The organism is Pseudomonas sp. YL2 (assembly GCF_023063025.1).
GTDB classification, from domain to species: Bacteria; Pseudomonadota; Gammaproteobacteria; order Pseudomonadales; family Pseudomonadaceae; genus Aquipseudomonas; species Aquipseudomonas putida_A.
Genome location: NZ_JAJSLU010000004.1, coordinates 265,153 through 321,053, shown reverse-complemented (window position 1 = coordinate 321,053; position 55,901 = coordinate 265,153). Strand labels below are relative to the sequence as shown.

The following is a 55,901-nucleotide window of genomic DNA, read 5'->3' as shown; positions in this document are numbered from 1 at the left end:
GGGGGGGGCGGGTCGCGCGGGAGTGGGGGGTGTGACGGGAATGTTTCGGGCACCCCCCCCCCCCCTCCCGCGCGAAACCCCGCTCCCACAGGGACCTGTGTTGTAACTGACCAGTGAAATCACCGTTTCAGGAGGCTTGGATGCACAACGACGGGAATGTAGTGCCCTTGCACAAGGCCGCTACCGATCAGGCGAATCATTCGCCGCTCGCCCGCCTGCCTGTGATTCTGCTTCAGGTCCGCGACAAGGCCGCCCAGCAACTGCGCCACGGTTTGCAGGAATTGTTCGATAACGCAGACGACACCCTGTTCGAAATGGCTGACCGGGCGCGTAATGACGTCGAACAGAACATCTTTTTCGAAGCCATGCGCGACCTGCGCCTCAAGCGCAAAAACATCGAACGGGGTTTTCTCGAGCAATTCTTCGAAGCCTTTGTCGCGCTGATTCAATACGAAGTCGTGCAACCCGCGTTGCCCGGCACGCTGATATTCGAGGATTCGGCACCGCGTACCGATGACATGGAGCGCAGCGTGGCGGTCGAGACCATGGTCGGGCGGGTGCTCAAGCGTGATGGCTTTGCTCTTGATCAACTGACCGCACGCCTCAACGTGTTGCTGGGCAAGGATTTCGATAACCAACACAACCCGCTCGGCCCGGCGATGCTCTGCGAGTTCTTTCTGCAGGCCGGACGTAACCTGGGCGTGGAGATCAAGGTCAAGCTGATCCTGCTCAAACTGTTCGAACGCTATGTGCTGGCCGATACCGAGCAGTTGTATGCCGAAGCCAATCAATTGCTGGTCGCCACCGGCGTGTTGCCTGAGTTGAAACCGGCCCCCGCACGCCGCGCAATCGAGCGTGCGGCAGCAAGCATCAGCAGCGAAGAGAGTGACGAACCCGCGCCCGCCGACGAAGGCGTGCAGGAAGTCTTCGCCGCGTTGCAGGAACTGCTGCTGCACGTGCGCGGCAGTGTCGCGCCGACCCTGGAGCCGAGTGCGGCGGCGCAACCGATCAGCACCCGTGATCTACTGCGCCTGCTTTCACACTTGCAGCAATACGTCCCGGCGCTGGCGGCGCAGGACGATTTCGATCTGCGCAATCAGCTTGAGCAGCTGCTGACGCGGGTCAGCGTGAGGAGCGGCAAATCACGCATCGTCGACGGCGCGGATGAAGACGTGATCAACCTGATCGCCATGGTCTTCGATTGCATCCTCGAAGACCGTAACCTGCCGGATTCGCTCAAGGCGTTGATCGCGCGTTTGCAGATTCCGATGCTCAAGGTGGCAGTACTCGACAAAAGTTTCTTCAGCCGCAGCAGCCACCCGGCGCGGCGCCTGCTCAATGAAATCGCCGATGCCGCCATGGGTTGGGGCGATTGCAATGGCGAGGCGCGTGACAGCCTGTATCTGCGCATCGAACAAGTGGTGCAGCGCCTGTTGAGTGACTTCGTCGACGACCCGGCGATTTTCTCCGAGTTGCTCGCCGATTTCCTGGCCTTCACCAGTGATGAGCGGCGGCGCAGCGAATTGCTCGAACAGCGTTTGCGCGATGCCGAGGAAGGACGGGCGAAAACCGAACTGGCTCGGCAGCGAGTCGAGCATGTGCTGAACCAGGCGTTGCTGGGTAAAGTCCTGCCGCCGTCGGTGGTGACCTTTGTGCGTGATGCGTGGAGCAAAGTGCTGCTGCTGACCTGCCTCAAACATGGCGACCACTGTGCTGAATGGCAGGCCGATGTGCAGACCATGGAGCAATTGATCTGGAGCGTACAGCGTCACGACGAGGCTGACGCCGGTCTGCAGTTGCTGGCGCTGGTGCCAGGCTTGCTCAAATCATTGCGTGATGGCCTGAGCAGCTCGGCGTTTGATCCGTTCGCCACCAGCGAATTTTTCAGCGAGCTGGAAGCGCTGCATGTGCGTGTGCTTGAACCGCTCACCGAGCAGCCGCCGGCCGATGCGCCGGCGTTGGTAGAGGTGTCGCAGCACATCACCCTGCGTAGCGCCGACGAGGGCGCGATCGGCGTGAATGCCAGCGGCCTGGCGCATGACGACCCGGGGCTGCGTCAGTTGGAACAACTGCGCCTGGGCAGTTGGGTGGCGTTCCAGGAAGACGACGAGCACAGCCTGCGCTGCAAGCTCGCAGCGATCATCGAAGCCACCGGCAAATACGTGTTCGTCGACCGCACCGGGATGAAGGTGCTGGAGCGCAGCCGCGTCGATCTGGCCCTCGAGTTCCGCCGTGGCGCGGTGCGGGCGCTGGATGACACCTTGCTGTTCGATCGGGCGCTGGAGTCGGTGCTCGGCAATCTGCGGCGACTCAATCGCGGCAAGTGATCGCGCGCCGGGGGCCGATCACGGCATACTGGGCGCCAACACAGTCGGCGTTGAAGGAATCGGTATGCAGTTGGATCCCGCTAGCGGGTGGTGTCACGGGGTACAGGTCTGCCCATCGCCCAACTTCAATGAACGCCCTGCGGGCGAAATTTCCCTGTTGGTGATCCACAACATCAGCCTGCCGCCGGCGCAGTTCGCCACCGGCAAGGTGCAGGAATTTTTCCAGAATCGTCTGGATGTCACCGAGCATCCCTATTTTGCAGGGATTGCCGACCTGCGCGTCTCGGCGCATTTTCTGATCGAACGTGACGGCAGCGTCACCCAGTTTGTCTCCTGTCTTGAGCGGGCGTGGCATGCGGGCGTGTCGATGTTCGAAGGCCGGGAAACCTGTAACGATTTTTCCGTGGGCATCGAGCTCGAAGGCACTGATGATCTGCCCTTTACCGATGCGCAGTATCAGGCGCTGATCACGTTGACGCGTCAGCTGCAAACCGCATTTCCGGCCATCACCGGCGCCCGTATCTGCGGGCACAGCGACATCGCACCCGGGCGCAAGACCGATCCTGGCCCGGCATTCGACTGGGCGCGTTACCGCGCAGCCCTGGCACAAGAGGAAGGACAATGAGTTTTCTGGTGTTACTGCTGGCGGTCTGGATCGAGAAATTCTCGGCCCTGCGTCATCGGGTTCAACGCGATGGCGGATGGATCCGCGAACTGCACAAACTCGAAACCAGCGCACGCCTGGCCCAGCGACCATGGCTGGTGCTGACGATTCTGGTGTTGCTGCCGGTGGCGCTGCTTGCCTTGTTGCTGGTGGTACTGGAACCCGTCGCTTACGGCTTGCTGGCGCTGCCGGTGCATTTGCTGGTGGTGATTTATGCGCTGGGGCGCGGTGATCTGCTCGGCGGTCTCGGGCCGTTTCGTGACGCCTGGCGGCGCGAGGATCTGCAAGCGGCCGCGCATGTGGCCAAGCGTGATCTGGATATCTGTGCCGACAGTGGTGAGCAATTGCTGGATCGGGTCCAAGGGCACCTGTTGTGGCAGGCCTATCAAAGTTTCTTCGCGGTGATCTTCTGGTACTTCGTGCTCGGTCCGGTCGCGGCGCTGGCTTATCGCTTGCTCGCATTGGCGGAAGAACACAGCCAGAACCCGGCGCTCGCCGAACGTGCCGGACAGTTACGTCACGCCTTTGACTGGTTGCCAGTGCGCTTGCTCGCCGCCAGTCTGGCTCTGGTCGGCAATTTCGTCGCGGTCAGCCGGGTGATGTTGCATGAGCTGCTGAACTGGAACATCAGCGCCGCGCAGCTGATCAACAAGGTCGGGCTGGCAGCGGGTGAGATCCCGCCGCCGGTAGTCGGGCCTGAAGGCATCAACACCCTCGATTGCCTGTGGGAACTGCTGCTGCGCGCGGCGGTGCTGTGGTATGCCGGGTTTGCCTTGTGGACAGTGCTGATCCACTGAACCCTCGGTGAAATTCATTGTGGCGAGGGAGCTTGCTCCCGCTGGGTGGCGAAGCCGCCCTCGCTGTTCATCATAAACGACGCGTCCAAGCGATTTGCGTCTGCTGCGCAGCCGAGCGGGAGCAAGCTCCCTCGCCACAAGGTGAGCGATCTGCCCCAGATAGTCGTTAACCTTAAGTTACAAAACCTCCCCCCGATTTGAGCTATACAGAGACAGCGCCCGATAGTGGCTATCTGCTGTCGCCCCGCGCCTGCCAATAAAAACAAGAAAAACCAAGGGAGACTTCCAGTGAAGAGCTTGCTCTATCCCGCCGTCTCGCTGATGAACCGTCTGAGCTTCGGCATGAAGTTCAGCTTGATCAGCGTGCTGTTCCTGGTGCCGATGCTGGTGACCAATTTTTATCTGGTGCGCGATTCCTATCGTGAATTCCAGGGCACCCGGGTCGAATTGCAGAGCCTCGATCTGCTGGGCAGCAGCCTGAGCCTGCGCCGGGATCTGGAAACGCTGAACAATCTGGTGCAGATCAACGTCACCCTCGGCCAGTCCGGCAAAGCCGACAACCTCGAAGCGCAGATCAGCAGCCTGGAGCAATCCGTGCTGGCGCGCCTGCAAGGTTTGCAGGCGATGACCGACGATCCCGAACAGATCAAACTGTTCGACGGCAAACGCGATGAAATGATCAGCGCGTTCAAGGCCCAACAGGCGGAAAACTCTCTGCAAAGCAAAAGCGCGATGATCGGCAAACTGCTCGGCAATGCGCAGATCTTCAGCCAGATCGTCACCAGTCAGGCCGGTCTGAGCCGCGACAACCAGAGCGACATCCGCCAGCTCAGCGAGCTGCTCACCACTATCACTCCGGCCGTGACCCAGACTCTCGGCGAAGGTCGGGCCATCGGTTCGTATTCGTTGGGGCAGGGCTTTCTCAACAGTTCGTCGAGCAGCCGTTTCGACGAGTTGCTGGCGCAGATCGAAAAGCTCCAGGCCGAATACGCGCTGAAACTGGCAGACGCCCTCGACTCCAGCCAGGCTGCGCGCGTCAGCCTCAGCGCGCCGGCCGACAGCAGCAAGGCTTCGCTCAAGCAGGCCAGCGAACTGTTTGAGGCGAAAGTCGTGGTGGCCGAGACCCTCGATACCCCGTGGCAGGCGTTCTACGATCAGGTCTCCGGGCTGATGGCTCAGACCTACCAGCTCAATGACGCGACCCTGAAATTCCTCGATACCCAACTGCAGCAGCGCCTGGCGCAAAACCGCACGCACATGGTGTTGCAGGCGGTGGCGCTGGCGGTGGTGTTCGTGCTGATTTTCTATCTCTACGGCGGGTTCTACGCCTCAACTCGCACCACGCTCAAGCGCCTGGGCGCGATGATGGACAAGGTCGCGGCCGGTGACATGACGGTCAATTTCAAGGCCAACAGTCGCGATGAACTCGGCGAACTGGGCGAGGTGTTCAACGGCACCGTGAGGAAAATCCACGACCTGATCGAACGAGTCGGGCAGACCGTGGCTGAGGTCGAGCGCCAGGCCGGGCAGGTGGAAACTGTCTCGGCGCAAAGCAATCAGGCAGTGGCCGGGCAGCGCACGCAGATCGAGCAAGTGGCGACCGCGATGAACCAGATGTCGGCGACCTCGCTGGAAGTTGCACGCAGCGCAGCGGCAGCGGTGAGCAGCGCGCACAGCGTCAACGATGAAACCGTCAGCGGTCGTACACTGGTGGAGTCGCAGCAGGGCAGCATTGCTGCGCTGGCCAGTGAGATCGATCAATCGGTGCTGGTGATCAACCAGTTGGCCAGCGACAGCCAGTCGATCAGCCGCGTGCTGGAAGTGATCAAGAGCATTGCCGAGCAGACCAACTTGCTGGCGCTCAACGCCGCCATCGAAGCCGCCCGCGCCGGAGAGCAGGGCCGGGGATTTGCGGTGGTGGCGGACGAAGTGCGTACGTTGGCCAAGCGCACCCAGCAATCGACCGAAGAAATCGAACAGATGATCGCCAAACTGCATGGCGGCGTGGGTGCGGCGGTGAAAGCCATGGGCGTCAGCCATCAGATGGCCAACGGCACGGTCGGGCAGTCGGAAAAGGTCCAGCAGGCGCTGGAAAACATCCTCGGCGCAGTCGGCATGATCGTCGACCAGAACCAGCAGATCGCTGCCGCCGTGGAGCAACAGACTGCGGTGGCCCATGACATCGACCAGAACATCGTCGAGATCAATCGCGCCGGCGAGCGCACGGCCCAGGGGGCGCACCAGACGGAGGACGCCAGCCGAGCGTTGTCAGCGCAGGTGGTGGAACTGAAACAGCTGATCAGCGCGTTCCGCGTCTGATCGAGCGCGAATGCTGTAGGAGTGAGACTGCTCGCGATAACGGTGTGCCAGTCAACTCAATGGTTGGCTGATACACCGTTATCGCGAGCAGGCTCACTCCTACAAGGGCGGTAATGTCAGAACATTTTGTAATGCATTGATGCTTACGCTTGTAAGCCAATTCCTGTTTTCTTTCGACGGCTGGCTTTTCGTCATTAATGAGCCAGTATCCGAGTTCTGCTGATTGCGTCGAGGAGGCCGCTCATGTCCGTTGCAACCCTGGGAATCCAGGGCCGTTGTGCTCATTGCCAGACCCTACAGGTACTCAAACCCTGGCAACTCAACGCCATCGCAATCAACGAACCGTTCACTTGCGCGCACTGCCAGGAAGCTCTGGAGCTGCGCTGCCCTAAACAGATCAAACGCTTCAAGTCCCTCGACTCGCTGGGATTGCTGCGCTTCAGCGCGTCGGTCACGGTGTGCACCGCGCTGCTGGTGGCGTTGGTCATGGAATGGATCGGGCTGCTCAGCGTGACTGAACAGTTGAATGCGTCGTTGATCGTGATTTTTATCTACTTCGCACTGGCACGCTTTGTCCGTCAACGTCAGCACATGACCTTGATTCTCGAAGCGGCCAAGGCCCACGGCGACTGATTACCAACCGAATACTTCGCAGCTGTTGGCGGTGCTGGCGGCGGCCAGTCGTTCTGCACTGACATTCATCAACTCGGCCAGTGCTGCACAGATCGCCGGCAAGTGCGCAGGGGTATTGCGTACTCCGGGAAACATCGCCGGGGCCATGTCCGGAGAGTCGGTTTCCAGCACGATCGAATCGAGCGGCAGATCCGCCAATACCCGATGCATGCGCAACGCCTGCGGCCAGGTTGGCGCGCCGCCCAGACCCAGTTTGAAACCGAGCTTGATGTATTCGCGTGCTTCTTCGCGGCTGCCGGCGAACGCGTGGATGATGCCCGCGCGCTTGAGCTTGAAGCGCTTGAGCGTGGCGATCACCGCGGCGTGGCTGCGGCGCACGTGGATCAGCGCCGGCAGTTCGAAATCTGCCGCCAGTTGCAGCTGCGCGTCGAACAGCGCCTGCTGGCGTTCGCGGTCGAGGGTCTCGATGAAGTAATCCAGACCGATCTCGCCTACTGCACACAATTGCCGATGGCCGCGCAGCCGCGTCAGCCAGTCGCCGAGTGCGCGTAGATCTTCGGGTTGATGCTGATCGAGGTACACCGGGTGCAAACCAAATGCTGCGTACAGATCCGCATCGCTCTGCACCAGCTCCCACACCCGTTGCCAATTGTCCTGATAAACCCCCAGCACCACCATCCGCCGCACCCCGAGGGCGCGGCTTTCGGCGAGCAACGCCGAGCGATCGGCGTCGAAGTCGGGGAAGTCGAGGTGGGTGTGGCTGTCGATCAGCTCCACGGCTCAGTCCCGGTGAATGCGCTGCTTGAAGGTACGGGCGATGGCCTGCACGCCAGGCTTGTATTGCGATTGTTCGACGGCGGCCAGCGCCAGTTCCAGCGCCTTGTCGGCGATCAACTGGTGCTGCTGGGCCATGGCGTTGACCGGCAGCGGCAGGAAGTCCAGCAACTGCGTGTCACCGAAGGTACCCAGACGCAGCGGGCGGGATTTGAGCGGGAAGTCATGCAGTGCATCGAACACGCCCTGCAGCAGCACGTAGGAAGTCGTCACCAGCGCATCCGGCAAATGCCCCAGACGTTGCAGGAGTTCTTCCATCAGTTGCTTGCCGCATTCACGGCTGAAGGACTCGGCGTGCTCGATCAGCACTTCGCCTTTGAACTCGACCAGCGCCTGCTTGAAGCCCGCCGCACGTTCCTGACTGATGCTCAGCTCCGGACGCGCGCCGAGCAGCACGATCTGTTTCGGCTGCGGATCGAGCAGGCTCTGGGTCAGGTGCAGGCTGGCTTCGCGGTCATCACTGATCACCGAGCAGAAGTGCTCGGGTTCCATGACCCGGTCGATGGCGATGATCGGCAAGCCCTTGGCCTGCAACTGGCGGTAGCTGTCGTCACCGGCCGGCAGGCAACTGGCGACGATCAGCGCATCGCAACGGCGCGCCTTGAACAGTTGCAGCAACTGGCGCTCGCTGTCCGGCGCATCGTCGGAGCTGGCAATCAGCAACTGATAGCCACGCGCCCGCGCGCCTTGCTCCAGCAGTTTGGCGATCCGCGCGTAACTGGGATTTTCCAGATCCGGCAGAATAAAACCCAACGTGCGGGTGTGCCGACTGCGCAACCCGGCCGCTTGCGGGTTGGGGGTGAAGCCGTGCTGTTCGACGACCGCACGCACCCGCTCGACCGTGGCGTTGCTGATGCGTTGCTGTTCGGCCTTGCCGTTGATGACGTAGCTGGCGGTGGTCACGGACACTCCGGCCAACCGCGCGATATCACTGAGTTTCAACCCGGGATTTCCTTGTTTTTTCGAGCTTGCCGCCACATTTTCGCCAATCCTACCCGATTCGGGCAGACGACTATTGTCGCAGCGCATCCGACAAGTTGGACTTCAAGGATGAGACATTATCGAGTAACGTGCCGATCAATCTAGATTAAACGTTTCAGCAAGCGTATTTTCTACGTTTTAGACGCCTTTGGCCGGTTCTGCCGTGAAACCGCCAAAACTGCCGCTGAAAAGCAGGCTGACCAGCGCCTAAGCTGTGACCATTCAAAACAATATCCTGGCGCATCCATGTGCCAAAAAGGAGATCGCATGCTCGAGCTCACTATAGAGCAGATATCCATGGGCCAATCGGCTGTGGATAAACCCGCCGCCCTGCAACTACTCGCCAATCATCTGGTGGCCGATGGCCTGGTCGCCGATGGCTACCTCGCCGGTTTGCAGGCCCGGGAAACCCAGGGCTCGACCTTTCTTGGTCAAGGTATTGCCATCCCTCACGGTACGCCCGAGACCCGCGATCAGGTGTTCGCCACCGGCGTGCGGCTGATGCAGTTTCCCGAGGGCGTGGACTGGGGCGACGGCCAGATCGTGTATCTGGCGATCGGCATCGCCGCCAAATCCGACGAACACCTGCGTTTGCTGCAACTGCTGACCCGCGCCCTTGGCGAGACCGATCTGGGTCAGGCCCTGCGTCGCGCCAGCTCGCCGGAAGCGCTGCTGAAACTGCTGCAAGGCGCGCCACAGGAACTGGCGCTGGATGCGCAGATGATCGGCCTCGGCGTGTCGGCTGATGATTTCGAAGAACTGGTCTGGCGTGGCGCGCGTCTGTTGCGTCAGGCCGATTGTGTGAGCAACGGTTTTGCCGGTGTGTTGCAACAAGTCGAAGCCCTGCCGCTGGGCGATGGCCTGTGGTGGCTGCACAGCGAGCAAACCGTGAAGCGCCCGGGCCTGGCGTTCGTCACCCCGGACAAACCGATGCGTTACCTCGGCCAGCCGCTCAGCGGTCTGTTCTGTCTGGCCAGTCTCGGCGAGGCGCATCAGGCGCTGCTTGAGCGTCTGTGTGCGTTGCTCATCGAAGGGCGCGGCCATGAATTGGGCCGCGCCACCAGCAGTCGTAAAGTCCTCGAAGTGCTCGGTGGCGAACTGCCGGCCGATTGGCCGAGCGCTCGCATTGCCCTGGCCAACGCCCACGGTCTGCACGCACGTCCGGCGAAGATCCTTGCGCAACTGGCGAAGAGTTTCGACGGTGAAATCCGTGTGCGCATCGTCGACAGCGCGGACAGCGCCGTGTCGGTAAAAAGCCTGAGCAAACTGCTGAGCCTCGGCGCGCGGCGTGGTCAGGTGCTGGAGTTGATCGCTGAACCGAGCATCGCCGCCGACGCCTTGCCCGCATTGCTGGCCGCTATCGAAGAAGGCCTCGGCGAAGAAGTCGAACCGCTGCCGGCCGTGAGTCAGCAACGCGAAGTCATCGCTGATATCGCCGAAGTGCTGATCGCCCCGGCGTCCGGCACGCAGTTACAGGCGATCCCTGCCGCGCCGGGCATTGCTATCGGCCCAGCGCACATTCAGGTGCAGCAGGCTATCGATTACCCGTTGCGCGGCGAGTCCGCGGCCATCGAGCGGGAACGTCTCAAACAAGCGCTGAACGACGTGCGCAGTGACATCCAGGGGCTGATCGAACGCAGCAAGGCCAAGGCGATTCGCGAGATTTTTATCACCCACCAGGAAATGCTCGACGACCCGGAACTGACCGACGAAGTCGACACCCGTCTCAAGCAAGGCGAAAGCGCCGAAGCGGCGTGGATGGTGGTGATTGAAGCTGCGGCCAAACAACAGGAGTCGCTGCAGGACGCGTTGCTCGCTGAGCGGGCGGCGGATTTGCGGGACATAGGCCGCCGGGTACTGGCGCAACTCTGTGGTGTGCAGACTCCGAATGAGCCTGAACAACCGTACATTCTGGTGATGGACGAGGTCGGTCCGTCGGACGTCGCACGGCTCGATCCAGCGCGGGTAGCAGGGATTCTCACCGCGCGCGGCGGCGCCACGGCGCACAGTGCAATCGTCGCCCGTGCTCTCGGGATTCCAGCGCTGGTCGGTGCGGGTGCAGCAGTGTTGCTGCTGGAACCGGGCACGCCGTTGCTGCTCGACGGCCAGCGCGGTCGCCTGCACGTCGACGCCGATGCCGCGACCCTGCAACGCGCCGCCGAAGAACGCGATACCCGCGAGCAGCGTCTCAAGGCTGCCGCCGAACAACGCCATCAACCGGCGCACACCACTGACGGTCACGCCGTGGAAGTGTTCGCCAACATCGGTGAAAGCGCCGGTGTCACCGCCGCAGTGGAGCAGGGCGCCGAAGGCATCGGCCTGCTGCGCACCGAACTGATTTTCATGGCTCACCCGCAAGCGCCAGACGAAGCCACTCAGGAAGCCGAATACCGTCGCGTTCTCGATGGCCTCGCCGGGCGGCCATTGGTGGTGCGCACCCTTGATGTCGGCGGCGACAAACCGCTGCCGTATTGGCCGATCGCCAAGGAGGAAAACCCGTTCCTCGGCGTGCGCGGCATTCGCCTGACCTTGCAGCGTCCGCAGGTCATGGAAGCGCAGCTACGCGCCTTGCTGCGTTCGGCGGACAACCGTCCGCTGCGGATCATGTTCCCGATGGTCGGCAGCGTTGAAGAGTGGCGTCAGGCCCGCGACATGACCGAGCGTCTGCGCCTGGAAATCCCGGTCGCGGACTTGCAACTGGGGATCATGATCGAAGTACCGTCCGCTGCATTGCTGGCGCCGGTATTGGCCAAGGAAGTCGACTTCTTCAGCGTCGGTACCAACGACCTGACGCAATACACCCTGGCCATCGACCGTGGTCACCCGACGCTTTCGGCCCAGGCTGACGGCCTGCACCCGGCGGTGCTGCAACTGATCGACATCACCGTGCGCGCCGCGCATACCCATGGCAAATGGGTCGGCGTGTGCGGCGAGCTGGCGGCAGATCCGCTGGCGGTGCCGGTGCTGGTCGGCCTCGGTGTCGATGAGCTGAGCGTGTCCGGGCGCAGCATCGCCGAGGTCAAGGCGCGCATCCGCGAACTCAGCCTGACCCAGGCGCAAACCCTTGCTCAACAAGCCCTCACCGTGGGCAGCGCGAACGAAGTGCGTGCATTAGTGGAGGCCCTGTAATGGCCAAGATTCTCACCCTGACCCTCAACCCGGCGCTGGACCTCACGGTCGAGCTGCCACGCCTGGAGGCCGGTCAGGTCAACCGCAGCGACGAGATGCACACCCACGCCGCCGGCAAAGGCGTGAACGTCGCCCAGGTACTCGCAGACCTCGGGCATCAACTGACGGTCAGCGGCTTTCTCGGCGAAGACAATCTGCAAGCCTTCGAAACCCTGTTCGCCAAGCGCGGCTTTGTCGATGCGTTCATTCGCGTGCCGGGGGAGACGCGCAGCAACATCAAGGTCGCCGAGCACGACGGGCGCATCACCGACATCAACGGCCCGGGGCCGGTGGTCGACGCGACGGCGCAGCAGACGTTGCTTGAGCGTCTGCTGCAGATCGCTCCGGGGCATGACGCGGTGGTGGTCGCCGGCAGTTTGCCGCGCGGCGTCAGCGCGCAGTGGTTGCGCGAGTTGATCGAACGCCTGAACGGTCTCGGCCTGAAAGTCGCCCTCGACAGCAGTGGTGACGCCTTGCGCGCGGCCATTGAAGGGCGTCCGTGGCTGATCAAGCCGAACACCGAAGAACTCGCCGATGCGCTCGATTGCGATGTGGTTTCGCACGCCGCCGAAGCTCAGGCTGCGGCGTGCCTGCACGCCAAGGGTATCGAGCACGTGGTGATCTCCCATGGCGCCGACGGTGTGAACTGGTTCAGCGTCGGCTCGGCGCTGCATGCCACGCCGCCGAAGGTGACTGTTGCCAGCACGGTAGGGGCCGGTGACTCGTTGCTGGCCGGCATGCTCCACGGTCTGCTCAGTGCCGATACGCCCGAGCAGACCCTGCGCACGGCCACGGCGATTGCCGCGATGGCGGTGACGCAGATCGGTTTCGGCATCAACGATGCGGCGCAACTGGCGCAGCTCGAACAGGGCGTACGCGTGCGTCCCCTGACAGAACAATAAGAGGGTTTGTCATGAAATTAGCCATTGTCACGGCCTGCCCGAACGGCATGGTCACCAGTGTGCTGTGCGCCCGCCTGCTCGATGCGGCGGCCCAGCGTCAGGGCTGGAGCACCAGCGTTGAAGTGGTCGATGCGGCGCACCCGGAACGTGAATTGTCGGCCGCCACCATTGAGGCGGCGGAGTGGGTGTTGCTGGTCGCCACCGGTGATGTCGACATGCGCCGTTTCGTCGGCAAGCGCGTGTTCCGCATTGCCCCGGCGCAAGCGCTGCAGGATGTCGAAGCGGTGCTGCGCCGTGGTGCGCAAGAGGCCGAAGTTTACCTCGCCAGCGAAGCCGTCCCGGTTGCCGCTGCGCAACGTGCCCCGCGCATCGTCGCCATCACTGCGTGCCCGACGGGTGTTGCCCACACCTTCATGGCGGCCGAGGCGTTGCAGCAGACGGCCAAGCGTCTGGGCTATGAACTGCACGTCGAAACCCAAGGCTCGGTCGGCGCGAAAACCCCGCTCAGCGCAACGGCGATTGCCGAGGCTGACGTGGTGTTGCTGGCGGCCGACATCGAAGTCGCCACCGAGCGTTTCGCCGGCAAGAAAATCTACCGTTGCGGCACCGGCATTGCCCTCAAGCAATCCGAAGCGACGCTGAAAAAAGCCCTCGCCGAAGCTCAGGTGGAGAGCGCTGCGAGCGACGGCAAGGCGCCGGCCAAGCAAGAGAAAACCGGCGTTTACAAACACCTGCTGACCGGTGTTTCGTTCATGCTGCCGATGGTGGTGGCCGGGGGGCTGATGATCGCCTTGTCGTTCGTCTTCGGCATCACCGCGTTCAAGGAAGAGGGCACGCTGGCGGCGGCGCTGATGCAGATCGGCGGCGAGACCGCGTTCAAGCTGATGGTGCCGCTGCTCGCCGGGTACATCGCCTACTCGATCGCCGACCGTCCGGGCCTGGCGCCGGGGATGATTGGTGGCTTGCTCGCCAGCACGCTGGGGGCAGGGTTTATCGGCGGGATCGTCGCCGGTTTCATCGCCGGTTATGCGGCCAAGTTGATCAGTCGTTACGTGGCATTGCCGCAGAGCCTCGAAGCGCTGAAACCGATTCTGATCATTCCGTTGTTCGCCAGCCTGTTCACCGGGCTGGTGATGATCTACGTGGTCGGTAAACCGGTTGCCGGGATGCTCGCGGCGCTGACGCATTTTCTCGACAGCATGGGCACCACCAACGCGATTCTGCTCGGCGTGTTGCTCGGCGGCATGATGTGCGTCGACCTCGGCGGGCCGATCAACAAAGCCGCGTATGCCTTCTCGGTGGGGCTGCTGGCTTCGCAGAGTTATGCACCGATGGCCGCGACCATGGCCGCCGGCATGGTCCCGCCAATCGGGCTGGGCATTGCCACGTTCATAGCCCGCCGCAAGTTCGCCCAGACCGAGCGCGAGGCCGGTAAAGCGGCGCTGGTGCTGGGGCTGTGTTTCATCTCCGAAGGGGCGATTCCGTTTGCCGCGAAAGACCCGCTGCGGGTGATTCCGGCGAGCATCGCCGGTGGTGCATTGACCGGTGCCTTGTCGATGTACTTCGGCTGCAAACTGATGGCACCGCACGGTGGCTTGTTTGTGCTGGCGATCCCGAATGCGATCAATCATGCGTTGCTGTATCTGCTGGCGATTGTCGCGGGGAGTTTGTTGACTGCTGTTGTCTATGCGACGGTCAAGCGCCCTGAAGCCGTTGAGTTGGCGCTGGAACCCGCCAAAGCCTGACACTGCAACACCCCTGTGGGAGCGGGCTTGCTCGCGAAGGCGTCGTGTCAGTCGATATCTTTTTAACTGATACACCGCTTTCGCGAGCAAGCCCGCTCCCACAGGGGGGATGTGCTGTCATGCCGGATTCATCATCCCGTGCTTAAGTTTTCCTTTTTTCAGGGAGAACACGCATGAGCGATTTCAATCCGGGGCGTCGGCGGGTCATGCAGGTGGTCGGTGCCGGGCTGCTGATGCCGGGGCTGGCGCCGGCGGTGATCGCGTCAGTCAAGGATCGGCCGCAACTCACCGACGGCGTGCAGTCCGGCGACCTGCAAGGCGACCGCGCGATGATCTGGAGCCGCAGCGATCGCCCGGCACGGATGGTGGTCGAGTGGGACACCCGTAGCCAGTTTCGCCACCCGCGCCGTGTAGTCTCGGCACTGGCAGATGCGCGCACCGACTTCACCGCCCGCGTCGAACTCACCGGGCTGCCCGCTGATCAGGCGATTTTCTACCGGGTGTATTTCAAGGACGCACAATCCGGCGTCGCCAGCGAGCCGTGGCTCGGCCATTTGCGCAGCGCTCCGAAGGCGCGGCGCAATATCCGTTTCGTCTGGAGTGGCGACACCGTCGGCCAGGGCTTCGGAATCAACCCGGACATCGGCGGCATGCGCATCTACGAATCCATGCGCCTGCGCCTGCCGGACTTCTTTATCCACAGCGGCGACACCATCTACGCCGACGGCCCGGTGCCGGCGCAACTGACCACCGAAGGTGGACGTATCTGGCGCAACCTCACCACCGAGGCCAAGAGCAAAGTCGCGCAGACCCTTGACGATTATCGCGGCAATTATCGCTACAACCTGATGGACGAAAACATCCGCCGTTTCAACGCCGAAGTCCCGCAGATCTGGCAGTGGGACGACCACGAAGTGGTCAACAACTGGTCGCCGGGCAAGCAGCTCGACGAGCGTTATCAGGAAAAAGATATCCACACCCTGGTCGGCCGCGCGCGCAAGGCCTGGCTGGAATATTCGCCGATGCGTTTGCAGGCGGCCGACGGCGGCGGGCGAATTTATCGCAAGCTCAGCTACGGGCCGATGCTCGATGTGTTTGTGCTCGACATGCGCAGTTATCGCGGGGCCAACGACGACAACCTCGGCGCGGCGAAACCGTTTTTGGGGCGCGAGCAACTGGACTGGCTCAAGCGTGGCTTGAAGCACTCCAAGGCGCAGTGGAAGGTGATCGCCGCCGATATGCCGATCGGCCTCGGCGTGCCCGACGGTGAAGTCAGCCCGGGTGTGGCGCGCTGGGAGGCGGTGGCCAACGGTGATCCCGGCCCGGCTCAGGGACGAGAGCTGGAAGTCGCCGAGTTGCTCGGTTTTCTGCGCGCGCAACAGGTACGCAATTTTGTGTTTCTGACCGCGGACGTGCATTACTGCGCGGCGCATCACTATCACCCGGACCGCGCGGCGTTTCAGGATTTTGAACCGTTCTGGGAATTTGTCGCCGGGCCGCTGAATGCCGGGAGTTTCGGTCCTAATCCGCTGGACAAGACCTTCGGCCCGGAAGTGGTGTTCCAGAAGGCCCCACCCACGCAGAACGCTTCGCCGTTTGCCGGCTTTCAGTTCTTTGGCGAGGTGAACATCGAAGGGCAGAGCGGGGAGATGAGTGTGGTGTTGCGGGATTTGAATGGGGTAGCGGTTTTCGAGCAGAAATTGCAGCCCGTTTAGACGCTGAGAACCTGTGGGAGCGGGCTTGCTCGCGAAGACGGTGTGTCAGCGAAGTCGATATCGACTGGCACGGCGCCTTCGCGAGCAAGCCCGCTCCCACCGGGTAATGATGGGTGTCAGTACACGTCGCGGCGATAGCGGCCCTGTTCGATCAGACGTTCGACTTCGGCGGTACCGAGGATGTCGTTGAGTACCTGATCGACGCCAGAAGCCATGCCCTGCAGGCTGCCGCAGATGTAGATCACCGCACCGTCAGCCAGCCATTTCTTCAGTTCGTCAGCGGATTCGCGCAGACGATCCTGCACGTAAATCTTTTGCGCCTGATCCCGCGAAAACGCCAGGTCCAGCCGCGCCAGATCACCATTGATCAACCACTCTTCCAGCTCCGCCCGGCAGAGGAAATCGTACTGACGATTGCGCTCGCCGAACAGCAGCCAGTGACGCTGCTGACCGTCGGCGATGCGTGCTTTGAGCAGGCTGCGCAATCCGGCGAGGCCGGTGCCGTTGCCCAGCAGAATCATCGGCACCGGTTCGTTTGGCAAGTGGAAGCCACTGTTGCGCCGCACGCGCAGGCTGATGCTGCCGCCCACGGGCGCATGCTCGGTCAGCCAGCCGGAGCCGATGCCGAGGCTGCCGTCGCTGTGTTGTTCCTGACGCACGATCAGTTCCAGCACGCCGTCGGCGGCAATCGAGGCGATCGAGTATTCGCGCATGCCCAGCGGCACCATCGCATCCACCAGCGCTTGCGCATGCAGGCCGACCAGATGCGCGCGATGCTCGGGCAACTGGCGGCTGGCGAGGGCGATTTCCAGTGGCTCTTCGAGGCCGTTGATCTTCACCGTGGTTTCGCCACGAATGCCGAGGCCGTCGAGGAAGTGTTCGATGGCCCACGGGCAGTTGCGCGGCAGCACTTCCACCAGATCGCCGGCCAGCCAGCTGCTGGTGCTCGGCGCTTTCAGGCCCAGCAGGTACACCGGCGCGCCGCTGCTGTCGGGGTTCATCAGTTCGCGGCTGACCAGCGTCCAGTTGTCGTAGCTCGACGCTTGCCAGGTGTCGACCGGCGCTTGTCCGGTCAGCTGTCCGAGCTGGGTTTGCCAATGACGCAGGGCGTAGGGGTCGCCGCTGTCGACTTCGACCGGGGCGAACAGGGTCTTGCCGCCGTGCTCGCCCAGCCACTGATGCAGGCGTCGGGCGAAACCGCAGAAATTCTGGTACTGGCGGTCGCCGAGGCCCAGCACCGCATAGTTCAGGCCGTCGAAGCTTGCAGCGTTGCTCAGCACTTTGCGCTCGAAACCACGCGCGCTGTCCGGTGCTTCGCCGTCGCCGAAGGTGCTGACCACGAACAGAGCGTTACTCGATTCACGCAGATCCTGCGCGCTGACGTTCGCCAGCGGCTGCACCTTCACCGGCAACCCGGCGGCTTGCAATTGCCCGGCGGTCTGCCACGCCAGTTGCTCGGCAAAACCGCTCTGGCTGGCGAAACCCACCAGCCATGCCGGTGCATCAGCGGCCGGTGCCTGAAGACCTTTGCGCGTGTCCTGAATCTGCTTTTTCTTGCGCCGGCGATCCAGATACAGCAGCCATCCGGTGATGAAAAACAGCGGCATGCACACGGCGGCGAGGGTGACGATGATCCGTCCGACGAGGCCGAAATAGCTGCCGACGTGCAGCGCGTAAATGCTGGTCAACAGCTGCGCCTTGAAGCTCTTGTCAGCGTAGCGGTCGACACGTTTGACCACGCCAGTGGCCGGGTCGAGGGTGATCTGGTTCAGCGCGCGATCATGCGGCGAGCTGTCGAGCAGGTAGAACACGGTCGCCGGTTGCCCGGCCACTGGCGGCATGCGGATGTTGTAGGCCGACAGGCCCGGGCCGGCCGCGCTGTAGATGCTGCTCCACATCGCCGCATAGTCGGCGGTCGGTGCCGGACCTTCTGGCGCGGGGCCGCGACCGCCGCGCACACGCTCGTTTTGCGGCGCGTCGGAAAGCAGTTTGGTCAGGCCTTTGTTGTACCACTCGTACGACCAGGACAACCCGGTCAACGCCAGCAGCAGATACACCAGCAGGCACCAGGTGCCGGCCACCGAGTGCAGATCCCAGTTGAAGCTGCGGCCCTTTTTCTTCCAGTCGAGGGTCAGCCACACGCGCCAGCTGTTCCACTGGCGTGGCCAGCGCAGATACAGCCCGGAGAGGCAGAAGAACAGCAGGATCAGGGTGCAGGCGCCGGTGATGTTGCGCCCGGTATCGCCCATGGCGAGAAAGCGGTGCAGTTGCAGCATCAGGCCGAAGAAGTCCTGGCCCACGGCATCGCCCATGAACTCGCCGGTGTACGGGTCGAAGTAGCGCATCTCGCCACGGCGTTCGCCTTTGGGCGGGGTGAAGTAGACGCGCGCGGCGTTGCCACTGTCGGTTTCGACCCAGAGCATCCCGACTTTCTTGCCGGAGTTCGCTTCGATGTGTTCCACCAGCTCGACTGGAGGCAGGACGCCAGGGACCTGTTTTTCCACCTGCAACACCGACGGGTTCAGCGCCCGCAGGATTTCGTCCTGGAACGAATAGGCGGCACCGGTAATGCCCATCAGGGCCAGCACCAGCCCGGCAGTGATGCCGAAAAACCAGTGCAACTGGAACAGGGTTTTCTTCAACACGTCGCTCGCCTTGTCCGTTCGAAAATTGTCATCACGGCGCGCATTATGCCGTGGGTTGTCGAGAGCTTCTTTGATTACGCACAAAGGCCCCGTTCAATCTAATGAACGGGGCCGGATCTGCTGATTGCATTAACTGTGGGAGGGGGCTTGCTCCCGAATGCGTCGTGTCAGTCGATATCTATTTCACTGACACATCGCCTTCGCGAGCAAGCCCGCTCCCACATTTACCGCATCAATCAGAAGTGGAAGTTGGTGCTCAACAGCGCCGTACGGCCCGCCGCCTGGTTGGCGAAGTGGGTCGAGAAGGCTTTGTCGTAGTAGGTTTCATTGGTCAGGTTCTGCACGTTGAGTTGCAGGTCGACGTTCTTGCTCAGCTTGTAGGCGGCCATCGCGTCGTAACGTACATAGGAATCGACCATCGTGGTGTTGGCTACGCTGCCGTAGACGTCGTCGACGTAGAACGCGCCGCCACCGAGGGTCAGCTTCGGCGTGACCTGATAAGTGGTCCACAGGCTGGCGCTGTTTTTCGGCGTGTTGGGCAACTCGTTACCGTTGTTGATTTTGTTGGCTGGCAGGTCACCGCCGTCCACCTGTTCGCTGTCCATGTAGGCGTAGCCAGCGAACACTTGCCACTTGTCAGTGATCTTGCCGCTGGCCGACAGCTCGATACCTTGCACGCGGGTCTTGCCGGCGTTCTCGTAGGAGGTGGTGTCGACTTGTACGCGAGCGTTTTCTTTCTCGGTGCGGAAGATGTCAGCGGTCAGCGACAGGCGATCGTTCAACAGATCCCACTTGGTGCCGATTTCGTAGTTCTTGGTGGTTTCCGGCTCCATGTCGCTCTTGAGCAGGTTGCCATTGCGATCCGGGGTGCCACCCAGCGGGTTGCCTTCCTGGCCTTCGCCGAGGGTGTTGCCCGGTGGTGTCGCGGAAGTCGCGTAGGAGGCGTAGATGCTGCCGTTCGGTGCCGGTTTGTAGACCACGCCGAACTGACCGGTGACGAATTCGCTGGTGTCATCACCCTTGGAGGTGGTGGTGCCGGCGTTGTTGTAGGTCTTGTAGTCGGTGTCGAAGTGGTCGTAACGCAGGCCCATGTTCACCAGCCACTGCTCGGACAACTCCAGGGTGTCGAACGCATACAGCGCGTAAGTGTTGGCCTTGGTGTCGGTGCCGGCGTAGTTGCGCGAGATCGCGCCGTTCCACGGATCGTTCGGGTTCGGGTTCGACAGCGAGGTGCAGTTGTAGCCGCTCGATGCGCCAATCATCGACGGGGTGCAATTGGTGGTCGCAGCGCTGGTGCGCGGCGTGGTGTCAGTGTTGACGTTGTACGAGGACTTCTGGCCTTCCTCGCGGGTGTATTCGACACCGGTGGAGAAGCTGTTCTTGAAACCGGCGACGTAGAAATTGCCGAACAGGTCAGTCTGGTTGGTGGTGGTCTCGGTGTTGCTGACCCGCGTGTTGGCACGGCGCCAGACGCTGCCATTGTTGACGTTGCCCTTGCTGTCGTCCGGCTGGGTGAGGATGTAATCCTGCATGCTGGTGCCGTGGCGCAGGGTGTTCTTGATGGTCAGCGAGTCGCTCAGGTCATGCTCGATGGCGAAGGTCGCGGTGTCGGTGCGGCCCTTGCGGAAGTCGCGATCCAGACCGTAGAAGTTGCTGTGATCACCACCGGCGTACGGCTTGTCCGGGTTGGACTTGGTGCGTGCTGCCGAACCGCCGGCCGGAATGGTATAGGGAATGCCCGAGTCCGGGGTGTCGTTGCTTTCCAGATGGTAGTAGTCGAGGTTGACGCGGGTGTCGGTACCCAGGCCAAACGCCAGGGACGGCGCGATACCCCAGCGATCGTAGTCGACCTTGTCGCGACCGGCGACATTGCTCTCGTGGCTCATCAGGTTCAGGCGGCCGGCAGCGGTGTCGCTGAACTGGTAGTTGCCGTCCAGGGTGTAACGCTGGGTCTGGTCGGAACCCCAGGTGAAACCACCATCAAACGAATTGCCCAGGTGCGCTTTCTTGCTCACCAGGTTGATGCTGCCGCCGGCTGCGCCACGACCGCCGATGGCGGAGTTCGGGCCTTTGCTGACTTCAATGTTTTCTACGGCGAAGATTTCGCGACTCTGCGAACCGGTGTCGCGCACGCCGTCGAGGTAGGTGTCGCCCTGGGCGTCGAAACCACGAATGAACGGACGATCGCCCTGCGGGTTGCCGCCTTCACCGGCACCGAAGGTGATGCCCGGCACGGTGCGCAGCGCGTCCTGCATGTTCAGGGCGCCGGTGTCTTTCAGGACTTGTTGCGGAATGACGGTGACCGAGCGCGGCGTGTCGACCAGCGGTGCGGTGTACTTGGGCGAGGAGGCTTTTTCGACCTGGTAGGACGTCGAGTCCTGCGCTTCGCCGGTGATGGCGGTAGCGTCCAGAGCGATGGCATTGCCGGACGCTTTGCTGTCGGTCTTTTCCGCGGCGAAGACCATGTGGCCAGCAGAGCCGGCGGTGATGGCAACACCAATGGCCGAAGCAAGCAAACGTGGTGAACTGACCGGCAATTGAACCTGTTGACGTGACATTTTTATTCCCCTCCCCAAGGATTTGAGGTCGCGGAATATAGGGTAAACAGGTATTCGTATCAATTGCGAAACATTGTTATTCGCGACGAATTTACATTCTTTACAATTTAACCTTACGGTTTTTGCCGATTCATCCGTCGTGCGGGTTTTACACAGCCAATAAGAATCAATACCATTGGCACCCCTTTACCATCAGGTACGATCGCCATGCTGCTGCACATCCCCGGCCTGTTCGCCAAAGCAGAAGTGCAGCGCATCCGCGAGGCGCTGGAGCAGGCGGATTGGGCTGATGGCAAGATCACCGCCGGCTATCAGTCGGCGAAGGCCAAGCACAATCTGCAGCTCCCGGAAGGCCATCCGCTGGCCAAGGAAATCGGTGCAGCGATGCTCGAGCGGCTGTGGAAAAATCCGCTGTTCATGTCGGCCGCGCTGCCGCACAAAGTATTCCCGCCGTTACTCAACTGCTACACGGCGGGCGGCAGTTTCGACTTTCACATCGACAACGCCGTGCGTCAGCCCAAAGGCAGCATCGAGCGGGTGCGCACCGATCTGTCGGCCACACTGTTTTTCAGCGAACCCGAGGATTACGACGGCGGCGAGCTGGAGATCCAGGACACTTTCGGCACGCAACGGGTGAAACTGCCCGCCGGCGATATGGTGCTGTACCCCGGCACCAGCCTGCACAAGGTCAATGCCGTCACCCGCGGCGCGCGTTATGCGTCGTTCTTCTGGACGCAAAGTCTGGTGCGTGAAGACAGCCAGCGCGCTCTGCTGTTCGAGATGGACGGGGCGATCCAGCAGCTCACTCAAGACATGCCCGATCACCCGTCGCTGATCCGCCTCACCGGCACCTATCACAATCTGTTGCGGCGCTGGGTCGAGGTATGAGTTTTCAACTGCGACGCGAAGAAGTACTCGACGGCGCCCAGCTCAACGCCATGCTTGAAGAAAGCCCGGCGCGTGCGGCGCAGGCGATTCTGCTCGCGGCCGGCCAGGGCATTGTTGAAGCGCAGGCGCTGCTCGGGCAGATCCTGCTCGATGGCCGTGGCATCGCCCAGGATCAACCCTTGGCACTGCGCTGGTTTGGTATCGCTGCCGGGCAAGGGCACTTGATGGCGCGCAACATGCTGGGGCGTTGTCATGAACATGGCTGGGGGTGTGTGGCGAATGCCGCGATTGCCGCGCAGCATTATCGAATCGCCGCTGACGCGGGGCTGGATTGGGCGATGTACAACCTGGCCAACCTGCTGGGTACCGGGCGCGGAGTGACGTTGGATCATGCTCAGGCCCTGGGGTTGTATCAGCGCGCCGCTGAAGCAGGCCACGCCAAGTCGATGAACCTGCTGGGGCGTTATCTGGAAGAAGGGCTGGTCTGTCGGGCCGACCCGGTCGCCGCGCGCGACTGGTACCGACGTTCGGCCGAGGGCGGAGATTTTCGTGGGCAGTTCAGTTATGCCGCAATGCTGGCTGATGCTGGATTGATCGAGGACGCACTGGGCTGGTTGCGCAAGGCACTGGCTACAGGGAACGTGAATTTTCTGCGGGTGAGCATGAGTTCATTATCGAGCGCCCGTCATCCGTCGATTCGCCAGATGGCCGATGCTTATCGGCAGCGGCTTGGGGAATTGCTCGTCGCTTGAGTCATTAAAAAGTCTTTCGGTTGGCCATTGGTTAGTTGGATTTTCTGCTTCTTGTATTTAATTTTAATAGTTAATAACTTGGCGAATTAGTTGTATTTGCCTACTGTCGGGTTCGATGTTGTTCAAGTGATTGGAAGTTTCTTGTCGGCATCGAAAATAAAATAGCCGTTATTAATATCCACGGAAGACAAGGAGTCTTTGATGGAGCTCAAGTTAAATGACAAGGTGGTCGAGGCCGCCGCGAAAGCGCCTCTGGCATTTGTAAATGCCTCGCTGGGCGTGGGTGAGGAATATAACCGGGGTACCGGTATACAACTGACCAAAGAGCAAATTATCAGTCTCAGGAAGTATGAAGTTCTCGGCCTCTCGCTGCCCGTCCGGTTGCAAGATGTTATTGCCTATCTAAACTATGGTGCGGGTGATGAAGGCGGCGTGGGCCTGAAAGCGGGAGATTTCCTGCGTACCTTCAGCATGACCTATGATCACGCCAAACGCTGGTCGCCATTGCGCGAAAAGATCATGTTGACCGGTAACGATCTGAGAATCTTTGCTGGCAGTATTATCCGCACGGGTAACGCCATTGTTGAAGTGTATGAGGATCTCAAGGCCTCGAGGTATCTCGAAGAGCACAACATCAATACGCCTAAGGAATACCTGAATCTGCAACGGCAGATTCCGGGTCTGCCTGATCTTGACCTGTCTTCGGAAGATATCCTGGATATCAAGGCGTATCTCAATGACCTGTTGGCTAAAGTTGCGCATTGTCATCAGGAAGCCGAGCGCGTTCGGGCCCTGCTGGACAGTTTTGGCGCCGATATGCGTGAAAAGGTGCTGCCGGAAATTGCCTTGCGACTGCAGTTCGTCTCCAGGAACACTTATCAGAACGATACCAAGGCGCTGCAGGAAGTCATTGATCAGCGCGCAAAAGAAATTGATGAACTGAACAAACAGTACGACCAACTGGTGCAGGAAGCGATCAAGTCGGCAGCCACCCTGAATATTGGCGGATTGATTCTTGGCATTTACCAAGGCGTCAAGGCCGAGAAAATCCGCTCTGAACGTAATCGCCTGAAGCAACTGCAGCAGGTCGATAACCAGAGTATGGCAAGCAAGAACCAGACGCTGAGTTCGTTGAACAAGGTTCGAGATGATTTGCAAAATTTGAGTTACGTGGCGATTGAAGCCGAGGTCGCGACTCAGAACCTGATGCTGGTATGGAATGCCCTCAGTGATTACGTCGAGGCGTCGTTCAAGGAAGTTGACGGTATTTTCGAAGCGACTTCGCTACGCCGTTTCAAGATTCAATTACTGAGTATCATCGATCCCTGGGAGCAGATAAAAGTCAGCTCTGATCAGTTGCTGAAAGTGTTTGAAGAGGCTGACAGGGAATATGAAAGAAGTGGGCTGGTTGTTCGGAGTGGGTCAATGATGTCTTTGCTATCGGTTAGTTCGGCTGTACCCGCATTCAACATGCCCCGCCTGCGTGAGCATAATGCGGGTGTGCAGGGTCTTAATACCACGGCTCAGATGCTCTTCGAGCAATTCGATTACATGCCTGGAACTGTCGGGGCCATGAACAATCTGGCGCTCGCCATCAACAAGGCCACCTACGATCTGCGGAGTCAGGCACAGGCCACCAGCATTTACCTGGAACGCGCCGATAAAAAACTGCGCAGCTATCAAGCTGAGCTGGAGTATCCGGACGACGCGGACGAAGTTCGCGAGGATATGGAGGTCGAGCTGAAGAATATCTTCAACAAGGTGGCGGTGCAGAACGAAGATCTGAAAGCTGTGCACAAGAGCATCAGCGCTTATTACGATCGCAGCGCCTCGGCCGAGTGGATCGTGACGCTCAAGGCCGAGCGTGTCACCACGATCGAGCTCAAGGCCAGATCCGACAAAAAACTCGCAGACCTGACGATCGAAATGAAGTCTGTTTCCGAGGGTATTGATCTGATCGCCAAGGCTGGCATCGAGAAAATTGGCGAACAAGCGCAGTTGTCTCTGGAAAACCTCAAGGCATTGGGACTGGCGCCACCTCAGGTGCAAGTTGCCCTGCTGGCTATCGAGACGCTGAAGAAACTGATTTCCGGCATTGGCGAGGCCGTTTCCTTTCTCAATATGCTGGCAGCGTACAACCGGCTGAATGAACAGGCAGGTGATCTGCGCACACAGATCAACAAATACAGCAAAGACCTCGCGCGCATTGAAGGCCGGATCGAGCTGGTCGAAACCCTGGATCAACTGGACGACGGCCGTGCGGCTTACGCTGGAGAGTTCAGCGTTCTGATCGATGACTTTACCCGCTTCGCCAATGATTTCAGACAGAACACTGCGCTTCCCGTTGAAACCCGGGCGCAAGCAGCGATTGATCGAGTCGCCGAAGTCGTCAGGCATCTAAAGAGCATTCATCAATAACAAGGAGCTGGAAAGGTGGGCGAATAGCCTGCCTTTCCTGAAACGGCATGAATGCTTTGGCTTATGAATTTTCAGCGATGCAACGGCGTGTACTGGACCGTTACGGGCGATTTCTCGGCACCTTGCCGACGACATTCAATGCGATACCGCTGGTCTTCGAGCGCCGGAGAAAGGCAGGGCATCAATTGGCCGTCCTGGCCAAAGACTCGCGTCTGGAGAACGCCCGGTTCAATCAGCGCTATCTGCAGGATTTCTGGGCGCGTACCGAAGCGTCGAGGCGTCTTGGCGCAGGGTATCTAGGGGATCTGCAAGTGTTTACCCGCGAAGCCCTGGATATCACAGGCAACACCTCCAGACACGAGCCTGTCAGCCAGGTGGACTTTCGGCTGTTCAGCCTTTCGCGGTCGACCAGCTGGCAGTTGTTCCCAGCAGAGGATGTGCCTGACCTGATCCACGAACTGGCACTGCGTTTCTATGCGCTGCAGGCCGAGATACGGCAGCTGAAATACACAGTCGTGGAAGTGTACGACGAGTCATTTGGCTTGAAGTCAGTGTTTCTCGGCGCTATGGATCACCGCTCCTGCCTGTGTCATGCGACGCCAACCGTTGCCGAAGGGTTGTTTGGCGATTCATTGACGACGCCTGTCTGGGATCTGGCTTATGCATCGACCGATCCGGCCATCAGGGCGGCTGAATACCAGGCTGATATCGCGGCGTTATTCAATGGGTTCGTGTCGGTGAATACGCAGATGGGGCTATTCATCGAAGCGCTTTATCAGCGCCTCGACAACGTGTGCAATCAACTCTTGCAGGCGAAGGCTGCGGTGAAACTGAGTGAGCTGAATTTCAAACTCGCCGCGATGACCGAGAGCGCCAATGAGTGCATGGCAATGCTCGATCATCTTGAGGCGTGGCTGCGCCCATAAAAAAAGGCCCATGATTGCTCATGGGCCTTTTTCTCAATCGCTACGTATTACACGTAGAACGATTTCAGCGGCGGGAAGCCATTGAATTCGACGGCGCTGTAACTGGTGGTGTACGCACCGGTCGACAGCCAGTACAGGCGATCACCGATGGCCAGGTTCAGTGGCAGACCATACTTGTAGTTCTCATACATGATGTCGGCGCTGTCGCAAGTTGGACCGGCGATGACCACTTCTTCCATCTCGCCTTTCTTCTCGGTCCAGATCGGGAACTTGATCGCTTCGTCCATGGTTTCGATCAGGCCGGAGAACTTACCCACATCGGTATACACCCAACGCTCGACGGCGGTGCGGGATTTACGTGCAACCAGCACGACTTCGCTGACCAGAATGCCGGCGTTGGCGATCAGCGAACGGCCCGGCTCCAGAATGATTTCCGGCAGGTCATCGCCGAAGTCTTCTTTCAGGAAGCGGATGATCTCTTCGGCGTAGGTTTCCAGGCTGTTGGTGCGGGTGATGTAGTTGGCCGGGAAGCCGCCACCCATGTTGATCAGCTTCAAGTGGATGCCGTCTTCTTCTTTCAGACGCTCGAAGATCACTTTGACCTTGGCGATCGCCGCGTCCCAGACACTGATGTCGCGCTGTTGCGAACCGACGTGGAACGAGATGCCGTACGGCACCAGGCCCAGGTCGCGGGCGAGGATCAGCAGGTCCATGGCCATGTCGGTCTGGCAGCCGAACTTGCGCGACAGTGGCCAGTCAGCGGTGGTCGAGCCTTCGGTGAGGATGCGCACATAGACTTTCGCACCCGGCGCAGCCTTGGCAATGTTGCGCAGGTCGGCTTCGGAGTCGGTGGCGAACAGGCGCACACCCTTCTCGTAGAAGTAGCGGATGTCCTTGGACTTCTTGATGGTGTTGCCGTAGCTGATCTGGTCCGGGCTGACGCCACGGCTCAGCACTTTGTCCAGCTCATAGATGGAGGCGATGTCGAAGCTCGAGCCTTTCTCTTTGAGCAGGTCGATGATCTCGACAGCCGGGTTGGCCTTGACCGCGTAGTAGACCTTGGCGAATTCGAAACCGGCGCGCAGGTCATCGTAGGCCTGGGCGATCATCGCGGTGTCGATCACCACGAACGGGGTTTCCTGTTTGTCGGCGAACGCCTTCATTTTCTGAAAGGTTTCGCGCGCGAAATAGTCTTCGACCTGGATCGACATGCTGGAGTGCTCCTATGGGCAAACGGGTAAAAACATGGGTGTAAATGAACGTCCTCCGTATCCCCACTTTGGTTCGCCTACTTCCCAAGGCATGTCGCCGAAAGCAAAAAGGCCACGGGCGTAACTGCCCTTGGCCTTGCTGTCTCGTCGTCAGTACTTGAGCCGGATGGATCGTTTCCAGCATGGACGTTCGGCGCGAACTTTAGGGCGTGAGGGGCCTGAGATCAACTAAAAATGTCGCGTTTTTGCACGCTTCTGACGTACGTCGCGGATATCACTCTTTGTAGCCGACCGAGATGACGGACAGATGTTCCCCGGGAATTTTCATGTGTTAAAAATACCTGCACGTTCGCGGCTTTTATCGACTAACTCGTGGGTAAGTGCGATAGGCGCAACATCGGCGACGTTGGCGGCGAGAGGCGGGTGTGAGGGGGATTTTGGCCGTTTGGGAGCGGGTGTTTGCAGAGGTTCTGTGAACGCAGCTGTTGAGATTCTTTTCCGCCCTGCGAATCATCAGGATTACACGAATCCTGTGGGAGCGGGCTTGCTCGCGAAGACATTTTCACAGCCGACATCACCGCCGACGGCCACTACGCATTCGCGAGCAAGCCCGCTCCCACAGGTTTGGAGTTTTTACGCGATTACAGCCTCAGCCGGCGAGACGATATTGGTCTTCATCCCGCGCGAACGCCCCGAGCTCAGATAGGCTGCGATCGACTCCTGCGTCACCTCACCGAGGAACACCCGCTCGGCATCCATCACCGGCAGCCACGAACGGTTGAACTCGTACATGCGCGACAACAGGATGCGCAGGTGTTCGTCGTACGCCGCCGTGGCGTTGAACTCACGCAGATACTGCGCGCAGGTGCCGGTCTGGCGGTGCAGGTCGCGACGACGCACATAGCCCAGCGCCTTGTTCTCGGCACAGGTGACCACCACATAGCGGCGGTCATGCTCGTCCATCAACTCCAGCGCATCGGCCACCGGGGTTTCCGGGCTGACCGAAGGCGCATTGTCGGCGGCGTCTTCAGCCTTCACCAGCAGCAGGCGTTTGAGGGTGCTGTCCTGACCGACGAAATTGCTGACAAAGTCGTCCGCCGGGTGTGCGAGCAGGGTGTCCGGGTGATCGATCTGCAGCAGTTTGCCGGCGCGGAAGATCGCGATCTTGTCACCGAGCTTGATCGCTTCGTCGATGTCGTGGCTGACCATGATCACGGTCTTGTTCAGCGCGCGCTGCATCTCGAAGAACTCGTTCTGGATCATCTCGCGATTGATCGGGTCGACCGCACCAAACGGCTCGTCCATCAGCAACAACGGCGCATCCGCCGCCAGTGCGCGGATCACACCGATGCGCTGTTGCTGGCCGCCGGACAGTTCACGCGGGTAACGATGCAGATACTGCTTGGGTTCCAGCTTGATCATGCTCATCAGTTCGCGAGCGCGATCGTGGCATTTCTGTTTGTCCCAGCCGAGCAGTTTCGGCACCACGACGATGTTCTCTTCGATGGTCATGTTGGGGAACAGGCCGATCTGCTGGATCACGTAGCCGATGTTGCGGCGCAGGGTCACTTCGTCGAGGTCGGTGGTGTCTTCGCCGTTGATCAGGATCTTGCCCGAGGTCGGCTTGATCAGGCGGTTGATCATTTTCAGCGTGGTGCTTTTGCCGCAACCCGATGGCCCGAGGAACACACAGATTTCGCCTTCATTGACGGTTAGGCTTACCGAGTCCACGGCTTTGACATCTTTGCCGTTGCTCTGGAAGGTCTTGCTGAGGTTTTGAAGTTCGATCATTTGAGGAGTCCTTTTGGAGTCAGCGTACGTTGCAGCCACTGCAGGAGAAGGTCGGCGAAGATCGCCAGAAGACTGACCAGCAGCGCGCCGACGATCAGCATCGACATGTCGCTGCGGCTGATGGAGGCGAGGATCAGCACGCCAAGGCCACCGGCGCCGATGGTCGCGGCGATGGTCATCACGCCGATGTTCATCACCACGGCGGTGCGCACCCCGGCGAGGATCACCGGCACTGCAATCGGCAACTCAACCATGCGCAGGCGCTGGCCGAAGGTCATGCCGATGCCGCGTGCAGCTTCACGAATGCCCGGCTCGACGCCGGTCAGGGCGAGATAGGTGTTGCGCATGATCGGTAGCAGCGAATAGAGGAACACTGCGGTGATCGCCGGCATCGGCCCCAGGCCCTGGCCGAATTTGGAGTAGAACGGCAGCAGCAGGCCGAACAGGGCAATCGACGGCACGGTCAGCAGCACCGTGGCGCTGGCCTGCAAGGGACCGGCGAGGCTCGGGAAGCGCGTCATCAGAATGCCCAGCGGCACACCGATGAGAATCGCCAGCGTTACCGCGATGCCGACCAGGGTGATGTGCTGCCAGGTCAGGTGCATCACCTGCTGCCAGTCGAGGTGGGAAAAGGCGTTCAGAAATTCCATGACTTTTCCTCCTTAATTGAGTGGGTGCTGGCGCAGGAAATCCGCTGCCACTTTCGACGGGCTCTCATGATCGACGTCGACCCGCGCGTTGAGTTGGCGCATGGTTTCGTCGTCGAACAGTTGCGCCAGCGGCTTGAGTTGCTCGACCAGTTGCGGGTGCGCATCGAGGTAGGCCTGACGCACTACCGGCGCGGCGGTGTAGTCGGGGAAGTAATGCTTGTCGTCTTCCAGCAGCTTCAAGCCGAAGGCGTTGAGGCGGCCGTCGGTGGTGTAGACCAGACCGGCAAACACCTGGCCGTTGCGCAGCGCGGTGTAGACCAGCCCGGCGTCCATCTGCCGGATGTTCTTGCGGGTCAGGTTCATGTCGTAGAGCTTGACCATGCCGTCCAGACCGTCGGAGCGGTTGGCGAACTCGGTGTCCAGCGCCACCAGGTGATTGGTCTTGGCTTCATCGCGCAGCACCTTGTTCAGGTCGCTGATGGTGTTGATCTGCGGGTACTCCTCGGCGACTTTTTTCGGCAGGGCGAGGGCGTAGGTGTTGCTGAATTTCGACGGGGTCAGCCAGACCAGGCCTTTTTTCGCGTCGAGTTCTTTGACCCGGGCGTAGGACTGTTCGCTGTCGAGTTTTTCGGTGACATGGTTGTAGGCCACCAGCGACACGCCGGTGTATTCCCAGAGCATGTCCAGTTGTCCGCTTTCGTGGGCGCTGCGGGCGAGGTTGCTGCCCAGACCGCCGGTGATCTGCGCGTCGTAGCCTTTGCTGCGCAGGTATTGCGCGGTGATTTCCGCGAGCAGGGTCTGCTCGGTGAACACCCGGGCGCCGAGGCGAATGAGCGGTTTTTCCGCCGCCTGGGCAAATCCTGCGAACAGCATGATGCAGCCTAAGATCAAGCTAAATCGTTTCATAAGTATTCCTTCGCAAAAGCCTTAAGACGGGCGCAAACCGCGTTCCAGCCAGAGACGGCTGGCGAGGGTGACCACGCCATCGAGCAGCAGGGCCAGCAGCGCGGTGCACGCAGCGCCGAGCAGCAGTTGCGGCTGATTGTTCAGGGCGATGCCAGGGAAGATCAGGCTGCCGAGGCTGTTGGCGCCGATCAGGAAGGCCAGCGGCGCGGTGCCGACGTTGATCGCCAGTGCCACGCGCACGCCACCGATGATGATCGGCACCGCATTGGGCAATTCGACTTTCCACAACACCTGGCGCGGGGTCATGCCGATGCCGACGGCGGCTTCTTTCAGCGAACCCTGGACGTTTTTCAGACCTTCGTAGGTGTTACGCACAATTGGCAACAGAGAAGCGAGGAACAAAGCGAAGATCGCCGGACCACTGCCGATGCCGAGAATCCCCAGGGCAATCGCCAGTACGGCCAGCGGTGGCACGGTGTTGCCGATATTGAAGATCTGCATGAAGCGTTCAGCGCGGCCGACCATGGTCGGGCGACTGAGGAAGATACCGGCGGGGATGCCCACGACCAGGGCGGCCAGCATTGAAGCGAGGACGAGAATCAGATGAGCTTGCAGGTAAAACAACAAATCGTCGCGGTAGTGTTCGATCGTGTTGATGCCGATCCAGTGGATCAGCAGGGCCAGGAGCGCGATAACCACCGCACCTCCCATCAGCCCTTTGCCATAGCGGATAGCCACAGGCGGACTCCTTTTTTATAGTCGGCGAACGCTCTCCCGTGTGGCATGCCAAGCCTTGGCTGCCGGGAATAAACGTTCGCGAGAAGCAGCTCCTTCAGCACCGGCAACAAGCGGTCTGAAAGCGAGCCATGAGCGCAGCCTCGTCAGGCTAACTTGCTGATTTTTCAGCCCCTGACGAAATGTCGTAACAGGGGATGGACGTCTCCGTGCTTTAAAAGGTTCCCATCTGGGGCAGCATTTGGCCACCCTTAATGTGCTCAACGGTTCGGTTATTGCATCGAGTTGGGCTATAATCGCGGCCCTTTTTTGAATCACCGCCAGGCGATTTCCCATGACCAACCAGGCCGCCGAAGTCGCGAAACGCCGCACTTTCGCCATTATTTCCCACCCCGATGCCGGTAAAACCACGATCACCGAAAAGCTCCTGTTGATGGGCAAGGCGATTGCAGTGGCCGGTACGGTGAAATCCCGTAAATCCGACCGCCATGCGACATCCGACTGGATGGAGATGGAGAAGCAGCGGGGTATTTCCATTACCACGTCGGTCATGCAGTTCCCGTATCGCGAACACATGATCAACCTGCTCGACACCCCGGGCCACGAAGACTTCTCCGAAGACACCTACCGCACCCTGACGGCGGTCGACTCGGCGCTGATGGTGCTCGACGGCGGTAAAGGCGTTGAGCCACGGACCATCGCCCTGATGGATGTCTGCCGTCTGCGTGACACGCCGATCGTCAGCTTCATCAACAAACTCGACCGTGACATCCGCGACCCGATCGAACTGCTCGACGAAATCGAAGCCGTTCTGAAGATCAAGGCAGCGCCGATCACCTGGCCGATCGGTTGCTACCGCGACTTCAAGGGCGTGTACCACCTGGCCGACGACTACATCATTGTCTACACCGCCGGTCACGGTCACGAACGCACCGAAACCAAGATCATCGAGAAGCTCGACTCCGACGAGGCGCGCGCGCACTTGGGCGACGAGTACGATCGCTTCCTCGAACAGCTGGAACTGGTGCAGGGCGCCTGCCACGAGTTCAACCAGCAGGAGTTCCTCGACGGTCAACTGACTCCGGTGTTCTTCGGTACGGCATTGGGCAACTTCGGTGTCGATCACGTGCTCGATGCAGTGGTTGACTGGGCCCCGCGTCCGCTGGCCCGTGTCGCCAACGAACGTACCGTGGAGCCGGTGGAAGAGAAGTTCTCGGGCTTCATCTTCAAGATCCAGGCGAACATGGACCCGAAACACCGCGACCGCATCGCCTTCATGCGTATCTGCTCCGGCAAGTACGAGAAAGGCATGAAGATGCGCCACGTGCGTACCGGCAAGGACGTGCGCATCGGCGACGCCCTGACGTTCTTCTCCTCCGAGCGTGAACAGCTGGAAGAGGCGTACGCCGGCGACATCATCGGTCTGCATAACCACGGCACGATCCAGATCGGCGACACCTTCAGCGAAGGTGAAGTCCTCGGTTTCACCGGTATCCCGCACTTCGCCCCGGAGCTGTTCCGTCGTGTGCGTCTGCGTGATCCGCTGAAGTCCAAGCAGTTGCGTCAGGGTCTGCAGCAGTTGGCCGAAGAAGGCGCGACCCAGGTGTTCTTCCCGGAGCGCAGCAACGACATCATTCTTGGCGCCGTGGGTGTGCTGCAGTTTGATGTGGTCGCTAGCCGTCTGAGGGAGGAATACAAGGTTGAGTGCTCTTACGAGCCGATCACTGTGTATTCCGCGCGCTGGATTGAATGCAGCGACAAGAAGAAGCTTGAGGAGTTTTCCAACAAGGCTGTGGAGAACCTGGCACTGGATGGCGGTGGGCACCTGACCTATCTCGCGCCGACGCGGGTTAACCTGGCGTTGATGGAAGAGCGGTGGCCGGATGTGAAATTCCGTGCGACGCGTGAGCATCACTAAGCGCTGAGCTGGTTTGTTCGAAAGCCCCTGAGGTGTAGGCCTTGGGGGCTTTTTTTTGGGGCTTTGGTCTTGGCGGCCTTTGGGCCGACCAGGTTCTTGGTTTTTTTGTGTACATATCCGTTTTTTGGTAACGGCTACTTAGGGTTTCGCCCTTACGGCGAGTCACCTTTTCCAAACGCCGAAAAGGTAACCCAAAAGGCTTGCTCCTGCGTTCGGCCCGCTCGCTGGGGCTCGGGGTCCCTTCGCTGCGGGATTGATCCGGGCGCAGCGCCTACGGTTTGCTTCGCTGCACCTCCTCTCGCTGTGTTTGGCTGCGCCAAACGGTCGCTGCGCTCCCACCCCCGGATCAATCCCTCCACTCAGCCTTCCGACGTCGCCCGAGGATCAAGATCAAAAGCTTTCGGCGAGCTGACACTCGGCCATTTGAGTGGTGAAAAGCATGCGCCTGGCTTTAGCTTTTTCTGTGGGAGCTGGCTTGCCAGCGATGGCGGCCTGATAGCCGACCAATTTCTACCTGAATACACCGGGTTCAACCTGTGGGAGCGGGCTTGCTCGCGAAGGCGGCCTGATAGCCGACCAATTTCTACCTGAATACACCGGGTTCAACCTGTGGGAGCTGGCTTGCCAGCGATGGCGGCCTGATAGCCGACCAAGCTCTACCTGAATGCACCGGGTCCAAACTGTGGGAGCGGGCTTGCTCGCGAAGGCGGCCTGACAGCCGACCAATTTCTACCTGAATACACCGGTTTCAAACTGTGGGAGCGAGCTTGCTCGCGAAGGCGGCCTGACAGCCGACCAATTTCTACCTGAATACACCGGGTTCAACCTGTCGGAGCGGGCTTGCTCGCGAAGGCGGCCTGACAGCCGACCAGTCTCCAGCTGACCGCACCCATTCCCACTGTAGGAGCCAGCCCGCTGGCGATGACGATCTGACAGCCGACCAGTTTCTCTAATCCAATTGAGCGACTGAAGGAAGCTCCTGCAGGGACTGTAGGGCGAATCCGTATTTTGAGATATCGATGTTCTTGATCGCGACAACCGGCGCGCTGGACGTTAGTGTTCCAGGTCATGCCAGTCGCTTTGAGAGGTCAATGGAATGACGCGCAACCTCATCCATCTGCTGCGCCCCAATGGCTATTTCAGTCTGATGGCCTGGGTGCTTGCGGCGTTGCTGTTCATCAATCGTCTGAGCAGCATGGTCAAGTTGTTCATGGCGCTGTATCTGCGCCAGGAGTTGGGGCTGGCGATTGAAACCGTCGGCTGGTTGCTGTCGGCCTATGGTGCCGGGTTGTTGGTCGGTTCGATGCTCGGTGGGCTGCTCAGTGATCATGTGCGTACGGCGCGGCTGACGGCGACGTTGTTCTTTGTTTCGGTGTGGGTGTTGATCCTGCTGGGGCTGGTCACGCAAGTGCCGTTGCTTGCGGCATTGCTGTTGCTCAGCGGGACGATCGATGGGGCCATTCGCACCCTGCACCAACGCCTGATCATGGAGTACTGCGAAGTCGCTCAACGCTCGCGCGCGCAGGCCTTGAGCCGGGTGGCGCGTAACCTTGGCATGGCCGCCGCGGGTGTGGCGGGCGGGGTGTTGGCGCAGACGGATTTCCGTTGGGTGTTTTTCGGCAGCGCGGCGATGACGCTGTTGGCCTTGCTGTGGTTTGTTCGCACTACGTGGCGTCGGCCGGTACTGATCAATGACGCCCCCTCTACAAACGGCGCCGGTGGATCCGTTGCGCCGTTTTACGATAAAGCGTTCCTGTGGTTGCTCGCGGCGACGGCCGTGCTTGGCATTGCATTCGACACGGTCTACAGCACGCTGGGCAATTATCTGCGTGATTACTACCACTTGAGTACCGAGGCGATCGGCTGGCAGTTCGGGCTCAATGCGTTGCTGGTGATCGCCTTGCAGATTCCCTTGTCACACTGCGGCGAGCGTTGGGGCACGCGGCGGCAAATGCTCGCGGGGAGTTTGTTGCTGGCCGGCGGATTGGGCATGTTGCCGTTCGGATCCGGGCCGGCGTTCGTCTGCCTGTCGACGGTGATCTGGACCTTGGGCGAGGCGTTGTTCATGCCGCCGCTGAATGTGCTGGCGATGCAATTTGCCCAGCGCGGCAAAAGCGGCCAGTACTTTGGTCTGTTCTTTATGAGCTGGAGCGCCAGTGCGCTGTTGTCGCCGGTGCTCAGCGGTCAGTTGTACGGCAATTTCGGTGGCCATAGCGTCTGGCTGGGTAGCGCCGTACTGGTGTTGATGTCGATTCCCTTGACGTGGCAAGCGACCCGTCCGCTTAGCTGATTCCGCGATAGGTGTTATTCGAAACCTGTCTGTCTGTGGAGGGCATTTCTGTCTGCTCGTTAGCGTCCTATCTGGTGAACCCGACGGATCGGAACTAGATTTCACACAGCGCCAGTCAGGCACCCATGTCTCACCTGAAAGTGGATGGAGTCAGCTATGAAAAGCAGGTTGCTACGGTTTTTATTGCTATTGAAAGTGATGGTCATGCTGTCCCTCGGCACCGCGACGGCCTGGGCGGAGTGCGAGGATCACGATTCCCAGGCCTTTAACGGCCAGGTCGGACACAGCGGCCTGATGCTCGCCAAGTCCGAATCAGAGCCAGGTGATCAGGGGCAGGGTGGCAGCGCCGATGACGACGACTCGACTACTGATGAACCGGACTCTGATGATCCGGACGACGAAGGCGACAGCCAGACGTAAATCGCAAATAAAAGAAAACCCCTTCTTCCCCGACTGATGCGCAATCGGGGGAGAAGGGGTTTGGTTAACGCTTTAGCGACAACTCAAGTTCCCTGTGGGAGGTGGCTTGCTCCCGAAAGCGGTGTGTCAGTCACCATTATCAGTGACTGTCACACCGCATTCGCGAGCAAGCCCGCTCCCACACTTTCGTCCGCCGTTAATCAGGCGGCGCCGTCGAGGAATTGCTCGGCGTAGTGGCAGGCCACCTGGCGATTATCCAATTCACGCAACAACGGCTCTTCAGTGCTGCAACGCTCGGTCGCGTACGGGCAGCGCTTGTGGAACGCGCAGCCCGGTGGCGGGTTCAGCGGGTTGGGCAATTCGCCGACGATCTTGATTTTCGGCTTGTTCGGGTCCGGGTGAATGGTCGGGGTCGCCGACAGCAACGCCTGGGTGTATGGGTGCAGGGGACGTTCGTAGATAGCGTCTTTCGGGCCCATTTCCACCGGGCGACCGAGGTACATCACCATCACGTCATCGGCCACATGTTGCACCACCGCCAGGTTGTGCGAAATGAACACGTACGCCGTGTTGAACTCTTGCTGCAGATCCATGAACAGGTTCAGCACCTGGGCCTGAATCGACACGTCCAGTGCCGAGGTAGGCTCATCCGCCACCAGCACTTTCGGTTGCAGCATCATCGCCCGGGCGAGAGCGATCCGCTGGCGCTGACCGCCGGAGAACATGTGCGGATAGCGCTGGTAGTGCTCGGGACGCAAGCCGACCTGCTTCATCATCGCCTGGACTTTTTCGCGGCGTTCAGCGGCGGACAGGTTGGTGTTGATCAGCAGCGGCTCGCCGAGTTGGTCACCGACTTTCTGCCGAGGATTCAATGACGCGTACGGGCTCTGGAACACCATCTGCACGTCTTTGCGCAGTTGCTTGCGCTGAGCCTTGTCGGCACCGGCGACTTCCTGGCCGGCGATTTTCAACGAACCGGACGACGGCTCTTCAATCAGGGTCAGGGCACGGGCGAGGGTGGATTTGCCGCAGCCCGATTCGCCGACCACGGCGAGGGTCTTGCCGGCTTCCAGTTCGAACGACACGCCGTTGAGCGCGCGTACGGTGGCGTGCCCCTTGAACAGGCCACGGGACACTTCGTAGTGACGGGTCAGGTCGCGGGCGGTAAGTACGACGGCCATTACGCCACCTCCTGGTTCAGCGGGAAGAAGCAGCGCGCGAGGCTGTTGCTTTTCGGATCAAGGGTCGGACGTTGCGCGCGGCAGGTGTCCTGCACGTACGGGCAGCGCGGCGACAGCAGGCAACCCTGCGGACGGTCATAACGGCCCGGGACGATGCCCGGCAGTGTCGCCAGACGCTCGGCGCCCTGGCTGTGTTCCGGAATCGCCTTGAGCAACGCTTCGCTGTACGGGTGTGCCGGGATGTCGAACAGTTGCGGCACCTGACCGACTTCGACAGCCTGGCCGGCGTACATCACGCACACGCGCTGGGCGGTTTCGGCCACGACCGCGAGGTCGTGAGTGATCAGCACCAGGCCCATGTTCTGTTCTTTCTGCAACGCCAGCAGCAGATCCATGATCTGTGCCTGAATGGTTACGTCGAGTGCCGTGGTCGGTTCGTCGGCGATCAGCAGTTTCGGTTCGCCGGCAATCGCCATGGCAATCGCGACACGCTGGCTCATACCGCCAGACAGTTGGTGCGGGTAGGCGTCCATACGGCTGGCGGCGCCCGGGATCTCCACTTTTTCCAGCAGTTCGATGGCGCGTTTGCGCGCTTGCTTGCCGGACATTTTCAGGTGCAGACGCAGCACTTCTTCGATCTGGAAACCGACGGTGTAGCTCGGATTCAGCGCGGTCATCGGGTCCTGGAACACCATCGACAGGTCTTTGCCGACGATTTGCCGACGTTGACGATTGCTCAGCTTGAGCATGTCTTTGCCGTCAAAGCTGAGCGAGTCGGCGGTGACGATGCCGGGATGCTCGATCAGGCCCATCAGCGCCATCATGGTTACGGATTTACCCGAACCCGATTCGCCAACGATCGCCAGGACTTCGCCTTTGTCGACTTTCAGGTCGAGGCCATCGACAACGGGTGTCGCGGTTTTGTCGCCGAAGCGAACGTTGAGATTCTTGATTTCTAACAGTGACATGGGAATCTCCTCAGGCGGCGTTCTTGAGTTTCGGGTCCAGCGCATCGCGCAGACCGTCGCCCATCAAGTTGATTGCCAGCACGCTGAGCAAAATGGTCAAACCAGGCAGACTCACGACCCACCAGGCGCGTTCGATGTAGTCGCGGGCCGAGGCCAGCATGGTGCCCCACTCAGGGGTTGGCGGTTGTACGCCAAGGCCGAGGAAGCCCAGGGCGGCGGCATCGAGAATCGCCGAGGAGAAGCTCAGGGTGGCCTGCACGATCAGCGGCGCCATGCAGTTGGGCAGCACGGTGATGAACATCAGACGTGGCAGACCGGCACCGGCCAGGCGTGCGGCGGTTACGTAGTCGCGGTTCAGTTCGCCCATCACCGCAGCACGGGTCAGACGCACGTAGGACGGCAGCGATACCACAGCAATGGCGATCACGGTGTTGATCAGGCCAGGGCCGAGGATGGCGACGATCGCCACAGCCAGCAGCAGGGACGGCAGGGCCAGCATGATGTCCATCAGACGCATGATGGTCGGGCCGATCATTTTCGGGAAGAAACCGGCGAACAGACCCAGCAGGATCCCCGGGATCAGCGACATCACCACCGACGACAGACCGATCAGCAGCGACAGGCGCGAACCCTGGATCAGACGTGACAGCAGGTCGCGACCCAGTTCATCGGTGCCGAGCAGGAATTGCATCTGCCCGCCTTCGAGCCACGCCGGTGGCGTCAGCAGGAAGTCACGGTATTGCTCGCTTGGGTTATGCGGCGCGACCCACGGCGCGAAGATCGCGCAGAAGATGATCAGCAGCATGAACAGCAGGCCGGCAACCGCGCCCTTGTTCTTGGAGAAGGCTTGCCAGAATTCTTTGTACGGTGACGGGTACAGCAGGCTTTGATCCGCGCTTGGGGCGGAAGTGGCTACTGAGGATGTTGGAGTGCTCATGGTATGGACCTCAGCGCTGATGACGGATGCGTGGGTTGGCAAAGCCGTAGAGGATGTCCACTACGAAGTTGACCAGAATCACCAGGCAGGCGATTAACAGGATGCCGTTTTGCACAACCGGGTAGTCCCGGGCGCCGATGGCTTCGATCAGCCATTTACCGATGCCGGGCCAGGAGAAAATGGTTTCGGTCAGGACTGCACCGGCCAGCAGGGTGCCGACTTGCAGGCCGACCACGGTCAGGACCGGAATCAGCGCGTTGCGCAGACCGTGCACGAACACCACGCGCGACGGCGACAGGCCTTTGGCCTTGGCGGTGCGGATGTAGTCTTCGCGCAGCACTTCAAGCATCGACGAACGGGTCATCCGCGCGATCACCGCCAGCGGAATGGTGCCGAGCACGATGGCCGGCAGGATCAGGTGGTGCAGGGCATCGAGGAATGCGCCCATGTCATCGGCCAGCAGCGTGTCGATCAGCATGAAACCGGTGCGCGGCTCAATGTCGTAAAGCAGGTCGATCCGTCCGGACACCGGGGTCCAGCCCAGGCTCACCGAGAAGAACATGATCAGGATCAGGCCCCACCAGAAGATCGGCATCGAATACCCCGCCAGGGAGATGCCCATCACCCCATGGTCGAACAGGGATCCTCGCTTGAGCGCCGCAATCACCCCGGCCAGAAGACCGAGGATGCCGGCAAACAGCAGGGCGGCCATGGACAGTTCCAGGGTCGCCGGGAAGAGGGAGGTGAACTCGGTCCATACGCTCTCACGCGTACGCAGGGATTCGCCGAGATCGCCGTGGGCCAGTTTGCCGATGTAGTCCAGGTACTGGGCATACAGCGGTTTGTTCAGACCTAGGCGTTCCATTGCCTGAGCGTGCATTTCGGGGTCGACCCGACGTTCGCCCATCATCACTTCCACGGGGTCGCCCGGAATCATGCGAATCAACGCGAAAGTCAGCAAGGTGATGCCGAAAAACGTGGGGATCAACAACCCCAGTCGGCGGGCAATAAAACTAAACATCTTGTGTGGTACCTCATCAGCCGGTTAGGCGTGCCCGGCGACCCTGGGGTCAGGGAGGCCGGGAGTTTCTTATCTACTTCACCTGGGTAGTGGCGAAGTTATTGGTTGTGAGAGGGCTGATGTGATAACCCTCTACGTTGTTGCGCATTGCGGTAAACATCCGGGTGTGGGCCATGCTGATCCACGGTTGGTCCTGATTAAACAGCACCTGGGCCTGTTCGTAGAGTTTGGCGCGTTCGGCCGGATCTACTTTAGCCCGTGCTTCGTCGAGCAGGGTCTGGAATTTCTCGTTGCACCAGCGCGCGTAGTTTTCGCCGTTCTTGGCTGCTTCGCAACTGAGCATAGGCGTCAGGAAGTTATCCGGGTCGCCGTTGTCGCCCGCCCATCCGGCCGACACCATGTCGTGCTCGCCGGCCTTGGCGCGCTTGAGCATTTCGCCCCATTCCATGACGCGGATGTCGATCTTGATTCCGACTTTCGCCAGGTCAGCCTGCATCATCTGCGCGCCGAGCATCGGATTCGGGTTGGTCGGGCCGCCGCCGTTACGGGTAAACAGGGTAAACACGGTGCCTTCCGGAACCCCGGCTTCCTTGAGCAGGGCACGCGCCTTGTCCAGGTCGCGTGGCGGGTTCTTCAGGTCGTGGTTGTAACCCAGCAGCGTCGGCGGGTACGGGTTGACCGCCACGCTGGCGTTGCCTTTGCCGAACAGCGCGTTGACGTAGGCTTCCTTGTCGAAGGCGATGTCGATGGCCTTACGCACGCGCACGTCGCTCATGTATTTGTGCTGGGTGTTCATGGCGATGTACGAGACGGTCATCGCGTCCATCTCGTCGACTTTCAGGTTGCTGTCTTTCTTGATGCTCGGGATGTCATCCGGTTTCGGATACAGCGCAATCTGGCACTCGTTGGCCTTGAGCTTCTGCAGACGCACGTTGTTGTCGGTGGCAATCGCCAGGATCAGCGCGTCAGCCGGGGCCTTGCCACGGAAGTAGTCCGGGTTGGCCTTGAAGCGCACCTGCGCATCCTTGGCATAACGCTGGAAGATGAACGGGCCGGTGCCGACTGGTTTGTTGTTGAGGTCGCCGGTCTTGCCGGACTTGAGCAACTGGTCGGCGTATTCGGCCGGGTAGATCGAGGAGAAGGCCATGGCGATGTCGGCCAGGAACGGCGCTTCGCGGCGGGTCAGGGTGAACTTGACCGTGTTGTCGTCGACTTTCTCTACGCTTTTGAGCAGTTCCTTGAAGCCCATGCTTTCAAAGTACGGGAAGCCCACGCTCGACAGTTTGTGCCACGGGTGATTCGGGTCCAGCTGACGCTGGAAGCTCCAGACCACGTCGTCGGCGTTCATGTCGCGGGTCGGCTTGAAGTATTCGGTGGTGTGAAACTTGACGCCTTTGCGCAGGTGGAACGTGTACGTCAGGCCGTCTTCACTGATGTCCCAGGATTCGGCCAGTGCCGGAATCACTTCGGTGGTGCCGGGCTTGAAGTCGGCCAGGCGGTTGAAGATGGTTTCGGCCACCGCATCGGCAGTGACTGCAGTTGTGTACTGGACCATATCGAAGCCTTCCGGACTGGCTTCGGTGCAGACCACCAAGGGTTTGGCCGAGACGCCGATGGCGGCGCTCAACAACGCGGCAGCGACGGCCGCACGTAGGGGAAGCATTTTCATCGATAACCCTCTGCAATCGGTTGAAGACAAAAAACCGAACGGCCGACTCGTCATGAGTCAGCCGTCGGTTGGCGGTTTTTACAGGATGTTGAACGGGATGGTGGTCACGAGACGGAACTCGTTGATGCTGCCATCGGACTGGTTTTCGCTGGCGCGGTGAGCGGTGTAGGTGCCACGGATGGTGGTCGCCTTGAGTGGGCCGCTCTGTACCGCGTAGGTTGCACCAATGCCGTATTCGTAGTGGTGCTCGCCGTCCATGTTGCGTACGTCATACGCAGTGCCAGTGTAATGAGTGCCGTCGATGCCCCAGCCGCGAGCCTGATAGATGTTGAACTTCAGACCTGGCACGCCGTATTCGGCCATGTTCAGACCGTAGGCAACCTGGAAGGATTTCTCGTTCGGGCCGTTGAAGTCCGACAGCAGGGAGTTGGCCAGGTAGATGCCGTTGGTTTCGTGCAGGTAGTCGAAGTACTCGTCACCGTTGATGGCCTGGTACGAGAAGGTCAGGCTGTGGGCCTGGTGAGTCAGGCCGAACGACAGCGAGTAGGTGTCGTTGTCGATTTCGCCCATCTCTTTTTTGCCGGTATCGACGGTCTTGTAGTAGTTCAGGCCGGTGGTCAGGCTGACGACATTGCTGTCACCCAGTTCGTGGGTGGCGCCGAAGTAGTACTGGTTCCAGAAGTCTTCAACCTTGGAGGCGTACAGGCTGGTCTTCAGGCTTTTCAGCGGCTGATAGTTCAGGCCGACGATGCTGACGCGATCGGTTTCGGCGTTGTTGTTGGTGTACTCGGAGCGGAACTTGGACAGGCTCTCTTCGGTACGCGGCGATACGCGGTCGAAGCTGCCGGCGTCAAACGACAGGTTGTTCAGTTCTTCGCTGTGCAGGCTCACACCTTCAAAGCTCGAAGGCAGCGCACGGTTGCCGATGGTGTCGACGATCGGGGTGCTGAAGTTCTGGCGACCGGCGGTCAGGGTTGTGTTCGACACGCGGAACTTGACGTTGGCCAGGCCCAGTTTGCTCCACTGGCCTTCAGCGTCGCCGCCTTCTTTGGTCAGCGTACGGTTGTTGCCCGCGCCTGGACGAGAACCCGGTGCACCACCGTTGTTGGAGGCCAGATCCTTGCGATTACGCTCCAGTGCTACAGCGTTGTAAGCGGCAATTTCAGTGCTGACACCGACGGTGCCCTCAGTGAAGCCGGAGCTGAAGTTGACGATGGTGCCCTGTACCCAGTTGATACGACGATCGGTCGGGGTGGCGACGCCATCTTTGCGGTAGGTGAACTTGCCGCCGCGCTTGAGTTGCTCGTTGGCGTACCAGTTGCGGGTCGTGCCGCTGATTGTCGAACCTTCGAGGAAACCTTTGGCGTCAGCCTGGGCGCTCTTCTCGTTGACGGTCACCGGGGTGAACGCCTGGCTCTGCTCTTCCGCATACGCGGTGGCGGTGACGCTGCTTATGGCCAGGGCCAGGATCGCGGTGCTGCTCAGTTTCATGGGTGAAGCTCCTTTACTTTCTTTTTATGCCGGCTTTTTAGGTTGGCCGGTTATTGGTTTAGAACTCATTTCACACATCGCAAACGTTTGCAAAAGGCCGGATTGGCGAATTTCGGCAAGGCGCTTGCGTGAGGGGGGTAGACGGTCCCCCTCAGCGTTGCGGCTAATCGGTTGGGTTAATCGATACTGACGCCCGAGAATACATTGCGACCGAAGGGGCTGACCTTGAAGCCTTCAACCCTGGCGCTTAACGGCTGGTTGACCGTCGAGTGGGCGACAGGCGTGATCGGCACTTGCTGCTTGAGCAACTGCTGCGCCTGTTTGTAGAGCGTGGTGCGCTGGTCGCGATCGGTGACGACCTTGGCCTCTTTGATCAGCTTGTCGTACGCCGGATCGCACCACATGGAATAGTTGTTGCCGCCAATGGCGTCGCAGCTGTACAGGGTGCCCAGCCAGTTGTCCGGGTCCCCGTTGTCGCCGGTCCAGCCGATCAGGCTGATATCGTGCTCGCCATTCTTGGTGCGCTTGATGTACTCGCCCCATTCGTAGCTGACGATCTTCACTTTCAGACCGATTTTCGCCCAGTCTGCCTGGAGCATTTCGGCCATCAGTTTGGCGTTCGGGTTGTATGGACGCTGTACCGGCATCGCCCACAGGGTGATCTCGGTGCCTTCTTTCACGCCGGCAGCCTTGAGCAGCTCGCGGGCTTTTTCCGGGTTGTAGGCGGCGTCTTTGATGCTGTCGTCGTAGGACCACTGGGTCGGTGGCATGGCGTTGACCGCCAGTTGCCCGGCGCCTTGATAAACAGCGTTGAGAATCCCCTGTTTATTCACCGCCATGTCCAGCGCCTGACGTACTTCGAGCTGGTCGAAGGGCTTGTGGCGCACGTTGTAGGCGATGTAGCCGAGGTTGAAGCCCGGCTTGGAAATCAGCTGCAGTTTCGGGTCGACCTTCAGTGCTTCGACATCGGCAGGGCGTGGATGCAGGGTGATCTGGCATTCGCCGGCCTTGAGCTTCTGCACGCGTACCGAAGCGTCGGTGTTGATCGCGAAGATCAGGTTCTTCAGCTTGACCCGGCTCGGGTCCCAGTAGTGCTCGTTACCGGTGTAACGGATATTCGAGTCTTTCTGATAGCTCTTGAACACGAACGGCCCGGTGCCGACCGGCTTCTGGTTGATGTCGCTCGGCTTGCCTTCGGCCAGCAGCTTGTCGGCGTATTCGGCGGACAGGATGGCAGCGAAGCTCATGGCGATGTTCTGGATGAACGCGGCGTCGACGCTGTTGAGCGTGAACTCCACGGTCAGCGGCCCGGTCTTTTCGACCTTGGCAATGTTCTTGTTCAGGCTCATCCCGTTGAAATACGGGAATTCGGTCGGATAAGCCTTACGGAATGGCTGTTGCGGATCGAGCATGCGGTTAAACGTGAACAGCACGTCGTCGGCGTTGAAATCGCGCGTCGGTTTGAAGTACGGCGTTGTATGAAATTTCACACCTTCACGCAGGTGAAAGGTGTACTTGAGACCATCCTCGGAAATATCCCACTTGGTTGCCAGTCCCGGTACGACGTTGGTCGCGCCTTTTTCAAACTCGACCAGGCGGTTGTACAGCGGCTCGGCGGCATCGTTATCGGTGGCCGTCGTGTATTGCGCGGTATCAAAACCCGCCGGGCTGCCTTCGGAGCAGAACACCAGGCTGTTGCTGGCGGCGTAACTGGCGGACGTGGCGGCCAACAGGCCGGCGCCCAGCAGTGCGGAAAAAACCAAGGTATGGCGCATGACGCTCCCTCTTTTTTGTAGTGTTGTTCAATGCACCGCGGTCCCGTCCAGGGACGTTGAGGTGGCATCGAGCTCAATCCAGCACGTACGGCAAGCCGGTGGCACACGCAGAAACTGGTCAGAACCCGACGGTAGGGGCCGTGGGTCTGGCAGTAAATGCGTAATTGCCTGAAAACTCGTAGGAAAAGTCGACACGTCCTATGCCACTGCAGTCATCCGCAGCGGAATTGGCTGTAGGCAAATTCCTGACTTCCCGGCAGCTAAAGCAAGGGCGACGTCATGAACGTCGCCCTTGCAATGGCTTAATTGCTGACGCTGACGCCATAGAAGGAATTCAAGCCGAATGGGCTGATCTTGAAGTCCTGCACGTTGGCGCGCATGGGTTGATACACCGTCGAGTGAGCGATAGGTGTCATTGGGACTGCATCTTTGAGGACGTGTTGCGCCTGTTTGTACAGTTCGGTGCGCTTGGCCTGGTCGGTCGTGCGCTTGGCTTCCTTGACGAGGCCGTCGAACTTCTTGTCGCACCACTTGGAGAAGTTGTTGCCGCTGAGCGAGTCGCAGCCGAACAGCACGTTCAGCCAGTTGTCCGGGTCACCATTGTCACCGCTCCAGCCAATGATCATGGCCTGGTTCTCGCCACCTTTGGAACGCTTGATGTACTCGCCCCACTCGTAGCTGGTGATCTTCACGTTCAGGCCGATCTTCTTCCAGTCGGACTGGAGCATTTCAGCCATCAGCTTGGCGTTCGGGTTGTACGGACGCTGCACCGGCATCGCCCACAGAACGATCTCGGTACCTTCCTTGACGCCAGCTTCCTTGAGCAGTTGCTTGGCTTTTTCAGGATCGTACTTGGCGTCCTTGATGGTGGTGTCGTAGGACCACTGGGTCGGTGGCATGGCGTTGACGGCCAGCTGGCCGGCGCCCTGGTAAACCGAATCGATGATCTGCGGCTTGTTCACCGCCATGTCCAGCGCCTGACGTACGCGCAGGTCAGCCAGCGGGTTAGCCTCGTTGCTGCCCTTGACCTTGTCCATCACGTTGTAGGCGATGTAGCCCAGGTTGAAACCGGCCTGGTCAGGCATCTTCAGGGTTTTGTCGGCCTTCAGCGCCGCGAGATCCGCCGGACGCGGGAACAGGGTGACCTGGCACTCGTTCTTTTTCAGTTTCTGGATACGTACCGACGGGTCGGTGGTGATGGCGAAGATCAGGTTGTCGATCTTCACGTCCTCAGGCTTCCAGTAATCCTTGTTGCCGGTGTAGCGGATGTTCGAGTCTTTCTGGTAGCTCTTGAACACGAACGGGCCAGTGCCGATCGGCTTCTGGTTGATGTCGGCAGCCTTGCCTTCCTTGAGCAGCTGGGCTGCGTACTCGGCGGACTGGATCGAGGCGAAGCTCATGGCCATGTTCTGGATGAACGCGGCGTCGACTTCTTTCAGCGTGAACTTAACGGTGTGGTCGTCGACTTTATCGATCTTGGTGATGTTGGTGTCCATCCCCATGTCGGTGAAGTACGGGAATTCGGTCGGGTACGCCTTACGGAACGGGTCATCCTTGTTAATCATGCGATTAAAGGTGAACAGCACGTCGTCGGCGTTGAACTCACGAGTCGGCTTGAAATACGGGGTGGTGTGGAACTTGACGCCTTCACGCAAGTGGAAGGTGTAAGTCAGGCCGTCCGGGGAAATGTCCCAGCTGGTGGCCAGGCCCGGGATAACGGCGGTGCCGCCACGCTCGAACTGGCTCAGGCGGTTGAACATGGTTTCGGCTGAGGCGTCGAAGTCGGTTCCGGTGGTGTACTGGCCTGGATCAAAACCGGCCGGGCTCCCTTCGGAGCAGAACACCAGGTTAGTCGCAGCGGATGCGAAAGGTGCGGAGGCTAACAAGCCTGCGCCGACTAAAAACGGAATGACCGCGTGTTTAAGCATGTTGGCCTCATGATTTGTTGTCATTTTTTAATATTGAGGTACGACCTCGTGAGTCGTGCCTGCGGATACTTATGCAGGGGCCATACCCAATGCAAGATCCAGAGTGTGAGCGAGCGTTAAACGGTGGCACGTACGTACCTTAATGTCGCATCTGTATAACTTTTGACGCATTTGACCGTTTGCGGGTGCATTTTACGGTGCAAACGAAGCCCCAAAACGGTGCGCCGGTCACGTTGTGCGCGCCGCATTGGGGCTCGGTGTTACTTATTTATACCCACGCCGTAGAAGGGCGTAAGGCCAAACGGACTGATCTTGAAGTCGGTCACTTCCTTGCGCAGCGGCTGGAACACCGTGGAGTTGGCGATCGGGGTGATCGGCACCTGCTGTTTAAGGATCAGTTGCGCCTGTTGATACAGTTTTACCCGTTGCGCCTTGTCGGTGGTCACCTTGGCCTGCTGCACCAGTTTGTCGTAGGCCGGGTCGCACCACTTGGCGTAGTTGCTGCCCTTGACCGCGGCGCAGCTGTAGAGCACGCCGAGCCAGTTGTCCGGGTCGCCGTTGTCACCTGTCCAACCATAGATCATCGCGTCGTGTTCGCCATTTTTCGCACGCTTGATGTACTCGCCCCATTCGTAGCTGACGATGTTGGCCTTGATGCCGATTTTCTCCCAATCCTGCTGGATCATCTGCGCCGACATGCGTGCATTCGGGTTTGAGGCGCGCTGCACCGTCATCGCCCACAGGTTGATGGTGGTACCCGGCGCAACCCCGGCTTCCTTGAGTAGCGCCTTGGCCTTCACCGGGTCGTATGGCGCGTCCTTGATGTTCGGGTCATACGACCATTGCGCCGGCGGCAAGGCGTTCTGCGCCAGTTGGCCGGCACTCTGGTAAACCGCTTTGATGATTGCCGGTTTGTCGATGGCCATGTCCAGTGCCTGACGGACCTTGAGCTGGTCCAATGGCGGGTGAGTGGTGTTGTAGGCAAGGAAGCCGAGGTTGAAACCGGGCTGCTTGAGCACGCGCAGGTTCGGGTCTTGTTGCATCACTTCGATGTCGGCCGGGCGCGGGTAGCCGCTGACCTGGCATTCGCCGGCCTTGAGTTTCTGCAGGCGTACGGCGGCGTCGGGGGTGATCGAGAAGATCAGGTTGTCGATCTTCACGTCTTCAGGTTTCCAGTAGGCCGGGTTGGCGGCGTAGCGGATCTGCGAATCTTTCTGGTAGCGCTTGAATACGAACGGGCCGGTGCCCACCGGTTTCTGGTTGAGGTCGGCGGCTTTGCCTTCCTTTAGCAGTTGCGCGGCGTATTCGGCCGATTGCACCGAGGCGAAGCTCATGGCGAGGTTTTGCACGAACGCGGCGTCGACGTTGTTCAGGCTGAAGCGCACGGTCTGATCGTCGATTTTTTCTACCGATTTGATCGTGGTGTTCAGGCCCATGTCGGTGAAGTACGGGGACTCGGCGGGGTAGGCCTTGCGAAAGGCGTTGTCGGGGTCGAGCAGGCGCTGGAAGGTGAACAGTACGTCGTCGGCGTTGAAGTCGCGGGTCGGGGTGAAATATTCCGTTGTGTGGAATTTCACGCCTTGCCGTAGGTGGAAGGTGTACTGGAGGCCGTCCGGGCTTACGTCCCAGTTGATTGCCAGGCCGGGTTCGACTTCGGTGCCGCCGCGCTGGAAATGGGTGAGGCGGTTGAAGACGGTTTCGGCTGAGGCGTCGAAGTCGGTGCCGCTGGTGTATTGGCTGGGGTCGAAGCCTGCCGGGCTGGCTTCGGAGCAGTAGACCAGGGTGGTGGCTGCGTTTGCGATCGGGGCTATGGCTGTTAGTGCGAGGGTGATTAGTAGTGGTTTTAGGGTGAATCTTTCCATGGAGTCCCCGGGATTTGGAGGTGGTTGTTTTTTCAGGTTAGCGGGGATTTGGGTGTGTTCGGAAATATCGTTTTTCTTATTGGGGTGTCTATCTCGGTATATCTGGGGCTTTTGGGTGCATATCCGTTGCTGCGGTAACGGCGGCTTGGGGTTCCGCCCTTACGGCGGGTCACTTTTTCCAGACGCCGAAAAAGTAACCAAAAAGGCTTGCTCCTGCGTTCGGCCCGCTCGCTGGGGCTCGGGGTGCCTTCGCTGCGGGATCGATCCGGGCGCAGCGCCTACGGTTTGCTTCGCTGCACCTCCTCTCGCTGTGTTTGGCTGCGCCAAACGGTCGCTGCGCTCCCACCCCCGGATCAATCCCTCCACTCAGCCTTCCGACGTCGCCCGTGGATCAAGATCAAAAGCGGTACTCGAGCTAACGCTCATCGTGTTGAGTGGTGAAAAGCGGGTGCGGCGACTGGCTAAGTGATGGCGGCCTGACAGCCGACCAATCTCTAACTGCCTGCACGCCATCCACTGTGGGAGCGGGCTTGCTCGCGAAGAGGCCCGTCCAGTCACCTGATAAAATTGGCTTGTTTAAAGTCGTTTCAAATAACCAGAACCTTCCCACAAGGTTTTCAGGTTGTCCCTCGGACGCCAGCTCTCTAGCCTTGAACTGTCGCTGAAAACTCAGCGATCGGGTGTGAGAGCCTGGAAAAATTAGTGATTCAGTCCATGTGTCCGCATAATTGCCGGCGGCTTATCTGTTGCCTGCAAATGCTTCATGGCGGCTGTGTGCGGGCAGACTTCGGTCTGGCCGGTTTCCTATTTTTCCGGTTTCTCACCTCGCACATAGCTGCCACCCACTTCGCCGCGTGAGAAACGGCAAGTGCTGGCATTCATTTGCAAAATAGGGTTATCCAATGACTAAGCCAGTCCCAGATCCACCGCTCGAACCCACAACCCCACTCACCGAAGCCCTCCACGCCGAAGACCTCGCAAAAAACCGCGAAGCGATCAAACGCGCCCTCGATTTCTACCTCAGCCCCGAAGCTACAAAACCGCGCCCCCCGAGTTCGATGTTCCTCGTCCATCCGGGCATCGACACGGAAAGTCTGCTGGCCCACGCCTGCGAGTCCCTGGCCTCGGCCAACACCATGGCCAGTGATTTCGCCGATCAGCTCAGTCGCCCGCAGCGCAATACGGCGCTGGCGATTCAGCAGATCATCATGCTGGCTGAACTGGCGGTGAATCGGGCGCTGGATCGGGTGGATCCGCAGACCTGAGACCGCGTTATCGTTCATCGCGAGCAGGCTCACTCCTACAGGGGAACGCATTCCAAATTGTAGGAGTGAGCCTGCTCGCGATGGCGGCGGAACATTCACCACAAAATCCAGGCACAAAAAAACCGGCGATCATTCACTGATCGCCGGTTTGTCATTCAGCCCACATCAATTCACTGCATCAGCACTTCGATCGAGCCATCGGCGGTCAGGCTGACCTGGCTGGTGCCGGCTTCTACTTCCGGCGTGACCGGTGCCGAATCCGCCATGCCGGCGGCTTTCATCATCATCGGGGCGCGCATGTACGGTTGTGGATAACCGTTGCTGTTGAGGTTCAGGTTGACGATTTTGTACCCCTTGCCGCCCAGTGCGTCAGTGGCCAATTGCGCGCGGGCCTTGAAGGCGCTGACGGCTTCTTTCAGCAACTTGTCCTCGCTGGCCTTGCGGGTCGGCTCGGCGATGGCGAAGTCCATGCCGCCCATTTTCAGGTCGGTCAGCAGTTCGCCGGTGAGTTTGGACAGGGCGGCGAAGTCGGCGCTTTCCAGGCGCAGTTCGGCGCGTTCACGCCAGCCGGTGATCTTCTGGCCTTTGGTGTCGTAGATCGGGTAGCTGTTGCGGCTGCCCTGGCGCAGGGTGATGTCTTTGACTTGCTTGGCCTGTGCGAGTGCCTTGTTCATGGTGGTGCTGACGTCCGCGGCGAGTTTGGCCGGGTCGGTGTTTTGCGCTTCGGTGTAGAGCGTCACGATCATCAGGTCGCGGGCCACTTCCTGGCTGACTTCGGCGCGCAGGGAAATCTGGTTGTAGTGCAGCTCATCGGCGGCCAGCGCCGGAAGGCTGGCGATGCTGCCGACGGTCAGGGCGAGAAGGGCGGCGCTGCGGCGAAAGGTGTGCATGAAGGCTCCTTGAATAATGCGCAGGTGTTGGTTCGTCCCTGCGTGAAACCATCAGACTCTAGCTTCTGCGATCCGGTTCGCCCAGTTACAACTTCTATACAGATGGCCGGGATCACCGCAGATCCTGAATCGAGTGCGCTCTTGTGGCGAGGGAGCTTGCTCCCGCTGGACTGCGAAGCAGTCCCAAACCCGGCAACCGTGATCTGCCAGAAATATCGGAGATACCGGATTTACGACTGCTTCGCAGCCGAGCGGGAGCAAGCTCCCTCGCCACAGTCGATCTCAGACAGCCATGTGAGGTAGCCCATTTTACCGGCAACGCCATGTGGTCATTTGCCGCACTTTCGCCTCTCAAAGGCGCGGCTTGGTTATACTCCGTGCGATCCGCCTGGAGCGCTCATCAGGAGAGCTCATGCTCGCCCCCGTACAACTGACTTCCGCCACTCGCCAGAACCTCTGGCGGCTGACTTTCATTCGCACCCTGGTGCTCGCCGCGCAGGCCGGTTCCGTCGGCCTGGCCTACTGGCTGCAACTGCTGCCGTTGCCGTGGGTGCAACTGGCGATGACCCTCGGCTGCTCGATTCTGCTGTGCGTGTTCACCGCCGTACGCCTGCGCACTTCATGGCCGGTGACTGAACTCGAATATGCCCTGCAACTGGCCTGTGATCTGGTGATCCACAGTGCGTTGCTGTATTTCTCCGGCGGTTCGACCAACCCGTTCGTTTCCTACTATCTGGTGCCGCTGACCATCGCGGCGGTGACGCTGCCGTGGCGTTATTCGGTGATTCTGTCGGGTATCGCGCTGGCGCTGTACACCGTGATGCTCACGCGTTTCTATCCGTTGGAAACCCTGCCGGTGGCTCGCGAGAACCTGCAGATCTACGGCATGTGGCTGAGCTTCGCGCTGGCCGCTGCGGTGATCACGTTTTTCGCCGCGCGCATGGCGGAAGAGCTGCGTCGTCAGGAAGAGTTGCGGGCGATTCGTCGCGAAGAAGGCCTGCGCGATCAGCAATTGCTCGCCGTCGCCACTCAGGCGGCCGGCGCCGCGCATGAACTCGGCACGCCGCTGGCGACCATGAGTGTGTTGCTCAAGGAAATGCAGCAGGATCATCCCGACGCGATGCTGCAGGACGACCTCAAGGTGCTGCAGGACCAGGTCAAACTCTGCAAAGAAACCCTGCAGCAACTGGTGCGTGCCGCCGAAGCCAACCGCCGTATGGCCGTGGAAATGCAGGACGTCACCCAATGGCTCGACGAAGCGCTGAACCGCTGGCACCTGATGCGTCCGGAAGCCAGTTATCGCTTCCAGCGTCTCGGCCAGGGCACCGTGCCGCGCATGGCACCGCCGCCTGATCTGACCCAGGCGCTGCTCAACCTGCTGAACAATGCCGCCGACGCCTGCCCGGAAAATCTTCAGGTGACGCTGGACTGGGACGCGGAAACCGTGACCATAAGCATTCGTGACCACGGCGCCGGTGTGCCGCTGGCCATCGCCGAGCAGATCGGCAAACCGTTTTTTACCACCAAGGGCAAAGGTTTCGGCCTGGGCCTGTTTTTGAGCAAGGCCAGCGTGACACGCGCCGGCGGCTCAGTGAAACTCTATAGTCATGAGGAAGGCGGCACGCTCACCGAGCTGCGCCTGCCCCACGGCGCCCGAGGAGACCAACATGAGTGACGAAATCCAAGTCGAAGGCGAAGAACTGCCGCATTTGCTGCTGGTCGACGACGACGCAACGTTCACCCGAGTAATGGCCCGTGCCATGGCTCGTCGTGGCTTTCGCGTCAGCACCGCAGGTTCCGCCGAAGAAGGCCTGACCATCGCCCAGGCCGACCTGCCGGACTACGCCGCGCTGGACTTGAAAATGGACGGCGACTCCGGCCTGGTGCTGCTGCCCAAGCTGCTGGAGCTGGACCCGGAAATGCGCGTGGTGATCCTCACCGGTTATTCGAGCATTGCCACCGCGGTCGAAGCGATCAAGCGCGGCGCCTGCAACTACCTGTGCAAACCGGCCGACGCCGATGACGTACTGGCCGCGCTGCTCTCCGAGCACGCCGACCTCGACAGTCTGGTGCCGGAAAACCCGATGTCGGTTGACCGCCTGCAATGGGAGCACATCCAGCGTGTGCTGACCGAGCATGAAGGCAACATTTCCGCCACTGCCCGCGCCCTGGGCATGCACCGCCGCACCCTGCAGCGCAAACTGCAGAAGCGCCCGGTTCGTCGTTGAAAGGTTTTCTGGGCAAATGAGCTGGATTGAATGAAACAGGCGCTACCCTGCATTCGGGTAGCGCCTGGGTTCAAGCTACGACCGTGAAGAACATTTTTGGCGATGAGTATTTTTTTCCACCCAGAGTCGCTTCGCATTGCGCGTAGAGATCCAGCCCCAACCAGCTTTTCACGGTAGCTTTTGATACCGGGAGAATGAGCTCGTTGTTTTTACCGCCTTTCTGTTCGGATTTCTTTTCGGAGGCATATCCGATCCAGGCAAGATGGATATCAACCTTGGGGTTATCGGAACTGAATTTGACTGTAATCCCCGAATCACTCACCTCACTGATAGACAGTTTGCCATTCTTGATCGAATCGCTGGTTGGAGCATTAAGCGGGTTTTCTACTTTGTTCATGACCAATTCCTTTCGTTGTCAGAGGGGTAACCTGCTCTCCTGATTCACAGCGAATTCCTTGCAGGAGGCCAGCCCAGTTGATCAGCCTGAATAGCCCCCCTCTACTGTCAACTCTGACAGTCCCGATGAACGGTACGTGCGCTCGCTGCGATACTGAAACCCCTGCAAATCTGAACAATCCCTGAATGAGCCAGTCCCACTCTGGCGATGAAACGAACCGATCAACTATGATCGGTGCGTGTCTGTTCTTTTCTTTATCGAGCCTTTTCCATGAATCAGAACGCTGAATATTCCGCGGTCAACGATGCTGTGCGCGGGCAGTTTTTTCGCAAAGTGTGGGCGATCATCACGCCCTACTGGCGCAGTGAAGAGAAGGGCAAGGCCTGGACATTGCTGATTGCAGTGACCGCGCTCTCGTTGCTGAGCGTGGGGATCTCGGTGTGGTTCAACACCTGGTACAAGGATTTCTACAACGCGCTGCAAAAGAAGGATGAGGCGGCGTTCTGGCGCTTGATTCTATATTTTTGCGGTATTGCGGCCGTTGCGATTGTCGGTGCGGTGTATCGGCTGTATCTGACCCAGATGCTGACGATTCGCTGGCGGGCCTGGCTCACCGAAAAGCATTTTTCCCGTTGGCTCGCCGACAAGAATTACTACCAGCTGGAGCAGGGCGGTTACACCGATAACCCGGATCAGCGGATTTCCGAAGACCTTAACAACTTCACTTCCAACACCCTTGAGTTGGGGATCGGCCTGCTGCGCAATATCGTCAGTCTGGTGTCGTTCTCGATCATTTTGTGGGGCGTGTCAGGCAGCATCGAAGTCTATGGCATCACCATTCCCGGCTACATGTTCTGGTGCGTGCTGGTCTACGCCGTGGTGGGTAGCTGGCTGACGCATTTGATCGGTCGTCGCCTGATCGGCCTGAATAACCAACAACAACGCTTCGAAGCCGACCTGCGTTTTTCCATGGTGCGGATTCGCGAGAATGCCGAAAGCATCGCGTTGTATAACGGCGAACCGAATGAGAACCGTCGCTTGAGCAACCGTTTCGGCATGGTCTGGCATAACTTCTGGGACATCATGAAAGTGTCCAAGCGCCTGACATTTTTCACTGCCGGTTACAGCCAGGCTGCGATCATTTTCCCGTTTATCGTTGCGTCGCCGCGTTACCTCGCCGGCAAGATCGAACTGGGTGAGCTGATGCAGATCAGCTCGGCATTCGGCAACGTCCAGGAGAGTTTCAGCTGGTTTATCAGTGCGTATCAGAGCCTCGCGTCCTGGCGTGCCACCTGTGATCGTCTGCTGAGTTTCCGTCAGGCCATGACCGATAACGAACAGCGTACGCCGGCCATCGATGTGCAGAATCAGGGCAGCGAACTCAAAGTGCACAATCTCGGTCTGGACTTGGCTGATGGTCGTCACCTGCTGACCAATGCCGACATGACGGTGGAGCCGGGCGAGCGGGTGATGCTCAGCGGCCGATCCGGCAGCGGCAAGTCGACGTTGCTGCGGGCGATGGGACACCTGTGGCCGGCGGGGCACGGCAACATCCGGCTGCCAGCGGCGCGCTACCTGTTCCTGCCGCAGAAACCGTATCTGCCGATCGGCACCTTGCGCGAGGCCTTGAGTTATCCACAACCGGGCGATACCTACGCGACGGAACGTTACGCGCAGGTGCTGGAGACTTGCCGTCTGCCGCATCTGGTTGCGCGTCTGGACGAAGCCAATCACTGGCAGCGCATGCTGTCGCCGGGTGAGCAGCAACGCCTGGCTTTCGCCCGCGCCATGCTTTACGCACCGCAATGGCTGTACATGGACGAAGCGACCTCGGCGATGGATGAAGAGGATGAGGCAACGTTGTATCAGGCGCTGATCGATCAGTTGCCGGGCCTGAGCATCGTCAGCGTCGGCCACCGCAGCAGCCTGAAACGCTTCCACCCTAGACATGTACGGATCGACAGCGGGCATCTGGTGGAGCAGGCCGTGACCGCTTGATCACCACAACCCCCGTGGGAGCGGGGCTGGCCCCCGAGGCCGGCACTCCCACGCCCAATACCGTGCCTCTCCCACCCCCCCCCCCCGGCCACCCCCCC

General features: G+C 60.0%; 40 protein-coding genes and 1 pseudogene. 21 read left to right on the top strand and 20 right to left on the bottom strand.

The features are described 5' to 3' along the window. Nucleotides 1–140 precede the first annotated feature (140 nt). The 6 genes and pseudogenes from LVD08_RS08820 to LVD08_RS08800 all read left to right on the top strand — a co-directional run bounded on the left by LVD08_RS08820 (nt 141) and on the right by LVD08_RS08800 (nt 6,740). Complete coding sequence (locus LVD08_RS08820) at nt 141–2,327, top strand: DUF1631 domain-containing protein (RefSeq protein WP_247267934.1); 2,187 nt, start codon at nt 141–143, stop codon at nt 2,325–2,327. Between the two features lie 64 nt (nt 2,328–2,391). Continuing rightward, a complete protein-coding gene (ampD, locus tag LVD08_RS08815) occupies nt 2,392–2,952 on the top strand; it encodes a 1,6-anhydro-N-acetylmuramyl-L-alanine amidase AmpD (RefSeq protein ID WP_003221563.1) in 561 nt (186 codons plus the stop codon). After that, complete coding sequence (gene ampE, locus LVD08_RS08810; protein ID WP_103367761.1) at nt 2,949–3,788, top strand: regulatory signaling modulator protein AmpE; 840 nt, start codon at nt 2,949–2,951, stop codon at nt 3,786–3,788. The genes ampD and ampE overlap by 4 nt, the downstream gene beginning before the upstream one ends. Before the next feature lie 321 nt (nt 3,789–4,109). Continuing rightward, a pseudogene (locus LVD08_RS28205) lies at nt 4,110–5,201 on the top strand (methyl-accepting chemotaxis protein); the annotation flags it as partial. Further along, nucleotides 5,178–6,107: a methyl-accepting chemotaxis protein gene (locus tag LVD08_RS28200; protein WP_442962675.1), complete on the top strand. Its 930-nt coding sequence runs from the start codon at nt 5,178–5,180 to the stop codon at nt 6,105–6,107. The pseudogene LVD08_RS28205 and the gene LVD08_RS28200, both read left to right, overlap by 24 nt. 243 nt (nt 6,108–6,350) lie before the next feature. Then, nucleotides 6,351–6,740 (top strand): hypothetical protein, encoded by a 390-nt coding sequence (locus LVD08_RS08800; protein WP_097090476.1) that lies wholly within the window; start codon nt 6,351–6,353, stop codon nt 6,738–6,740. Here the strand turns inward: LVD08_RS08800 and LVD08_RS08795 are convergent, their stop codons facing one another. Together LVD08_RS08795 and cra are read right to left on the bottom strand one after the other, a co-directional pair. Then, nucleotides 6,741–7,517, bottom strand: a complete 777-nt coding sequence (locus tag LVD08_RS08795) for a TatD family hydrolase (RefSeq protein ID WP_247267932.1) — start codon at nt 7,515–7,517, stop codon at nt 6,741–6,743. Nucleotides 7,518–7,520: 3 nt separating this feature from the next. Next, nucleotides 7,521–8,516: a catabolite repressor/activator gene (gene cra / locus LVD08_RS08790; protein WP_027610792.1), complete on the bottom strand. Its 996-nt coding sequence runs from the start codon at nt 8,514–8,516 to the stop codon at nt 7,521–7,523. Nucleotides 8,517–8,822: 306 nt separating this feature from the next. On the opposite strand from cra, the gene ptsP reads away from it, so the two are divergent. From ptsP to LVD08_RS08770, 4 genes are all read left to right on the top strand, one after another. Beyond that, nucleotides 8,823–11,684, top strand: coding sequence for a phosphoenolpyruvate--protein phosphotransferase (gene ptsP / locus LVD08_RS08785; RefSeq protein ID WP_247267931.1), 2,862 nt, complete (start codon nt 8,823–8,825; stop codon nt 11,682–11,684). After that, complete coding sequence (pfkB, locus tag LVD08_RS08780; protein ID WP_247267930.1) at nt 11,684–12,625, top strand: 1-phosphofructokinase; 942 nt, start codon at nt 11,684–11,686, stop codon at nt 12,623–12,625. Before ptsP ends, pfkB begins: the two co-directional genes overlap by 1 nt. An 11-nt stretch (nt 12,626–12,636) precedes the next feature. Then, entirely contained in the window at nt 12,637–14,370 is a 1,734-nt protein-coding gene (locus tag LVD08_RS08775) for a PTS fructose-like transporter subunit IIB (protein WP_247267929.1), read from the top strand. 173 nt (nt 14,371–14,543) lie between these two features. Continuing rightward, nucleotides 14,544–16,085, top strand: a complete 1,542-nt coding sequence (locus LVD08_RS08770) for an alkaline phosphatase D family protein (protein ID WP_115988230.1) — start codon at nt 14,544–14,546, stop codon at nt 16,083–16,085. A 116-nt stretch (nt 16,086–16,201) separates the two neighbouring features. Here LVD08_RS08770 and LVD08_RS08765 read toward each other — a convergent pair whose 3' ends face one another. After that, nucleotides 16,202–18,730, bottom strand: a complete 2,529-nt coding sequence (locus LVD08_RS08765; protein ID WP_247267928.1) for a PepSY domain-containing protein — start codon at nt 18,728–18,730, stop codon at nt 16,202–16,204. A 236-nt stretch (nt 18,731–18,966) separates the two neighbouring features. Continuing rightward, on the bottom strand, nt 18,967–21,288 hold the full coding sequence (locus LVD08_RS08760; protein ID WP_096795326.1) for a TonB-dependent receptor: 2,322 nt from the start codon (nt 21,286–21,288) through the stop codon (nt 18,967–18,969). A 207-nt stretch (nt 21,289–21,495) separates the two neighbouring features. Between LVD08_RS08760 and LVD08_RS08755 the strand changes: the two genes are divergently transcribed. From LVD08_RS08755 to LVD08_RS08740, 4 genes are all read left to right on the top strand, one after another. Next, a complete protein-coding gene (locus tag LVD08_RS08755; protein WP_027610799.1) occupies nt 21,496–22,176 on the top strand; it encodes a Fe2+-dependent dioxygenase in 681 nt (226 codons plus the stop codon). Next, nucleotides 22,173–22,928 (top strand): tetratricopeptide repeat protein, encoded by a 756-nt coding sequence (locus LVD08_RS08750; protein WP_103367768.1) that lies wholly within the window; start codon nt 22,173–22,175, stop codon nt 22,926–22,928. Before LVD08_RS08755 ends, LVD08_RS08750 begins: the two co-directional genes overlap by 4 nt. Nucleotides 22,929–23,129: 201 nt before the next feature. Continuing rightward, a complete protein-coding gene (locus tag LVD08_RS08745; RefSeq protein ID WP_247267927.1) occupies nt 23,130–25,346 on the top strand; it encodes an alpha-xenorhabdolysin family binary toxin subunit A in 2,217 nt (738 codons plus the stop codon). Between the two features lie 47 nt (nt 25,347–25,393). Further along, the gene (locus LVD08_RS08740; protein WP_097090484.1) at nt 25,394–26,272 is read left to right on the top strand and encodes a hypothetical protein; all 879 of its coding nucleotides are present in this window, start codon (nt 25,394–25,396) and stop codon (nt 26,270–26,272) included. A gap of 47 nt (nt 26,273–26,319) precedes the next feature. Here the strand turns inward: LVD08_RS08740 and LVD08_RS08735 are convergent, their stop codons facing one another. The 5 genes from LVD08_RS08735 to LVD08_RS08715 all read right to left on the bottom strand — a co-directional run bounded on the left by LVD08_RS08735 (nt 26,320) and on the right by LVD08_RS08715 (nt 31,541). Then, nucleotides 26,320–27,483 carry a type III PLP-dependent enzyme gene (locus tag LVD08_RS08735; protein WP_039769212.1) on the bottom strand — a complete coding sequence of 388 codons (1,164 nt, stop codon included), beginning with the start codon at nt 27,481–27,483 and terminating at the stop codon, nt 26,320–26,322. A 633-nt stretch (nt 27,484–28,116) separates the two neighbouring features. Continuing rightward, complete coding sequence (locus LVD08_RS08730; RefSeq protein ID WP_027610804.1) at nt 28,117–29,274, bottom strand: osmoprotectant ABC transporter ATP-binding protein OsmV; 1,158 nt, start codon at nt 29,272–29,274, stop codon at nt 28,117–28,119. Further along, nucleotides 29,271–29,924, bottom strand: coding sequence for an ABC transporter permease (locus tag LVD08_RS08725; RefSeq protein WP_007965673.1), 654 nt, complete (start codon nt 29,922–29,924; stop codon nt 29,271–29,273). The genes LVD08_RS08730 and LVD08_RS08725 overlap by 4 nt, the downstream gene beginning before the upstream one ends. 12 nt (nt 29,925–29,936) lie before the next feature. Then, nucleotides 29,937–30,830 carry a glycine betaine ABC transporter substrate-binding protein gene (locus LVD08_RS08720; protein ID WP_247267926.1) on the bottom strand — a complete coding sequence of 298 codons (894 nt, stop codon included), beginning with the start codon at nt 30,828–30,830 and terminating at the stop codon, nt 29,937–29,939. Nucleotides 30,831–30,851: 21 nt separating this feature from the next. Next, nucleotides 30,852–31,541, bottom strand: coding sequence for an ABC transporter permease (locus LVD08_RS08715; RefSeq protein WP_177409065.1), 690 nt, complete (start codon nt 31,539–31,541; stop codon nt 30,852–30,854). 358 nt (nt 31,542–31,899) lie between these two features. Between LVD08_RS08715 and LVD08_RS08710 the strand changes: the two genes are divergently transcribed. From LVD08_RS08710 to LVD08_RS08700, 3 genes are all read left to right on the top strand, one after another. After that, a complete protein-coding gene (locus LVD08_RS08710) occupies nt 31,900–33,483 on the top strand; it encodes a peptide chain release factor 3 (RefSeq protein WP_247267925.1) in 1,584 nt (527 codons plus the stop codon). A 1,096-nt stretch (nt 33,484–34,579) separates the two neighbouring features. Continuing rightward, the gene (locus LVD08_RS08705; protein WP_247267924.1) at nt 34,580–35,773 is read left to right on the top strand and encodes an MFS transporter; all 1,194 of its coding nucleotides are present in this window, start codon (nt 34,580–34,582) and stop codon (nt 35,771–35,773) included. A gap of 156 nt (nt 35,774–35,929) precedes the next feature. Beyond that, nucleotides 35,930–36,193, top strand: a complete 264-nt coding sequence (locus tag LVD08_RS08700; RefSeq protein ID WP_027610809.1) for a hypothetical protein — start codon at nt 35,930–35,932, stop codon at nt 36,191–36,193. A gap of 200 nt (nt 36,194–36,393) precedes the next feature. Here LVD08_RS08700 and LVD08_RS08695 read toward each other — a convergent pair whose 3' ends face one another. From LVD08_RS08695 to LVD08_RS08655, 9 genes are all read right to left on the bottom strand, one after another. Further along, nucleotides 36,394–37,374 (bottom strand): peptide ABC transporter ATP-binding protein, encoded by a 981-nt coding sequence (locus LVD08_RS08695; RefSeq protein WP_027610810.1) that lies wholly within the window; start codon nt 37,372–37,374, stop codon nt 36,394–36,396. Beyond that, nucleotides 37,374–38,342, bottom strand: a complete 969-nt coding sequence (locus LVD08_RS08690; RefSeq protein ID WP_097090377.1) for an ABC transporter ATP-binding protein — start codon at nt 38,340–38,342, stop codon at nt 37,374–37,376. Before LVD08_RS08690 ends, LVD08_RS08695 begins: the two co-directional genes overlap by 1 nt. Before the next feature lie 10 nt (nt 38,343–38,352). Continuing rightward, nucleotides 38,353–39,279, bottom strand: coding sequence for an ABC transporter permease subunit (locus LVD08_RS08685; protein ID WP_027610812.1), 927 nt, complete (start codon nt 39,277–39,279; stop codon nt 38,353–38,355). A 10-nt stretch (nt 39,280–39,289) separates the two neighbouring features. Continuing rightward, nucleotides 39,290–40,300, bottom strand: coding sequence for an ABC transporter permease subunit (locus tag LVD08_RS08680; protein WP_007953665.1), 1,011 nt, complete (start codon nt 40,298–40,300; stop codon nt 39,290–39,292). Nucleotides 40,301–40,373: 73 nt separating this feature from the next. Next, nucleotides 40,374–41,969, bottom strand: a complete 1,596-nt coding sequence (locus LVD08_RS08675) for an ABC transporter substrate-binding protein (RefSeq protein ID WP_097090378.1) — start codon at nt 41,967–41,969, stop codon at nt 40,374–40,376. 78 nt (nt 41,970–42,047) lie between these two features. Next, on the bottom strand, nt 42,048–43,460 hold the full coding sequence (locus LVD08_RS08670) for an OprD family porin (RefSeq protein WP_247267923.1): 1,413 nt from the start codon (nt 43,458–43,460) through the stop codon (nt 42,048–42,050). Between the two features lie 176 nt (nt 43,461–43,636). Next, a complete protein-coding gene (locus LVD08_RS08665; RefSeq protein WP_027610815.1) occupies nt 43,637–45,235 on the bottom strand; it encodes an ABC transporter substrate-binding protein in 1,599 nt (532 codons plus the stop codon). A 302-nt stretch (nt 45,236–45,537) separates the two neighbouring features. Next, nucleotides 45,538–47,163, bottom strand: coding sequence for an ABC transporter substrate-binding protein (locus LVD08_RS08660; RefSeq protein WP_027610816.1), 1,626 nt, complete (start codon nt 47,161–47,163; stop codon nt 45,538–45,540). A gap of 260 nt (nt 47,164–47,423) precedes the next feature. Next, complete coding sequence (locus LVD08_RS08655; RefSeq protein WP_247267922.1) at nt 47,424–49,025, bottom strand: ABC transporter substrate-binding protein; 1,602 nt, start codon at nt 49,023–49,025, stop codon at nt 47,424–47,426. A 902-nt stretch (nt 49,026–49,927) separates the two neighbouring features. On the opposite strand from LVD08_RS08655, the gene LVD08_RS08650 reads away from it, so the two are divergent. Then, nucleotides 49,928–50,290 (top strand): DUF6124 family protein, encoded by a 363-nt coding sequence (locus LVD08_RS08650; protein ID WP_247267921.1) that lies wholly within the window; start codon nt 49,928–49,930, stop codon nt 50,288–50,290. A 170-nt stretch (nt 50,291–50,460) separates the two neighbouring features. On the opposite strand, the gene LVD08_RS08645 is transcribed toward LVD08_RS08650, so the two are convergent. Further along, a complete protein-coding gene (locus LVD08_RS08645) occupies nt 50,461–51,180 on the bottom strand; it encodes an SIMPL domain-containing protein (RefSeq protein WP_027610819.1) in 720 nt (239 codons plus the stop codon). Nucleotides 51,181–51,592: 412 nt separating this feature from the next. Between LVD08_RS08645 and LVD08_RS08640 the strand changes: the two genes are divergently transcribed. Beyond that, on the top strand, nt 51,593–52,855 hold the full coding sequence (locus LVD08_RS08640) for an ATP-binding protein (protein WP_027610820.1): 1,263 nt from the start codon (nt 51,593–51,595) through the stop codon (nt 52,853–52,855). Beyond that, nucleotides 52,848–53,408, top strand: coding sequence for a response regulator transcription factor (locus tag LVD08_RS08635; protein ID WP_003221630.1), 561 nt, complete (start codon nt 52,848–52,850; stop codon nt 53,406–53,408). The genes LVD08_RS08640 and LVD08_RS08635 overlap by 8 nt, the downstream gene beginning before the upstream one ends. A gap of 70 nt (nt 53,409–53,478) precedes the next feature. Here the strand turns inward: LVD08_RS08635 and LVD08_RS08630 are convergent, their stop codons facing one another. Further along, on the bottom strand, nt 53,479–53,805 hold the full coding sequence (locus LVD08_RS08630; RefSeq protein ID WP_247267920.1) for a hypothetical protein: 327 nt from the start codon (nt 53,803–53,805) through the stop codon (nt 53,479–53,481). 270 nt (nt 53,806–54,075) lie between these two features. Here LVD08_RS08630 and LVD08_RS08625 point away from each other — a divergent pair, with 270 nt between their 5' ends. After that, nucleotides 54,076–55,803 (top strand): ABC transporter ATP-binding protein/permease, encoded by a 1,728-nt coding sequence (locus LVD08_RS08625; protein WP_247267919.1) that lies wholly within the window; start codon nt 54,076–54,078, stop codon nt 55,801–55,803. The last annotated feature ends 98 nt before the right edge of the window (nt 55,804–55,901 follow it).

What these genes read in the sequence shown, in the direction of transcription:
- LVD08_RS08755 (WP_027610799.1), top strand. Translation starts at nt 21,496, where the DNA reads ATGCTGCTGCACATCCCCGGCCTGTTCGCCAAAGCAGAAGTGCAGCGC.
- LVD08_RS08745 (WP_247267927.1), top strand. Translation starts at nt 23,130, where the DNA reads ATGGAGCTCAAGTTAAATGACAAGGTGGTCGAGGCCGCCGCGAAAGCG.
- LVD08_RS08800 (WP_097090476.1), top strand. Translation starts at nt 6,351, where the DNA reads ATGTCCGTTGCAACCCTGGGAATCCAGGGCCGTTGTGCTCATTGCCAG.
- LVD08_RS08625 (WP_247267919.1), top strand. Translation starts at nt 54,076, where the DNA reads ATGAATCAGAACGCTGAATATTCCGCGGTCAACGATGCTGTGCGCGGG.
- LVD08_RS08665 (WP_027610815.1), bottom strand. Translation starts at nt 45,235, where the DNA reads ATGCGCCATACCTTGGTTTTTTCCGCACTGCTGGGCGCCGGCCTGTTG.
- LVD08_RS08735 (WP_039769212.1), bottom strand. Translation starts at nt 27,483, where the DNA reads ATGTCGATCCAGGTCGAAGACTATTTCGCGCGCGAAACCTTTCAGAAA.
- LVD08_RS08650 (WP_247267921.1), top strand. Translation starts at nt 49,928, where the DNA reads ATGACTAAGCCAGTCCCAGATCCACCGCTCGAACCCACAACCCCACTC.
- LVD08_RS08640 (WP_027610820.1), top strand. Translation starts at nt 51,593, where the DNA reads ATGCTCGCCCCCGTACAACTGACTTCCGCCACTCGCCAGAACCTCTGG.
- LVD08_RS08750 (WP_103367768.1), top strand. Translation starts at nt 22,173, where the DNA reads ATGAGTTTTCAACTGCGACGCGAAGAAGTACTCGACGGCGCCCAGCTC.
- LVD08_RS08680 (WP_007953665.1), bottom strand. Translation starts at nt 40,300, where the DNA reads ATGTTTAGTTTTATTGCCCGCCGACTGGGGTTGTTGATCCCCACGTTT.
- pfkB (WP_247267930.1), top strand. Translation starts at nt 11,684, where the DNA reads ATGGCCAAGATTCTCACCCTGACCCTCAACCCGGCGCTGGACCTCACG.
- LVD08_RS08660 (WP_027610816.1), bottom strand. Translation starts at nt 47,163, where the DNA reads ATGCTTAAACACGCGGTCATTCCGTTTTTAGTCGGCGCAGGCTTGTTA.
- LVD08_RS08675 (WP_097090378.1), bottom strand. Translation starts at nt 41,969, where the DNA reads ATGAAAATGCTTCCCCTACGTGCGGCCGTCGCTGCCGCGTTGTTGAGC.
- LVD08_RS08645 (WP_027610819.1), bottom strand. Translation starts at nt 51,180, where the DNA reads ATGCACACCTTTCGCCGCAGCGCCGCCCTTCTCGCCCTGACCGTCGGC.
- ampE (WP_103367761.1), top strand. Translation starts at nt 2,949, where the DNA reads ATGAGTTTTCTGGTGTTACTGCTGGCGGTCTGGATCGAGAAATTCTCG.
- LVD08_RS08700 (WP_027610809.1), top strand. Translation starts at nt 35,930, where the DNA reads ATGAAAAGCAGGTTGCTACGGTTTTTATTGCTATTGAAAGTGATGGTC.
- ampD (WP_003221563.1), top strand. Translation starts at nt 2,392, where the DNA reads ATGCAGTTGGATCCCGCTAGCGGGTGGTGTCACGGGGTACAGGTCTGC.
- LVD08_RS08730 (WP_027610804.1), bottom strand. Translation starts at nt 29,274, where the DNA reads ATGATCGAACTTCAAAACCTCAGCAAGACCTTCCAGAGCAACGGCAAA.
- LVD08_RS08635 (WP_003221630.1), top strand. Translation starts at nt 52,848, where the DNA reads ATGAGTGACGAAATCCAAGTCGAAGGCGAAGAACTGCCGCATTTGCTG.
- LVD08_RS08725 (WP_007965673.1), bottom strand. Translation starts at nt 29,924, where the DNA reads ATGGAATTTCTGAACGCCTTTTCCCACCTCGACTGGCAGCAGGTGATG.
- LVD08_RS08695 (WP_027610810.1), bottom strand. Translation starts at nt 37,374, where the DNA reads ATGGCCGTCGTACTTACCGCCCGCGACCTGACCCGTCACTACGAAGTG.
- LVD08_RS08770 (WP_115988230.1), top strand. Translation starts at nt 14,544, where the DNA reads ATGAGCGATTTCAATCCGGGGCGTCGGCGGGTCATGCAGGTGGTCGGT.
- LVD08_RS08820 (WP_247267934.1), top strand. Translation starts at nt 141, where the DNA reads ATGCACAACGACGGGAATGTAGTGCCCTTGCACAAGGCCGCTACCGAT.
- LVD08_RS08720 (WP_247267926.1), bottom strand. Translation starts at nt 30,830, where the DNA reads ATGAAACGATTTAGCTTGATCTTAGGCTGCATCATGCTGTTCGCAGGA.
- LVD08_RS08740 (WP_097090484.1), top strand. Translation starts at nt 25,394, where the DNA reads ATGAATGCTTTGGCTTATGAATTTTCAGCGATGCAACGGCGTGTACTG.
- LVD08_RS08655 (WP_247267922.1), bottom strand. Translation starts at nt 49,025, where the DNA reads ATGGAAAGATTCACCCTAAAACCACTACTAATCACCCTCGCACTAACA.
- LVD08_RS08760 (WP_096795326.1), bottom strand. Translation starts at nt 21,288, where the DNA reads ATGTCACGTCAACAGGTTCAATTGCCGGTCAGTTCACCACGTTTGCTT.
- LVD08_RS08775 (WP_247267929.1), top strand. Translation starts at nt 12,637, where the DNA reads ATGAAATTAGCCATTGTCACGGCCTGCCCGAACGGCATGGTCACCAGT.
- LVD08_RS08690 (WP_097090377.1), bottom strand. Translation starts at nt 38,342, where the DNA reads ATGTCACTGTTAGAAATCAAGAATCTCAACGTTCGCTTCGGCGACAAA.
- ptsP (WP_247267931.1), top strand. Translation starts at nt 8,823, where the DNA reads ATGCTCGAGCTCACTATAGAGCAGATATCCATGGGCCAATCGGCTGTG.
- LVD08_RS08685 (WP_027610812.1), bottom strand. Translation starts at nt 39,279, where the DNA reads ATGAGCACTCCAACATCCTCAGTAGCCACTTCCGCCCCAAGCGCGGAT.
- LVD08_RS28200 (WP_442962675.1), top strand. Translation starts at nt 5,178, where the DNA reads ATGACGGTCAATTTCAAGGCCAACAGTCGCGATGAACTCGGCGAACTG.
- LVD08_RS08670 (WP_247267923.1), bottom strand. Translation starts at nt 43,460, where the DNA reads ATGAAACTGAGCAGCACCGCGATCCTGGCCCTGGCCATAAGCAGCGTC.
- LVD08_RS08630 (WP_247267920.1), bottom strand. Translation starts at nt 53,805, where the DNA reads ATGAACAAAGTAGAAAACCCGCTTAATGCTCCAACCAGCGATTCGATC.
- LVD08_RS08715 (WP_177409065.1), bottom strand. Translation starts at nt 31,541, where the DNA reads ATGGGAGGTGCGGTGGTTATCGCGCTCCTGGCCCTGCTGATCCACTGG.
- LVD08_RS08710 (WP_247267925.1), top strand. Translation starts at nt 31,900, where the DNA reads ATGACCAACCAGGCCGCCGAAGTCGCGAAACGCCGCACTTTCGCCATT.
- LVD08_RS08705 (WP_247267924.1), top strand. Translation starts at nt 34,580, where the DNA reads ATGACGCGCAACCTCATCCATCTGCTGCGCCCCAATGGCTATTTCAGT.